The organism is Psychrobacter sp. FME5 (assembly GCF_014861375.1).
Classification (GTDB): Bacteria; Pseudomonadota; Gammaproteobacteria; order Pseudomonadales; family Moraxellaceae; genus Psychrobacter.
Map to the genome: position 1 here is coordinate 1 of NZ_RRYX01000016.1, position 43,599 is coordinate 43,599.

At 44.4% G+C, this 43,599-nt stretch carries 33 protein-coding genes, 3 tRNA genes and 1 pseudogene; 22 read left to right on the plus strand and 15 right to left on the minus strand.

Annotation, left to right across the window (positions count from 1 at the left end; genetic code table 11):
- The 3 genes from EI161_RS04000 to EI161_RS04010 form a co-directional block, all read left to right on the plus strand.
- A partial coding sequence (locus tag EI161_RS04000) for an IS1 family transposase (RefSeq protein ID WP_192524181.1) occupies positions 1-140 on the plus strand: 140 nt, incomplete at its 5' end.
- Positions 141-176: 36 nt separating this feature from the next.
- A complete protein-coding gene (locus EI161_RS04005) occupies positions 177-2,264 on the plus strand; it encodes a catalase (RefSeq protein ID WP_192529033.1) in 2,088 nt (695 codons plus the stop codon).
- Between the two features lie 321 nt (positions 2,265-2,585).
- Positions 2,586-3,371, plus strand: coding sequence for an MBL fold metallo-hydrolase (locus tag EI161_RS04010; protein ID WP_192529034.1), 786 nt, complete (start codon positions 2,586-2,588; stop codon positions 3,369-3,371).
- Positions 3,372-3,563: 192 nt separating this feature from the next.
- Here the strand turns inward: EI161_RS04010 and EI161_RS04015 are convergent.
- The 5 genes from EI161_RS04015 to EI161_RS04035 all read right to left on the minus strand — a co-directional run bounded on the left by EI161_RS04015 (position 3,564) and on the right by EI161_RS04035 (position 7,916).
- Positions 3,564-3,639, minus strand: a tRNA-Lys gene (locus EI161_RS04015).
- Positions 3,640-3,826: 187 nt separating this feature from the next.
- A tRNA-Lys gene (locus tag EI161_RS04020) sits at positions 3,827-3,902 on the minus strand.
- 187 nt (positions 3,903-4,089) lie between these two features.
- Positions 4,090-4,165 (minus strand) — tRNA-Lys (locus EI161_RS04025).
- Positions 4,166-4,449: 284 nt separating this feature from the next.
- A complete protein-coding gene (locus EI161_RS04030; RefSeq protein WP_192529035.1) occupies positions 4,450-6,444 on the minus strand; it encodes a MacB family efflux pump subunit in 1,995 nt (664 codons plus the stop codon).
- 104 nt (positions 6,445-6,548) lie between these two features.
- Positions 6,549-7,916 carry an efflux RND transporter periplasmic adaptor subunit gene (locus tag EI161_RS04035; protein WP_192529036.1) on the minus strand — a complete coding sequence of 456 codons (1,368 nt, stop codon included), beginning with the start codon at positions 7,914-7,916 and terminating at the stop codon, positions 6,549-6,551.
- A 283-nt stretch (positions 7,917-8,199) separates the two neighbouring features.
- Between EI161_RS04035 and EI161_RS04040 the strand changes: the two genes are divergently transcribed.
- Complete coding sequence (locus tag EI161_RS04040; RefSeq protein WP_192523254.1) at positions 8,200-8,937, plus strand: LemA family protein; 738 nt, start codon at positions 8,200-8,202, stop codon at positions 8,935-8,937.
- A gap of 349 nt (positions 8,938-9,286) precedes the next feature.
- Here EI161_RS04040 and EI161_RS04045 read toward each other — a convergent pair whose 3' ends face one another.
- From EI161_RS04045 to leuS, 3 genes are all read right to left on the minus strand, one after another.
- Positions 9,287-10,363, minus strand: a complete 1,077-nt coding sequence (locus tag EI161_RS04045) for a DNA polymerase III subunit delta (RefSeq protein WP_192523255.1) — start codon at positions 10,361-10,363, stop codon at positions 9,287-9,289.
- A 64-nt stretch (positions 10,364-10,427) separates the two neighbouring features.
- On the minus strand, positions 10,428-11,171 hold the full coding sequence (locus EI161_RS04050; RefSeq protein ID WP_225735215.1) for a hypothetical protein: 744 nt from the start codon (positions 11,169-11,171) through the stop codon (positions 10,428-10,430).
- A gap of 73 nt (positions 11,172-11,244) precedes the next feature.
- Positions 11,245-13,932: a leucine--tRNA ligase gene (gene leuS / locus EI161_RS04055; protein ID WP_192523256.1), complete on the minus strand. Its 2,688-nt coding sequence runs from the start codon at positions 13,930-13,932 to the stop codon at positions 11,245-11,247.
- Between the two features lie 143 nt (positions 13,933-14,075).
- Here leuS and EI161_RS04060 point away from each other — a divergent pair, with 143 nt between their 5' ends.
- Positions 14,076-14,693, plus strand: a complete 618-nt coding sequence (locus EI161_RS04060; protein ID WP_192529037.1) for a hypothetical protein — start codon at positions 14,076-14,078, stop codon at positions 14,691-14,693.
- 36 nt (positions 14,694-14,729) lie between these two features.
- Complete coding sequence (locus EI161_RS04065) at positions 14,730-15,095, plus strand: arsenate reductase (RefSeq protein ID WP_192529038.1); 366 nt, start codon at positions 14,730-14,732, stop codon at positions 15,093-15,095.
- A gap of 14 nt (positions 15,096-15,109) precedes the next feature.
- Here the strand turns inward: EI161_RS04065 and EI161_RS04070 are convergent, their stop codons facing one another.
- The 6 genes from EI161_RS04070 to EI161_RS04095 form a co-directional block, all read right to left on the minus strand.
- A complete protein-coding gene (locus EI161_RS04070; protein WP_192523259.1) occupies positions 15,110-15,346 on the minus strand; it encodes a hypothetical protein in 237 nt (78 codons plus the stop codon).
- 18 nt (positions 15,347-15,364) lie between these two features.
- Entirely contained in the window at positions 15,365-16,276 is a 912-nt protein-coding gene (gene argB, locus EI161_RS04075) for an acetylglutamate kinase (protein WP_192523260.1), read from the minus strand.
- A 90-nt stretch (positions 16,277-16,366) separates the two neighbouring features.
- Positions 16,367-18,166, minus strand: a complete 1,800-nt coding sequence (locus EI161_RS04080; protein WP_192529039.1) for a phosphomannomutase — start codon at positions 18,164-18,166, stop codon at positions 16,367-16,369.
- 260 nt (positions 18,167-18,426) lie between these two features.
- Positions 18,427-18,891, minus strand: a complete 465-nt coding sequence (dut, locus tag EI161_RS04085; protein ID WP_192523262.1) for a dUTP diphosphatase — start codon at positions 18,889-18,891, stop codon at positions 18,427-18,429.
- Positions 18,892-18,980: 89 nt separating this feature from the next.
- Positions 18,981-20,384, minus strand: a complete 1,404-nt coding sequence (gene mgtE, locus EI161_RS04090) for a magnesium transporter (RefSeq protein WP_192523263.1) — start codon at positions 20,382-20,384, stop codon at positions 18,981-18,983.
- Between the two features lie 164 nt (positions 20,385-20,548).
- Positions 20,549-22,582, minus strand: coding sequence for a UvrD-helicase domain-containing protein (locus EI161_RS04095; protein WP_192523264.1), 2,034 nt, complete (start codon positions 22,580-22,582; stop codon positions 20,549-20,551).
- Positions 22,583-23,377: 795 nt separating this feature from the next.
- On the opposite strand from EI161_RS04095, the gene ndhC reads away from it, so the two are divergent.
- The 14 genes from ndhC to EI161_RS04165 all read left to right on the plus strand — a co-directional run bounded on the left by ndhC (position 23,378) and on the right by EI161_RS04165 (position 40,973).
- Complete coding sequence (gene ndhC / locus EI161_RS04100; RefSeq protein WP_192523265.1) at positions 23,378-24,001, plus strand: NADH-quinone oxidoreductase subunit A; 624 nt, start codon at positions 23,378-23,380, stop codon at positions 23,999-24,001.
- A 121-nt stretch (positions 24,002-24,122) separates the two neighbouring features.
- Positions 24,123-24,791 carry a NuoB/complex I 20 kDa subunit family protein gene (locus tag EI161_RS04105; protein WP_021813431.1) on the plus strand — a complete coding sequence of 223 codons (669 nt, stop codon included), beginning with the start codon at positions 24,123-24,125 and terminating at the stop codon, positions 24,789-24,791.
- A gap of 164 nt (positions 24,792-24,955) precedes the next feature.
- The gene (gene nuoC / locus EI161_RS04110; RefSeq protein WP_192523266.1) at positions 24,956-26,731 is read left to right on the plus strand and encodes an NADH-quinone oxidoreductase subunit C/D; all 1,776 of its coding nucleotides are present in this window, start codon (positions 24,956-24,958) and stop codon (positions 26,729-26,731) included.
- Between the two features lie 202 nt (positions 26,732-26,933).
- On the plus strand, positions 26,934-27,443 hold the full coding sequence (gene nuoE, locus EI161_RS04115; RefSeq protein ID WP_192523267.1) for an NADH-quinone oxidoreductase subunit NuoE: 510 nt from the start codon (positions 26,934-26,936) through the stop codon (positions 27,441-27,443).
- A complete protein-coding gene (nuoF, locus tag EI161_RS04120; RefSeq protein ID WP_192523268.1) occupies positions 27,440-28,864 on the plus strand; it encodes an NADH-quinone oxidoreductase subunit NuoF in 1,425 nt (474 codons plus the stop codon). The genes nuoE and nuoF overlap by 4 nt, the downstream gene beginning before the upstream one ends.
- A gap of 10 nt (positions 28,865-28,874) precedes the next feature.
- Entirely contained in the window at positions 28,875-31,994 is a 3,120-nt protein-coding gene (gene nuoG, locus EI161_RS04125) for an NADH-quinone oxidoreductase subunit NuoG (RefSeq protein WP_192529040.1), read from the plus strand.
- 49 nt (positions 31,995-32,043) lie between these two features.
- On the plus strand, positions 32,044-33,045 hold the full coding sequence (gene nuoH / locus EI161_RS04130) for an NADH-quinone oxidoreductase subunit NuoH (RefSeq protein ID WP_192529045.1): 1,002 nt from the start codon (positions 32,044-32,046) through the stop codon (positions 33,043-33,045).
- A gap of 77 nt (positions 33,046-33,122) precedes the next feature.
- Positions 33,123-33,671, plus strand: a complete 549-nt coding sequence (gene nuoI, locus EI161_RS04135) for an NADH-quinone oxidoreductase subunit NuoI (protein WP_225735216.1) — start codon at positions 33,123-33,125, stop codon at positions 33,669-33,671.
- Positions 33,668-34,426 carry an NADH-quinone oxidoreductase subunit J gene (nuoJ, locus tag EI161_RS04140; RefSeq protein ID WP_192529041.1) on the plus strand — a complete coding sequence of 253 codons (759 nt, stop codon included), beginning with the start codon at positions 33,668-33,670 and terminating at the stop codon, positions 34,424-34,426. The genes nuoI and nuoJ overlap by 4 nt, the downstream gene beginning before the upstream one ends.
- 98 nt (positions 34,427-34,524) lie before the next feature.
- A complete protein-coding gene (nuoK, locus tag EI161_RS04145; RefSeq protein ID WP_192523278.1) occupies positions 34,525-34,833 on the plus strand; it encodes an NADH-quinone oxidoreductase subunit NuoK in 309 nt (102 codons plus the stop codon).
- A gap of 4 nt (positions 34,834-34,837) precedes the next feature.
- A complete protein-coding gene (gene nuoL, locus EI161_RS04150) occupies positions 34,838-36,712 on the plus strand; it encodes an NADH-quinone oxidoreductase subunit L (protein ID WP_192529042.1) in 1,875 nt (624 codons plus the stop codon).
- A gap of 1 nt (position 36,713) precedes the next feature.
- Entirely contained in the window at positions 36,714-38,339 is a 1,626-nt protein-coding gene (gene nuoM, locus EI161_RS04155; protein WP_192523272.1) for an NADH-quinone oxidoreductase subunit M, read from the plus strand.
- Between the two features lie 3 nt (positions 38,340-38,342).
- Positions 38,343-39,821: an NADH-quinone oxidoreductase subunit NuoN gene (nuoN, locus tag EI161_RS04160; protein ID WP_192529043.1), complete on the plus strand. Its 1,479-nt coding sequence runs from the start codon at positions 38,343-38,345 to the stop codon at positions 39,819-39,821.
- Between the two features lie 309 nt (positions 39,822-40,130).
- Positions 40,131-40,973, plus strand: a complete 843-nt coding sequence (locus EI161_RS04165) for a ferredoxin--NADP reductase (RefSeq protein ID WP_192529044.1) — start codon at positions 40,131-40,133, stop codon at positions 40,971-40,973.
- Positions 40,974-41,029: 56 nt separating this feature from the next.
- Here the strand turns inward: EI161_RS04165 and EI161_RS04170 are convergent, their stop codons facing one another.
- Positions 41,030-41,803: a hypothetical protein gene (locus EI161_RS04170; protein ID WP_192523279.1), complete on the minus strand. Its 774-nt coding sequence runs from the start codon at positions 41,801-41,803 to the stop codon at positions 41,030-41,032.
- Positions 41,804-42,086: 283 nt separating this feature from the next.
- Between EI161_RS04170 and EI161_RS04175 the strand changes: the two genes are divergently transcribed.
- Together EI161_RS04175 and EI161_RS04180 are read left to right on the plus strand one after the other, a co-directional pair.
- Positions 42,087-42,971, plus strand: coding sequence for an energy transducer TonB (locus EI161_RS04175; protein ID WP_192524945.1), 885 nt, complete (start codon positions 42,087-42,089; stop codon positions 42,969-42,971).
- Between the two features lie 162 nt (positions 42,972-43,133).
- Positions 43,134-43,599 (plus strand): annotated as a pseudogene (locus EI161_RS04180) (RNA-guided endonuclease TnpB family protein); the annotation flags it as partial.

Genomic DNA, 43,599 nt, shown 5'->3' on the forward strand with positions numbered 1-43,599 from the left:
GTATAGAGGGTAATAACTGTCGCCTTAGACACCGATTAAGACGAGCGGTTAGAAAAACCTGTTGTTTCTCTAAGAAGCTCGATAATCACTTCAAAGTGTTTGATATGGTGTTCTTTTACATCAATTATGGCTACGTCTGATGCCAGCATACTTTTTAGAACACCACCGGATATTTTATGAATAAGAATATTGATCATACTGACCCCGCTAAAGATATGAATACCGAACGTGGCAACGGTGGTGAAACCCATCAGCGTGCAGGTGATGACACCAAAGACATGACGACCCAGCAAGGGGTAGTTATTTCTGATAATCAAAACTCACTTAAGGTTGGTGCTCGTGGACCAACGCTGTTAGAAGACTTTGTATTACGTGAAAAGATAAATCATTTTGACCATGAGCGTATTCCTGAGCGTATTGTGCATGCGCGTGGTAGTGCAGCACATGGTTATTTTGAGCTGACTGAATCGCTCGAAGAGTATACCACTGCAAAGATTTTGACAGAAACCGGTAAGCAGACGCCATTATTCACGCGTTTTTCTACGGTTGCTGGTAATAAAGGCTCAAAAGATACGCCACGTGATGTTCGTGGTTTTGCGGTGAAAATTTATACCGAAGAGGGCAACTGGGATATCGTCGGTAACAATATGCCGATTTTCTTTATTCAAGATGCAATGAAGTTCCCTGATCTCGTGCATGCTGTGAAGCCAGAACCTGATCGCGGTTTTCCGCAAGCGGCATCGGCGCACGATACCTTTTGGGATTTTGTATCGCTGAGCCCTGAGACCATGCATAATGTTATTTGGCTGATGAGTGATCGCGCGCTGCCACGTAGCCTTGGGATGATGGAAGGCTTTGGTATCCATAGTTATCGCTTTATCAACAAAGATGGCAAAAGCACCTTTGTGCGTTTCCACTGGAAGCCAGTCCTTGGTGTGCAGTCACTCACTTGGGATGAAGCGGTTAAAATTTCTGGGGCAGATCCCGATTACAATCGCCGTGATTTATTCGAATCGATTAATAATGGCGATTATCCAGAGTGGGAATTTGGCGTACAGTTATTTACCGAAGAAGAAGCCAATAAGTTTCCGTTCGACCACCTAGATGCGACCAAACTGATTCCAGAAGAGTTAGTGCCAGTAAAAATAGTAGGTAAAATGGTGCTAAACCGTTATCCAGATAACTTCTTTGCTGAAACGGAACAAGTGGCGTTCTGTCCGTCGCATTTGCCACCAGGTATCGATTTTAGTAATGATCCACTATTACAAGGTCGCCTATTTAGCTATTTGGATACCCAGCTTACGCGCTTAGGCTCACCGAACTTTGCTCAAATTCCCATTAACGCGCCAAAATGTCCATTTGCTAATAATCAGCAAGATGGTCATATGCAGATGCAAGTGCCAAAAACTCGTGTCCTTTATGAGCCACAAAGCCTAGATACAACGAGACCGCGCGAGAGCGTCAAAAAAGGCTTTGAGTCGTTCCATGAGCAGCTAGACGATGGCGTTAAAGGTCGCGTGCGTGCCGAAAGCTTCGCCGATCATTATAGCCAGCCGCGTATGTTCTATCGCAGCCAAACACCCGCTGAACAAGCCCATATTGCCTCTGCCTACGCATTTGAGCTGGGTAAAGTAGATACCGCACATGTGCGTACGCGGATGCTTAGCCATCTACGTAATATCGATGAAGACTTGGCTAAGCGCGTGTCTAGCGCTCTGGGTATGGAATTACCAAAAGCGGCAGAACCAGCAGCGCCGGTACAAGATATGGCGACATCGGATGCGTTACAGACCATTGGTCGTACGCCAAAGAGTTTAAAAAGTCGCTTAATTGGTATCTTGGTGGCAGAAGGCTCGAAGCATAGCGAAATTAAGAAGTTTGAAGATGCAGCCAAAGAGCAGGGCGCTCGAGTAAAAATTGTCGCACCAAGTAAAGAAGTTGTCTTGGACGATGATACACGTATACAAGCTGATGAACGCGTTTCTGGTGGTCCGTCAGTGATGTTTGATGCGGTGGTTAGTATCATCATGCCTGAGCAAGCCAAGAAGCTGGCTAAAGACAGCGCAGCGTTAGATTGGTTTACAGATGCTTATGCACATTGTAAAGCTATTGCTTATTGCGGCGCGACCGATGAGTTTATTCTGAGTAAGTTACCCATTGAAAAAGATGCGTTTGTAACGCCATTGGCGGACTTAGATGCTTTCATTGAAAATGCCAAATCACGTCTGTGGGAGCGCGAGCCAAAAGTTCGAGATCTTGCTTAGTTTTTTAATCTAAATTTCTAAACAAAGAACTCAGCCTACGTGCTGGGTTTTTTATTGTTATAAAGATAAATTTTTATAGGATAGCTATGTATAGTCAGTGAGAAGTAATATCGCTACATCACGTACTGCAGGTAGCGTTTTTAAAGTATTTTAACTATAGAGTCATTATAGAAATAATAAAACACTTATGAAATATGGTCACAAGCGTTCACTCAAAATCATTTATTTTAAAATAACGGGCGTTATACTAAGGCGCGCTAGTTTAATCAACGAATAAAAAGAGTATCACAAGAATGACTGAGAAGAGGTCAAGGAAGATAAATGAGTTTATGTAATATCGTACGCTTAGATGGTTATATTCAAAGTACGTACCTTGCGGTGTATCCAAATAAAATTATGCTATTAGACGGTGCTTGCCGCCCTGACGTATCGATGGTATTGGACTATATTAGAACGACTTTGCAAAGACCAGTAACGGATTTAAAAGTCGTCATGGTCACCCATATGCATCCAGATCATGCAGGTGGTGCACATCAATTTAGAGAGAAAACAGGCTGCCAGATTATCTCTGCGGATAAAAAAAATCAATGGTATGGTGGAATCGGGGGACATGCCATGCATTTGGTTGATATCAATCTTGCCCATTATGTGGCTAAGCGCCAAGGTCGCTCTTTTAGAAAGCTGTGGTATCCAGCGCACTTGCAGCCTGATTTGACAGTCAATGATGGTGATACTATTCCGCAGTTTGATGACTGGCAGGTATTGGAAACACCAGGGCATACAGACCGTGATTTGTCGCTATTTCATGTACCTAGCCGGCAAGTATATACCGCTGATTTGATTATTAAACTGAGCCACAAATTTGTGGCGCCTTTTCCAATTTATGATCCTAAAGTGTATATTCAGTCACTTCAAAAAATAAAAGATTTACAACCGTCCAATGTGATGATGGCTCATGGTCGTGAGCTGGCAATAGATGAGACGACTTTTGATATGCTGATTGCTCAAGCGCCTAAGCATCCGCGTACGATTAAAGATACCATTAAGCATAAATTGCTGTGGCGAAAAGATGCTGATTTTAGTGTTTTTAAACGCAATCGTAAATAATTAGTTCAATATAAAAAACGATACAGTGAGACAGAAGTGAGTTTTTTGCAGTCTCAAATCACAATATAACGTATTTATTTTATCGACTCTAAGGCGTGTCCTCATTTTTATAACCATTTTTAAAATGAGGACACAGCCTAGAACAATAGACGAAAAAAAGCCCAATCAAATAAATGACTGGGCTTTTGAATATGGTGGACCGACCGCGACTCGAACGCGGGACCAATTGATTAAAAGTCAACTGCTCTACCAACTGAGCTATCGGTCCTGAGCGAGGATAGAACGAAGCATTGCTTCGTCCGAGCGCAAGAGAATTTACATTTTCGTAAATTCTAAAAAACTCGATATCAACACTAGGGTTGAACTAGAACCTTATTTAAATAAGATTCTTTAAAACTAAAATTATCAAGCCAATGCCGAGTAGGCAAAATACTTAATAAGTGTACTGCTAAATATGGTGGACCGACCGCGACTCGAACGCGGGACCAATTGATTAAAAGTCAACTGCTCTACCAACTGAGCTATCGGTCCTGAGCGAGGATAGAACGAAGCATTGCTTCGTCCGAGCGCAAGAGAATTTACATTTTCGTAAATTCTAAAAAACTCGATATCAACACTAGGGTTGAACTAGAACCTTATTTAAATAAGATTCTTTAAAACTAAAATTATCAAGCCAATGCCGAGTAGGCAAAATACTTAATAAGTGTACTGCTAAATATGGTGGACCGACCGCGACTCGAACGCGGGACCAATTGATTAAAAGTCAACTGCTCTACCAACTGAGCTATCGGTCCTAATGGTTTTCTTCAAGCCTGATTTCTTTATCTATGAAAGCTTCAATATCAAAAGAGGCAACAAACTTGTTTACCCGTTTAGATTGTTTGTATCTCTAAACGTGAGAGCACATTATATATATAATTAAGACAATTACAACCCCGAATTATAAAAAAAGTGCAAATCCTACGTAATTAATCATAATCTTTTTAAATAGCAGCTTTATCTGGGGGTTTAGCTACTTAGATTGCTAGTTATTTTAGCCTTTAGCAGTGAAGTTTTCAATATCGTCATTAATAATCATCTAATCTCTAGATAGCGCTTCTACTGGATCTAGCTTGGCAGCGTTACGTGCCGGTAAAAAGCCGAAAACAACACCAATGAGTGTTGAGCAAACAAAAGCGGCAATAATAGAAGTTGATGAATAGATGACTTGAAAGCTGTCACCGCCGACCCGGTTAATCAGCTCGCCGATGGCAAACGCCATGCCAATACCCAACAGTCCACCTAAGATACAGACCAAAACGGCTTCGATAAGGAACTGCTGCATGATATCGCTTTGACGCGCGCCGACTGCCATACGGACGCCAATCTCATTGGTGCGCTCAGTTACTGATACCAGCATGATGTTCATAACCCCAATACCGCCGACAATTAACGAGATAATGGCGATGGATGAAATCAGCAAGGTCATAGCCGCGGTGGTCGACTCAATGGTTTGACGAATAGAGTCGGAGTTACGTATACGGAAGTCATCGGTACCATGACGGCTTTGCATGAGCTCAGAGATGGCTGATTCGGCAGCAGAGGAGGAGATATTGTTATCAATCAGTGCCACAAAGCTTTCAATATAAGCGCTACCTATCAGGCGTGACATCATGGTGGTATAGGGCATATATAAGGTGGGCGAGTCTGCACCTCTACGAAAGCCACTATCGTTTGGCTCTAATACACCAATAACGCGCCCAGGAACGCTACCTATTAGTAATACCTCACCGATAGGATTGGTATTATCAGGGAAAAAAGTCTTATTGGCATTGGAATCAATAATGATGTCTTGGGTACGGCGTAAAATGCTTTGTTCCTCAAAGCCTTGACCCATTGCCAATGTTTCACCGCTGACATCAAGATAGTCTTTACCAACGCCGCTAATACTGGCCGCTTCTTGAACATTACGATAGCGGACGTTCATATTGCTATTAAGCTGCGGGCTGACACTGACAACATAAGGCTGATCGGCGACCGCTTGCGCGTCTTGTGGGGTTAAATTATCATCATTGTATTGTCGTCTAGGATCGCCGTATGGGTAGCCGTCGGTGACGGTGATGGTATTGGTGCCAAGTGAGCTGATGTTGGACAAAATCTGCGCTTGTGAGCCCTTACCAAGACCGACAACTGACACCACCGAGGCAATACCAATAATAATCCCTAACATCGTCAATAGTGTGCGCATTTTATGGGCGCGCATGGCGAGTAATGACATTTTAAAGGCTTCAAATAAGCGATCGATAAAGCTGCTAAAGGCACTTTTACGATGTTTGTCTATTATAGGTGCTGGTTGCGGTTCTACTTGCTGATAGTCTTCGTTTTTATAATCAGCAATGATATAACCATCTTTGATTTCAATCACACGCTCAGCTTGGGCGGCAAGGCTCGGGTCATGAGTAACCATGATAATGGTATGACCTTGCGCGTTTAAGTCTTTTAGGATTTGGACAACATCTTCGCCCGACTTACTATCCAGTGCCCCTGTTGGTTCGTCAGCTAAAATGATGTCACCACCATTCATCAGTGCCCTAGCAATAGAAACGCGCTGCTGTTGGCCGCCCGATAGCTGGCTTGGGCGATTATTTACTTTGTCCGCTAACCCTAAATCTGACAATAGCTTTTCGGCGCGGTCACTACGCGCTTGTCCATCCATCCCTGCATAAACGGCAGGTACAGAGACGTTATCACGAGCGCTAATATCACCGAGCAGATGATAACGCTGAAAAATGAAACCAAAGTGCTCACGGCGTAGTTTAGCCAGCTCGTCCGCATCTAGACGGCTGACCGATTGACCATAGATTTGATAGTCGCCTGCTGTTGCTTGATCTAAACAACCCAAGATATTCATCAAGGTTGATTTGCCTGAGCCTGATTGCCCAATAATAGCGACCATTTCACCTTGATTGATGGTCAAGTTGATATCGTGCAATACGCGAATGGTCTGCTCGCCAGCTTGAAACTCTCTAATCAGGCCTTTAACTTCCATCAAGGGCGTCACAGTGGCATTAGAAGTCGGGTCTTGGTTGCTCATTTGCTATCCTGCTTATCTCAAATCTCAAGTCATTATCAAAGCTAAAGCTGATGTTTTGCTCGCGTCGATTTTGTTTCAATTTATCTTCTATTAAATACTAAAAATTAAAACGGACGACCACCTCTACCGCCAGATTTATTAGGTCCTTCTTCACCTAATATGACCTCGTCGCCTTTTTTAAGACCACTTAAGATTTCAGCATTAACGCGGTTATTGATACCGACTTTGACTGTCTGCTCAACGACTTCGCCATCGGCTTTAAGGACGCGGACAGTGGCCATGGTGGCGTTAGAATCGCTATCAGGATTAGCGGCAGTATTATTATCAGCGTTAGACTCTTTTTTAGCACCTCGATTTCTATTGGATTTGGCAGGCTGTAGAGCAGCAGAGGGAATAAGCAGCGCGCCTTTTGCTTGATTGATAACGATATAAACTTGCGCGGTCATATCGATACGAAAGCGGCGCTCGGTATTGGGTACTTCGATATAACCGACATAATAGATGGCTGCATCGGTCGAGCTGGTGTCGCTAATCTTCTCAGGCGCAGGTTCAATGGCTTTAAGGGTTGCATCATATTTTTTATCAGGATTACCGATAATATTAAAATAAACCGGCAAGTCTGCTTTGACGTTAATGACATCGGCTTCTGAGATTTGCGCATTTATTCGCACAGTAGATAAATCTGCCAAGGTCACAATAGTTGGTGCGGTTTGATTGGCGTTAACCGTTGTACCTTGTTCAGTGGTAACCGATACCACTGTCCCTGACATCGGCGCGCGAATGGTGGTGTAGCTTAAATCTTCTTGCGCAGTACTGACGTTGGTTTGAGATTTACGTAATGCGGCCTGTTGGCTGTTGATGTTGGCTTCTGTCGTAGCAATGGCTGCCTTGGCGGTATCGATAGCCGCACGTGCGTTGGTGACCGCTGCTTTAGCGGTTTCTACCCGAGTCGCTTGCGTATCGTATTCCTGTTGCGAGATGGCGTCGATAGCGACCAGTGATTGCAGGCGAGTAAAGTCAGACTGCGCTTGTTTTAAATCCGACTGGCGGCTATTAAGGTCAGCATAGGCACTTTTTAAGCCTGCTTGCCGACTTAAGGATTCTGCTCGTGCGCTTTGTAGGGCAGCCTCACTTTGTTCAAGGCTGGCTTGCTCATTGCTTAGATTGTTCTTTTGGGTGACCTGATCAATCTGCGCAATCAAATCACCTTTTTGTACTTGATCACCGACGTCAACGAATAGCCGTGTCACTTCACCAGATACCTGTGCACCAACATCGACCGTATTCAGTGCTTTGACTTTACCAGAGGCCATGACGTTATTTTCTATATCGTCAATTTCAGCAGTTGCGGTTAGATAGTTAGGTGTGGTTTTTTTTGGTTTTAAAGTTTTGTAGGCTAGAGCCGCTAAAGCGACGACGACTAAGGCAATAATGCCCCATTTGATAGCAGACTTTTTGCTCATTTTGCGCATGACAACAATCCAATCACAATTAAATCAAGTATAGCTATAGTAGAGACTTCATGGGTAAAAGGGAATGGCAAATAGTTTAAGAAAGGTTAAGGGAATAGGCAAACCATTCTGTATTACTAATAGTTAATAAGAAATACTGTGGCAGTTTAGCTAGGCATATCATCAATTAGCGCCATTCAAAGATAGAACTTGGGTATAATATTACCCACGAAAAAGCTTCTATTTTTAGAATTTTGATTACTAAAAGTTTATATTATTATAAATCGGACAAGGTGTTTTTGATATGTGGTTAATTATTATCGTTGCAATTGTGGTTGCAATACTGATTTGGGTGGCAAAAACTTATAATAGATTGCAGACGGACATGCAATCCATTCGTGAACAACTTTCTAACTTACAAGCTGCCTTAAAAAAGCGTGTGGACTTGGCCAATCAAGTAATTGATATCGCTCAAGGTTATGGTGAGCATGAGAAGTTAGCACATTTAGCTGTGAGTAAAGGCAATCAAGCCATGGATTCTATGAAAGCCTTAAGCCAAGCGTTTCCAGACCTAAAAGCCAATCAAACCTATCAAACGCTGATGGGTCAACTTGAAAATTTGGAAGAAACGATTTTGCAGCGCCGTGAGCGTTATAATGCCAGCGTGCGTAATTACAATAGCTATCGAAATAGTGTACCCACCATCTTTATCGCGCAAAAGTTATCATTTTCTATCGCCCCTTATTATGAGTTAGAAGATCCAGATTTCATGGAAAAAATAAAACTTTTTGAGCGTGACGATTCAGAAGCTTTGCAACAGCTTATCGAAAATAGTGGCAAATCTGTCAGTAATACCATCCAAAGCTCTAAAACTAAGCTGCAAGAGCAATTGGTGGATATTCAAAATAGTAAACAAGACAATAAATCTGTGGCTGCTAATGCCGTAAATAATGAGGGTTTGCAAGGTCAGGATGATAATTCTCAGTCTTCTAAGACTGACGCTGCAACTATAGAAAAGCCAGATGAAGAAAGCATTAAATAAGCTGGTTTTAAGTAAGTTAGGGCGTGTCCTCAATCTGAGCATTAAACTTTAAATGGGCTAAAAATAGCTAAATCTTTGCCAAACTGCGTCAAATAGCTGGTTCATATCTCGATATTAACTGTACTATTTTCCTTGTTTAGCTACGATTTATTTCATTTTTATCACCATTTTCAAAATGAGGACACGCCCTAGTAGTGTTGCTGTTCAAAGGTGGTGCGGTGTTTTAATACCAGCACCACTTTTTTATGGTTATTATTTAAATGAAGGTGGTTTTTTATAAGCCAGTATTTTCAATGAAGATCGGCTTTAAATAGTATGGCTTTAAATGGCAAAAGTCGAAGCTTAGCTGTTAATTTGTAGCAAACAGTCTTTGCCCTGATAGTTCTAATGATGCCTGTAATAACAGCTCCCACGCTGGCTGGCGAATAAGCCCTTTGATGGCTTGGTCACAGCGATAAAGTAGGGCGGGCCATTCGGCAGTCTGGGCTGGTGACTGACGGCGGCACGCTTGTTGGTACAAGCCTTGTTTGCTGCGCCAAATACCGAGGGCTTGCGGGTCTTGTCCATCCATCAATTGCATAATTTGACGCATGTCTTTACTGATTGCCCACAGTACTAAGGTGGTTGGCTCGTCGGTGGCTTTGAGCTGAAACATGATTTTGGCAACTTGTGCACTATTACCAGCAAGCATCGCATCTGATAAATCAAATACGCTAAATTGGGCATCACTGACCAATGCTGCTTGTAAGTCTTTGATATCCAATGCGACGTTGGTAAAAGGCTTGTTAGGATGGCCGCCTTCTTGAGGGGTATTGTCACTATTTGCCATCAACTGCGGCGCAAATAAATACGACAGCCGCCATAAGGTTTGATAAGCACTTAATAAATGATGCTCAGTATGTGACATCAGTAGCTGCCAAGCGTCTTGAGACAGCTTTAGGCCAAATTGCTGGGCTTGTATCTGCAATAACTGCTGGCGCTGCTGTTCGTTATATAGATTGCAGTCAATGACGTGCCCATATTGAGTAAATGGCGCAAACCATTTACTGCTCTGAGCGCGTTTGTCTTGCTTTGGGGTGAGCCATAATAGACTGTGACTGTGCGCCCCTGTTTGTGCATCCTGAGCAAAGCGTTCTAGCTCGGTGATGACTGCCTTATCGGGTTTATGGTTGCCCGTGACGATGAGTGCGCTGGCATCATCAAATAAAGACTGGCTGCCCAGCTCTGATAGCACTTCTTGCCAGCTTTTAACTGATATGAGTTCGATGCGCTTGATCGCATAATTCTGTTCGCGCCAATGCGGGCGCATGGCATCGATAAGCCATTGGCTGAGTAATGGCTCGTCACCATGTGCCAGCCACAAGCCAGCTACTGCAACGGAGGGTTGCAGTAGCTTCGGATAGGCTTTTATAAAGGTATCTTGCATAGGTTATGAGTACACAGATGGATGGACGTAAATATATAATATGAAAGGGGTTGCGCCTTGTTACCTAAGGAGTTGGCACGACAACCGTGGTTGATGCTGAGCCATCACCGATTTGTACAGGTTTTTTGACCCCAGTCGAGCTGACTTTAGGTAGAGAAATGGCAACATATTGATCGGTGATACGGCGTGCCAAACTGTCATAGAGCCAGTCACGAATTTGATCGCCTTGCTGATCATCGGTGCTGACCGATGCTTCATTGTATTGATAGCTGCGCTCGACTCGGATAGGGTTGCTTAGCGTAACTGGTTTGCCATTATCGGTGGTTTGATAACTGACATCAGCTGATAGCACCAAGCGGATTTCTGTCAAAACACCGACCAGCTCATAACGCTTAAAACGCACGTTATTAATAGTGATGGCAGAAATTTTTGTCGCGTCCACTTGTTTATTATTACTAGCAACGTCAGCCGCGGTCATATTATCAATGGCATCGACGCCTAATATTTCTAGGCGTCTGGTTAATGGTAGCTTAAGCGGAAAGGAAGTGCGATTGTCCTCGATAATCACCGCTGTTTTGGCGACATCAAGCAGCATTGGCGCATCATAGCCACGTAGCTGAAAGCCGCAACCACTCAGACCAGCAGTTGCTCCTAGCACTGCAAACATTGGCAGTGCAGCAAATAATACCGCCGCTAGCTTTTTTCTACCAGCCAGTTTTTCCGCACCAGATTTAGAGTGTTTGGCAGAAGTGTTTTTATTGCTTAAGCGGGTTTGAGACGACGGTGCTGCTCGATGTTTATACGACATAATCGTTATCCTGATATTATAAGAAGGCTCAGAGTACTAACCAAAGTAATAAAAGTCACTGAGCCTAAAAAATCTAGCCTGCAACCACGATGTTAACCAGTTTATTAGGAACGACGATTTCTTTTTTGATGTCGCCAGTCAAGAATTTTGCCACACCATCAATCGCGCGCGCTTGCGCTTTTAGCTGTTCTGGATCGCTATTTGGTGCTACATCCATTTTGCCACGCATTTTACCGTTGACCTGTACCACCATGGTGATCGTATCCTGTACGAGTGCGCTCTCGTCGACGACAGGGTAGTCTAGGGTGACCGTATCAAGCCCTAACTGTTCAAGCAAATGCTCACCAACGTGCGGGGCATATACCGATAGCATAATAAGCAGGTCAATCAAAGCTTCATGTTGTACTTGTAGGTCTTGCTCATTGCTTGCTTTAAAATTACTCAGCTCGTTAGCCAGCTCCATTAGGCTAGAGACAGGCGTATTGAGTGCCAAACGGTCGCCTAAGTCTTTATCAATTTTAGCGATGGTTTCATGGGTCTTACGGCGTAGTGCTTTTGCTTCTTTGCTTAAGCCGTCCGTATTTAATGCTTCATTATTGAGTGTCTCAAGGCTCAAGTTCGCTGTGGTTAGTGCTTGCTTGTGCTCAGTTGCCACACGCCAGACTTTTTTCACGAAGTTATATGGGCCTTTTAGCGCATCATCCGACCATTCTAGGGTTTGATCAGCAGGTGCGGTAAAGAGCGTATAAAGGCGAACGGTATCAGCGCCATACTTATCAATGGTTATCTGTGGATCAACGCCGTTGTTTTTTGACTTGGACATTTTTTCAATTTTGCCAATGGTCACGGGCTGACCGTCTGATTTTAAGAGGGCCTTAATCGGCTGACCGCGCTCGTTGTAATCAATATCGATATCTTCGGTAAAGTAGTAAGTCGTACTGCCGTCGGCATTGACGCGGTAGAAAGTGCCAGCAAGCACCATGCCTTGGGTCATCAAGTTGGCAAATGGCTCATCACCTGATACCAAGTTTTCATCACGCATGAGTTTGTGAAAGAAGCGTGCATACAGTAGATGCATGACCGCGTGCTCGACACCGCCTACGTATTGATCGACAGGCAGCCATTTATTGGCAGCAGATTTGTTGACCATGTTTTGTGCATCGTTTGGACTGGCAAAACGGGCGTAGTACCAGCTTGACTCGACAAAGGTATCAAACGTATCGGTTTCGCGCTCAGCTGGGTTACCACATTTTGGACAAGTCGTATTGACAAACTCTGGGATGTTTTTTAGAGGATTGCCGCGACCATCAGGGACAACGTCAGTTGGTAGAACGACTGGTAGATTTTGCTCTTCGACAGGTACGGTGCCGCAATGCTCACAGTTGACCATCGGAATAGGGCAGCCCCAATAGCGCTGGCGAGAGACGCCCCAATCACGGAGACGGTATTGGATTTTTTTCTTCGCCAATTTTTGTGGTTCAAGTTTGGCCAGCATCGCTGTAAACGCTTGCTCAAAATCTAACCCGTCAAATTCGCCTGAATTGACCAAGGTATTGCGCTCGGTATAAGCATGGTTGCTTTCAATGTTATTGGCTTTGGCGTTCGCGTCTACCTCATCAAAATAACCAGTAGGAATATCAATGACTTGCTTAATCGGTAAATTGTACTTGGTCGCAAACTCATAATCACGCTCATCGTGTGCAGGTACGGCCATCACCGCGCCTGAACCATAACTCATCAGCACATAGTTGGCGACCCAAACTGGCACTTCTTCGCCAGTCAACGGATGGGTGACGGTAAGACCAGTATCCATACCGATTTTTTCAGCTTTGGCGAGATCTGCTTCGGCGACTGAGCCTTTTTTACACAGCGCACAAAATTGAGCAATCACGTCGTCTTGTTCAGAAGCATATTGTGCTAGCGGATGCTCTGCGGCAACGGCGACATAAGTAACGCCCATCAAGGTATCAGGGCGCGTCGTAAACACATCCAAGGTATTGCTTTCGCCAGCAATCTCATAAGGAAAATGCACTTCCATACCGGCACTACGACCAATCCAGTTACGCTGCATGGTGATGACTTCAGCCGGCCAATGGCCTTCTAGTTGATCCAAGTCGTCCAATAGCTCGTCGGCGTAATCGGTGATGTTAAAGTAATACATCGGGATGTCGCGTTTTTCAACCGCCGCGCCACTACGCCAGCCCTTACCATCGATGACTTGCTCGTTTGCTAAAACAGTATTATCGACGGGATCCCAGTTGACGGTTGCCAGCTTTTTATAGACCAAGCCTTTTTTGTATAACTGTAAAAATAACCACTGCTCCCACTGATAATACTCAGGGCTACAAGTGGCAAATTCACGCGACCAATCTATTGACAAACCCAGCAGTTTTAGCTGTGCTCGCATGTTATCAATATTTTCAAATGTCCATTTAGCAGGCGGCGTTTGATTGGCAATGGCCGCGTTTTCTGCGGGCAGGCCAAAACCATCCCAGCCCATTGGTTGCATGACCTCATAGCCTTTTAAACGGTAATAACGGCTCAGGACATCAGAGATGGTATAGTTACGCACGTGACCCATGTGCAACTTGCCGCTAGGATACGGGAACATAGACAGCATATAGCGGCTCGGTTTATCGCTTGGCTCATTATCAACTTCGAAACGCTTGTCAGTCGCCCATTTGGCTTGCTGCGTCGCTTCTATCGCTTGTGGGTTATAATGGTTGTTTTCTGCTTGGTCAGATGTCACAGTATTGCTCATAGTTGGCTCGAGATTGAATATTTTAATAAGAAATTAGATACGCTAGAATAGCGCAAATTGGCAAAAAATGCGATGGGGCAAGGTAATAATAGAGCAGTATTGAATAGTATATAAACACTTATAGACTTACAGTAAGGCTAGGTATGCAAAAACTAAAAAAAGGGCAAGTGTTAAAATACCCCATTGATTTATATTTATCGAACAAACACATGCTGTCGATTTTGGCTTTAGGTTTGTTGATTTTTCCGCTGTATTATTATGGGTTACCTATCGCAAAAGATGAAGGTTGGTTTTTCATTATAGTGATGTGGTTATCAATAATTTTGATAGCTGTTGCAGTATTTACGGTATTATTTGCCTTTATTACTGGTAAGCCCATTTTTCAAATTACGGATAAAGGGGTAACGATTTTACAAGTCTTGCGCCGACCACAACAGAGATATTTGTTATGGCAGGATATTGAGTGTATAGGCATCGATTGTCGAGTCATCAAGCGCCACGAAATTTGGCTGTTAGTGATTCAACCTAAACAAGGCAAAACCATACAATATCCCATAAGGTCTATGAGGTATAAAGATGCCATCTTGAATGAATTGGAAATTTTCTATCTAGTGCAACTTGCCTCTGAAGGCCGTTCCGCTATACATTATGAGCCCATAGAAATGGAAAGAATCAAACTAATTAGCCCAAAAGGGAAGTGGCTATTATTAGCCTTGGTTGTTCTTTGTATAGCTTTCTATCTATTTTTTATTATTAAGTAAAAGTACGCTATAAATATAACTTCTTAAGGATTAGCTATGACCATCACTATTTACGGTATTAAATCATGCAGCACGATGAAAAAGGCATTTACGAAATTAGAGGAGCTAAACGTCGAATATGTTTTTCATGACTATAAAAAGCAAGGCATTGATAAAGAAGCGCTGCAGCGTTGGGTAGATAAGCTGGGTATTGATAAAGTGCTGAACAAGCGCGGCACTACATGGCGCAAGCTCACTGATGAGCAGAAGCAAGCGGCTGATGCCAGTGTAGATAAAGCGATTGACTTACTTGTCGAAAATACTAGTATGATTAAGCGCCCTATTATTGAAGGTAGGTATCATGATAAGTCCGTCTTACTGTGCGGTTATGATGAAGCGCAGCTAGAGACCGTTTTTGGTTAAAAAATACGCCTGAGCTAATAATAAAATCTAAGCTCAGGCTTTATCGCACCAACGATAAACCAAATCACGCTAAAGCACCAAATAATGAGTACATAAAGACGAATTTGCTCCGCTGTCCAATCGAGCGCAAACCATTCAATCATAAAGAACGACTTCCAGCCCTCTATCCAGCGCGCGCCGCCATAGCCAATAATCCACCAGCAATATAAGCTCTCTAAAATAAACAGCAGGCACCACAGCCATAGTGGCATGATTGACTCCTCAGAAACCTAAGGCATGGCCGCATCAATATCGCGACTGATCAAAGTACCAACCCCTTCGTTGGTAAAAATTTCTAACAGCGTGGCATGAGGCACACGACCGTCAACAATAACCGCACTTTTAACCCCACTACGAACCGCATTTAGAGCGCACTGAATCTTAGGAATCATACCGCCCGAGATGGTACCATCTTCAATCAAGCTGTCGACTTTCTTTGGCGTCAGACCAGTCACCACTTCGCCATCACGGCCCAATACGCCTTTGATATTGGTCAGTAGCATGAGCTTTTCCGCTTGTAAAAACTCAGCCACTTTACCCGCGACCAAGTCGGCATTGATGTTATAGCTGTTGCCTTCGCTATCAACCCCAAGTGGGGCGATAACAGGGATAAAGTCGGAGGCAATAAGCATGTTAATCACGTCTTTATTGACACTAACCACATCACCAACAAAGCCTAAATCGACTGGTACCGCGATACCATCTGCGCCAATTTTTTCCATCATTAGTTTTTTGGCTAAGATTAAATTGGCATCTTTACCAGTCAAGCCGATGGCACGGCCGCCATGCTTATTGATTAAGCTAACGATCGATTTGTTGACGCTACCGCCCAAGACCATCTCGACGATATCCATGGTGCTTTTGTCGGTGACGCGCATCCCGTCGATACGGTCAGATTGACGACCCAGCTCTTTTAGTAGGTTATCCACTTGTGGACCACCACCGTGGACGACAACAGGGTGCATGCCAACGGTTTTTAATAACACAATGTCGCGGGCAAACGAGCTTTCGAGCTCAGGATCGGTCATGGCGTTACCGCCGTATTTAACCACGATGAGTTTATCGACAAAGCGTTGAATATAAGGTAGCGCTGTGGTTAATACTTCAGCGGTAATTTTGGCGTCGTCCAAATTAAGCGTCATTACAAGCTCCTAAAACAAGGTTTTTAATGGTTGGTTATCTACTAAATGATTGATTAATTAATAGCTTCTTTTATTCTTTGTTAGCAACAGCTACTCAGGAACAATGGTCATAATCTGCGCTGCTAATGTCGCATCAAATGGGCGACATAGAGTGGCGAATCTTGTTTGAATATCTCTCAAGTCCTCTAGACTATCGCCAGCAAAGCGGGCCGTTAGGTTGTGACTGGTATTTGACTGCCGCAATACCCCAAAGCCGTGGGAAAAATCCAAACGCACACCATCGATACAGCTAAGTTTGGTACCGATAGGCAATAAATCTTGCGCTTGTTCTAAGGTTATAGAATGTTTTTTTGTAGAACAATTACACAGCGACGACGCACAGGCAGTGCTGGTTTGTGAATCGGATTGAGTAGGGGATACGGACGCCGCATTTATTAAGTGCTGTAAATACTGACAGAATCTCGCCAGCTTCTCGATGATTGAACAGTCATTTACAAGTGTCTCTGGAAGCGGTAAATAATGATCAGCTGTACTAACGATGACTGGTAAGCTACGAATAATCTTGGCTAGGTTTGTCTTAATGTTAAGACTACTCATAGGGTGTGCTAACCAGTGTAGCAGTCTTAGTGCCGCATACATGGCGTCATCATAAAGAATAAAGCGATTATCATTAAAGATAAAATGACCAGATAACTCACCAGCAAATATGATTTGATTATTTGATTGTTGTAAACGTCGACGTATTAGACTGCTACCCGTTTGACTCATCACCGCTGTCGCGCCAAGCTCGGCGATTAATTTTGGTAAATGGTGACAGCATTTAATATCAAACAATACCTGAGTATCTGATAATGAGGTGGTTAAAGACTGAGGGCGATCCTTTACGGCGACGCTTGCCAACAGATAAAGCAGGTGATCGGGCGTAACCACTTTGCCATTATTATCGACAACCATCAGCCTGTCGCCATCACCATCGAAGGCGATGCCTATGTCTGCTTGATGATCAAGTACACTCTGCTGTAATTGTTTAAGACGAAGCGGTTCAGTAGGGTCGGGATTACCAGAGGGGAAATGTCCATCAGGGGTATCGTGGAGCATGATAACTTGTTGGCAAAAATGTGCAAATAAAGGCTGGGCGATATGACTGGTCGCCCCGTGCATACAGTCGATAACAACTGTTAAATCAAGTTTGGATAATAGTTGTTGGCTGTCTTTTGAGTTCTGATAGGGATGTTGGTGTGGGTTATCGTGCTGATAGAGCTGCCCAAATACTTGCACAATGGCATCCGTATAAGCACTGCTTACTTGCTCGGTAGGTAAGTTAATCGGCTTATTATTAATGGGTGCGTCAAAGGTTTTTGACGGATTTTTTTGCACATTACGGATAGCCAGTTTTTGATACAACGTTTGAATGTCTTCGCTACTAGGAGAGGCGTGATTGACCAACCATTTAACCCCTAAAATATCTTTAGCGGAATGGCTGGCGGTTACGATAATGCCATGGCCTTGATAGTGCTCGGCCCAAAAAACCATCATGGGAGTAGTAATTAGCCCCAATTGGATAATTTGTAAGCCCTGCCGAGTCAAGATATTAGCAAGAGTGTGGGCAATATTATCACTACCGCAGCGCACATCATAACCAATCACAACGGTGTTCTGTTTGATATGGCTATTTTGCTTAATGCTTTTATTTGGCTGGTTAATTATTGCAAGGTTATCTGCTGACTCGTCGTTTTTATTATAATAGCCGTGAGAAAGATAGTCTTGCACATCATAAAGGTGAGCAAACGCCTGCCCCAATGCTTGAGTAAAGTCAGCGGTGAAATGCTGGCGCGAACCACGAATATCATAAGCACGAAATAAGGATTGCTGCGCAGCAAAAGACGGCATCGCTTACTCTCCTTATTGTTGTAATTGATATGGTTGTCGTTAATAAAAGCCAATGGCTGATGATAGTCAGTTCAAAATAAAAGCGATACGATTATAGTAGAGTAACTAGTAACGTGCTATTGCTATAATTTTTTCTTGCTTGCTGTTCGCAGGCGTGACAGAGGCGGCAAAAAAATTTATAGCCAATAGCACTGTATCGCTTTTAAAATGAATCTACTATATGATTATTTATACAGTTTATAGCGACTGAAAATCAGTGGCTATTGACGACCCGAATGTCCAAAACCACCGGCGCCGCGCGCGCTGGTATCACTAAATTCTGTTACCACTTCAAACTCAGGGCGAGCAACGGGTACGACCACATATTGTGCCATGCGCTCTGCTGGATTCAATACAAAATCTTCATTGCTACGGTTCCAAATACTGACCATCAGCTCGCCTTGATAGTCGGCGTCAATCAGCCCAACTAAGTTGCCCAAAACGATACCGTGCTTATGACCAAGACCTGAGCGCGGTAAAATCATCCCCGCATAATTGGGATCTTGAATATAAACGGCAAGACCAGTGCCAATTAAATGCGTTGCACCTGCTTTAATAGTCAAAGGCTCATCAATACAAGCACGCAAATCAATACCAGCGCTGCCATCGGTGGCACGCGTGGGTAGAGAAAACGCTTTATCTTCAGTAATTTTAGGGTTTAACACTTTAACTTGTACAGCTTGCATAACGCACTCACTTAACGATTGGAAGGTTTTATAAATCGAATTTCTAATAGGTAATTTATTGCTAGTTTTATGGCTAAAATTAGTACGCTCTAGAGTATCAGCACACTGGCGAGGCCCAAGAATGACATAAAGCCGACAATATCCGTTACCGTCGTTAGGATAACGGAGGCGGATAGGGCAGGGTCGATGTTCATGCGTTTTAGCATCAGCGGTATACTAATTCCCGAGACGTTGGCGGCAGTCATATTAATGGCAATCGCCAAACCAATAACTGTACTAATTTTAATATCATGAAACCACAATTGGGCAATAAACGCCATGATTATCGCCCATATGATACCGTTTATCGCCCCGACCCACAGCTCTTTATTTAATAACCATAAGCGGTTAGAGCCACCAATTTGACCCATCGCCATACCGCGGATGACGACGGTCAGTGTCTGCGAGCCGGCGATACCGCCCATACTGGCAACCACTGGCATGAGTATCGCTAAGGCCACTACTTTTGCTAACACTGCCTCAAACTGTCCAATCACAGCCGCCGCTAACAGAGCTGTACATAAATTAATACCGAGCCAAATACTACGACTTTTGGCACTGGTCAAGATGGGTGCAAAAAGCTCTTCATCTTGGCTGACACCAGCGAGGTTTTTCATGGTGCTATCGACATCGTCTTGGATAATTTCCATGATGTCCTCACCATTTAATTGACCGACCAACTCTCCATGGCTATTAATCACTGGTGCAAAACGGATGTCTTCTGAGCGGAAAATCGCCGCGGCATCTTGAATATCTAAGCGGTCATTAATAGTGATGGCGGTATGAATCAATTCTGAGACTAAGGTGTTTTGGTCGTGTTTAATCAAATCAACCAAACTCAACAGGCCAAGTAGCTGCTGGCTTTGATCGACGACCAACAGCTCTTGGCTCTCATTATCGAGTAACTCATCATTCTCTCGTAGCCAATGCTGTACTTCTGTAAGCGTGATGTTGTCTCTGATTTGAATAAGATCAGGATCCATATAGCGACCAACTTCCAAGTCGGCATAGGTATCAAGCTTATTGACCTGAATCCGAATATCTTCGTCCAAGGTTGCCATTACCGAGGTACGCACGCTGTCAGTAACGGTATCTAAAATCTCAGAGATGTCTTGCGCATCAAGGTCTTGGGTAAAAAGCGATATCTCTTTAGATGAGATATTTTCCATCAGTGGCTGGCGGGTATCAAACTCTAGCTCAGCAAGCACTTCACCTTTAATTTTTTCTGGTACTTGTGCCCAAATTAATAAACGATTTTGGGTGGGGAATGACTCTAATAAGTTGGCAATCTCATATTCTGACTGTTTTTCTAAAAACTCAGTAATGGCTTTATAGGCTTTATCAGCGACCAATTGTTGCAAGTAAAGCAGCTTATACTCAGCACTAAATTCAGCTGGATTATAGTCTCCTTGCCGTGTCAACGAGCGTTCTGGGTTTGGCGTAGGAGTGGACATCAGTGTTCCAAGTTTTTTTAACAGTTAAATAGCAGTAATGACTAGAGACTGCAAAACTTATGTTTTAAACCAAAGTATTCCAGTCCCGCTGTATCGCTTTTATACTAAACTCACTATATATGCTGTAACTTCATATGCTGTAACTTCAAGCATGGATGCTAAAATTAGCGGTTGCCCAATAACGCTCGGATATTGGCCAAATACTCATCAGCGACTTTTTCAGGGTCTTTAGTGGCTTTTTTCTTCTTCGCCTTGGCTGGCCAGTCGATATGATCTTCTGGCAGCTCATCCAAAAATCTTGACTCAGAAGTGACGCGCATTTGACCACCAGCGCGGCGCTGGGTTGCTAGGGTCAATGTCAGTTCACGACGGGCGCGGGTAATACCCACGTACATCAAGCGCCGCTCTTCTTCGATTGTCTCGCTCAGGATAGAGTTGCGATGCGGTAGCATTTCTTCCTCAAGCCCCATGATATAAACGAAATCAAACTCTAGGCCTTTTGCGGCGTGTAAGGTCATCAAGTTGACTTTATTGGTATTCTCTTCTTCTTGTTGCTGCTCGAGCATATCCAGCAACACCAGCTTGCGAATAATGGTGTCGATGGTTCGATCTTCGTCATTTTCCGCACGATTAATCAAAGACTGAATGCTGGTATAAAGCATATCGATATTATCGATACGGTTTTTTTCTTGTTGCGGTGTTTTAGAGTCGCTGCGCACAAAGTCGATATAACCGGTCTCGTCGATCATCTGGCGCACGATAGGTACTGGGTCAGGATGCTGGTCAAGCTCACGAGTATAATGCTCGATAAACTCACCAAACTCTTTTATCGTGCCATAAGCTTTGGATGGCAACACATGGGTCAGACCAGCGTGGGTACAGGAGGCCAATAACGATATACTGTGCTCTTGGGCAAATAACCCCAGCTTTTCTAGTGTTGCTGGTCCCATACCGCGTTTGGGTGTGTTGATAATACGCAAAAAAGCACTGTCGTCTTCTGGGTTTAAAATCAAACGTAAATAACCCATGATGTCTTTAATTTCACTACGAGCAAAGAATGACTGACCGCCAGATAACTTATAAGGCACTTGCAGTTGACGCAGTTGCGCCTCTAGCATCCTTGCTTGAAAGTTACTGCGGTAAAGAACAGCATATTGCTCCCATTCATTACCAAAGCGCAATTTATGAGTGACAATCTCCTTGGCGACACGCTCGGACTCATCGTCGTCATTACGGCAATTAATAATGCGGATTTTTTCGCCTTGACCTTTATCTGACCACAGTTTCTTTTCAAATAAATGTTCGTTGTTAGTAATAACCGCGTTGGCAGAAGTCAAAATACGCGTGGTCGAGCGGTAATTTTGCTCTAACATAACGATTTTTAACTTGGGGAAGTCTTCTTTAAGTAGCCCCATGTTTTCAGGCTTTGCCCCGCGCCAGGCATAGATAGATTGGTCATCATCACCAACGACGGTAAAGCGCCCTTGTGGTCCGACCAAGTGCTTAATCATTTCATACTGGGCGGTGTTGGTGTCTTGATACTCATCAACGAGTAAGTAGCGAATACGGTTTTGCCATTTATCGCGTAGCTCTCTGTTTTCGCGCAATATCTTCGTCGGCAGTACAATCAAATCATCAAAATCGACCGCATTATAAGCACGCAAATTGCGCTCATATAAAGCATATAATGTGGCAAAAATCATGTCTTCTGGATCATCTAAGGTTTCCATCGCCTGATCGGGCTCAATCAAATCGTTTTTCCAATCAGAAATCATCTTGATGGCCTTACCAACCAGCTCACGACTTTCGGCGCCGCTTAGGTTGTCGCGCATCATTAACTCCATTAATAGACGTTTGCTATCGTCACTGTCCATGATGGAGAAGTTGCCTTTAAGCGGGGTATGAATCAGCTCATAACGTAAAAACTGTAACCCAAATTGGTGAAAGGTCGACACGGTCAGACCGCGCATTTTTTCACTCGGTAGCAACTTACTGACACGGGCTTTCATCTCACGCGCGGCTTTATTGGTAAAAGTCACAGCGGTGATGCGTTCCGCTGGCATGTTGCATTCTTCAATTAGGTAAGCAATTTTGCGCGTAATAACCGATGTCTTACCGGAACCTGCGCCTGCTAACACCAGCAGTGGGCCTGATACGTAGAGCATCGCTTCTTGTTGTTTAGGATTAAGTTGACTCATAACGTGACCTGTAAGACAAAAGCAAAAAAGAGGATAGAGCGGATAGCCGTAACGCTAAATGAATGTTGCGCGAATGATGACACTGAACAACGCATCGATATTTTTAATAAAGGCAATCAAATATTAAAGGTAACAAGATGTGTGATTTATTGGCCATAAATCATCGAAATTAGGTAGGCTATTATAAAGCAAAAACCGGTACTTTGGGTGAGGAGTTGGCAAATGAAAAAGAGTCAAAGGGCGTTCAACTCACGGCGGGCGCTGCCTTTATATGTGCTGACGATTAAAAGGATGGATTTAGAGTTAATATAAGGTAACGTCTATACCACAGTTTACGAGGTAAGCAATATAGTTTTTTCACATAGAAAGTGACCGTCCGATGCAGTTAAAAACTAGCTTTTAGGCACTGATATGCGTATAGTACGTAAATAATTTATGCCAGTTGTTACGTCATTATTGACCTCGTGTAATGAGCTATTAAATCAATTAAGTAAGCAATCGAATATGATATTGATTTAATACGTTGATCTTACGTTGTTAAAAGATACGTTAGGCAACCAGCCTGCACCCGTTATCTATCGGAAATGTTATCGTTGGTCGCGTCTGACATCGTCGTCAATAAGCTTGATAATTGGTTGTTACCAGCACAGACCCTAAAATAGTTACTTAAATACAGTGACTCAATGACAGTTACTTTGTGTTTTCGTCTGCGTTAAACTAGTCGCTAGAGCACCTTTAATAGGTGAGTACTCGCACTACGTTTAACACTCGATTGGGTGAGGAGCACGTATTATCATGTCTGCTTTTAATTGGTCAGCAATCGCTTTCATCTTAGCCGCCATTGGGCTAGTCATTTTTATGCTGGTCGTTCCACGCTTGCTTGGCGGTCGCTCTCAAGGCTTACAAAAAGAAGAGATATTTGAAGCGGGTGTTGTCGGATCTGGCAACGCCCGTATTCGTTTGTCTGCCAAATTCTATTTGGTGGCGATTTTCTTTGTTATCTTTGATTTAGAAGCACTCTACTTATATGCCTACGCCGTTTCGGTACGTGAAACGGGCTGGCTCGGCTTTGCGACAGCAGCGACTTTTATTATCGACTTATTGATTGGTTTGGTCTATGCCTTGAGCTTGGGTGCCCTGAACTGGTCACCTGCAGATAAACTTCGCAAAAAAGCCCGTTTATATGCGGCGCCGGCAGGTTTCAATTTGGCAGACATTACCCAGTTTGATGGTGTTGATGAGCTGATGGTTGACCCGACGGGCAAAATACCTGCGCAGTCTTCAGGACAGATTAACGTTTCAAACAATATTGAAACCAATCGTCGTCATCTACAAAATATTGATCATATTAATATTACCGGTAATGTAACGACTGTAGATTTTGCGGCGTCTGCACAGCCCGATAACGCTGCACGTTGATTGTCTTTAGTAGATATATCAATAGTTAATCGTAAAAATTATTTAATAATAGCAGTTAAGGCCATAGCGAGGGCAAGATGATTGCCGCGCCGTGCCTATATAAATATAAAGGTTGTATGTTATGAAATACACACTAACAAAAGCCAACCCTGATGCAGATACCTATCCTGCACAGACCAGTCAAACGGTCAATGATCCTATCGAAGACGAAGTCAATAAAAACGTCTTTATGGGTCGCCTCGAAGACCTCGTTCATTCAACAGCAAACTGGGGGCGCAAGCACTCACTATGGCCATTTAACTTTGGTACTTCTTGTTGTTATGTCGAATATGCTACCACGCTAACGGCAGTTCACGATTTATCGCGCTTTGGTGCTGAGGTCATTCGAGCCTCACCGCGTCAGGCCGATGTGATGATTGTTGCTGGTACGTGTTTTGTCAAAATGGCCCCCGTTATTCAGCGTCTTTATGAGCAAATGCTTGAGCCAAAATGGGTCATTTCGATGGGTGCTTGCGCCAACTCGGGCGGCATGTATGATATCTATTCAGTGGTGCAAGGCGTGGATAAGATTATCCCAGTAGATGTTTATGTACCGGGCTGTCCGCCGCGTCCAGAAGCGTTGATTCAGGGTTTGATGTTATTACAAGAGTCCATTACTAAAGAGCGTCGTCCGCTGGGTATTCATGTCAATGAGCAGGGTATCTACCAGCCACAAATGACGCCTGAGCGTGACCGTAAGCAAGCGGATCGTATCGCGGTGAAAAACTTGCGTAGCCCAGACAGCATTTAAGCTTATAGGTTTAGATTGGTCGTTGCGTTTAGACTAGTAGTAGCCAGTTTAGTTAGTAGCCAGCTTAATGTTTTATGCGCGCATCACAGTGTAGCTATAATTAATCAATTATGATGAATTAGCTATGATGAATCAGTTATGATTAATGAAGGAATACATCATTCATGGTCACGGTAGTCGAAAATATAGATCCTAAGAGTAAACCTGTCCCAGCAGTTATCAAAGAGCTGGAGCATAAGTATGCCGGTAAGTTTGTCGTGCAGCATACGGTTGATGAGATTCCAACGGTTTGGGTGGCGCGTGCTGACTTATTAGACGTTCTCTTATACCTGCGTAAATTGCCAAAACCTTATGTCATGCTATTTGACTTGTCAGCGATAGATGAGCGTTTGCGTCAGCATCGCCAAGGTCTACCTGACAGTGATTTTACGGTGTTTTATCATTTGATGTCGCTTGAGCGTAATAGTGATGTACGTATTAAAGTCGCGCTGAGTGAAGATGATTTAAACGTTCCGAGTGCGACCAAGATTTGGCCAAATGCCAACTGGTACGAGCGTGAAGTGTGGGATATGTTCGGGATTGTTTTTACTGGCCATCCACATTTAACCCGTATCTTATTGCCTAAATATTGGGAAGGTCATCCTCTGCGTAAAGAATATCATGCGCGTGCGACTGAGTTTACCCCGTACTTCCTAAATACTGCCAAACAACAATACGAGCAAGAAAACTTGCGCTTTGTCCCAGAAGAGTGGGGCATGAAGCGTTCAGGCCGTGATGAGGACTTTATGTTCTTGAACATTGGTCCTAACCATCCATCGGCTCATGGTGCGTTCCGTTTGGTGCTACAGCTGGATGGCGAAGAAATCGTCGACTGTATCCCCGATATCGGCTATCACCATCGCGGCGCAGAAAAGATGGCTGAGCGCCAAACATGGCATTCATTTATTCCTTATACCGACCGTATTGACTATCTTGGCGGTGTGATGAATGAGCTACCGTACATCATGTCGGTCGAAAAGCTGGCCGGTATTACCATTCCACCGCGCGCTGAAACCATCCGCGTAATGATGAGCGAGTTTTTTCGCATTACCAATAATTTGCTATTTGTCGGTACCTTCATTCAGGATGCGGGCGGTATGACGCCAGTATTCTATGCGTTTACCGATCGTCAAAAAGCCTATGACGTCATCGAAGCGGTGACTGGCTACCGGATGCATCCAGCTTGGTTCCGTATCGGCGGTACAGCGCACGATTTACCACGCGGCTGGCAACGTTTGGTCCGTGAGTTTTTAGAGTGGCTACCAAAACGCTTGGATGAGTATGTCAAAGCGGCGCTACAGAACAGTGTGCTTAAAGGCCGTACCCAAGGTGTTGCCCAGTATAATACCAAGCAAGCATTGGCATGGGGTGTCACTGGTACAGGCTTACGGGCGACGGGTTTGGATTTTGATCTGCGTAAAGCACGTCCGTATATGGGCTATGAGAATTACGACTTTGAAGTGCCTATCGGCTATAACGGTGATGCTTATGATCGCTGTATGGTGAAAATCGAAGAGATGCGCCAGTCGTTACGTATCATCCGTCAATGTATGGATAATATGCCGCAAGGTCCTTATAAGGCTGATCATCCACTGGCAGTACCACCGCCAAAAGACCGTACTTTAAATGATATTGAGACCTTGATTAATCACTTTATCTCCGTATCTTGGGGTCCTGTGATGCCAGCGGGTGAGTGTACTACTATCGTCGAAGCGACCAAAGGTCTAAACAGTTATTACATCACTTCAGACAAAGCGACGATGAGCTATCGTACCCGTATTCGCACCCCGACATTTGCACATTTACAGCAGATGCCATCGGTCATTAATGGCTCGCTGGTCTCTGATGCCATTATGTATTTGGCGTCGATTGATATTGTGATGGCGGATTGTGACCGTTAGAGCATTTGTGATTATGAGTTTAATGGTTAGTTTAATAAGATTAGAAGTTTTTAGGGTGATAAGCGAATAGCTATAAACCTATAAAAGTTAAAAAGTAAGACAAGTTCATTAACATGTTATCGCCAAACTGGCACACCAAAACGCTGTTGGCGCGCGACGAGCGCAACCTAAACAGTGGGCTGAGTGAGGAAAGAAAAAGATTATGAGAATTGTTTCCGATAAAATGCCAAAAGTAGATGTGGCAAGTATCTTAACCGCTGAAGAAATTGCGGCCATTCGTGAATATATGCATCATTATCCCCATCCGCGGGCAGCGTCTTTAGATGCACTAAAGATTGTGCAAAAGCGTAACGGCTGGGTTGATGATGCACAAGTCAATGCTATTGCTAATATTTTAAATGTGCCTATGACCGATATGGATGGGGTAGCAACCTTCTTTAACCGTATCTATCGTCAGCCAGTCGGGCGTCATGTCATTTTAATTTGTGATTCTGTGGCTTGTTATCTGACAGGCTATGAAGCGCTGGCGGCTGAATTAAAATCGCAGCTAGGCATCGACTACGGTCAAACGACGTCTGACGGTCGCTTTACGCTATTGCCGATTTGCTGTTTGGGTAATTGTGACAAAGGTCCTGCGGTGTTGATTAATGAAGACACTTATGGTCCTGTCCAACCCACCGAGGTCGCCCAATTGTTGGAGCTATACGCATGAGTTTAACGATTACAGAGCAGATCGCTCGTCGCGGTCAAGGCAAAGCGCCAAGCCAATTAAATGAGCAGCGCATCCCAGTATATGGTGATAAAGAAACGGCGACCAGCGAAACCAAGCCACTGACATGGCGTTTAGCGCATCATGACACAGTATTGGATTTAGCAACTTATGAATCACTGCGCGGTTTTGAAGCATTAAAAATAGCCTTAAACCAATCGCCAGATGATACGTTAAATACCATTAAAGAAGCCGTGGTAAAAGGTCGTGGCGGTGCAGGTTTCCCAGCAGGTATTAAGTGGTCGCTGATGGCACCACCTGATGGCGGTCCACGCTATTTGGTTTGTAATGCCGATGAGATGGAGCCGGGTACCTTTAAAGACCGTTTGCTGATGGAACGTCTGCCCCTACAACTTATCGAAGGTATGTTGATTTCTGCTTATGCGATTGGTGCAACCGCTGGTTATATCTTTATTCGCGGTGAGTACATCTTAGCAGCGGAGCGTCTAACTGCGGCTCTTGAAGAATTGCGTGCCAATAACTTGGTCGGCGATAATATCTTAGGCTCAGACTTTAGCTTTGATTTACACGTCCATACCGGTGCCGGTCGCTATATTTGCGGTGAAGAAACGGCGCTATTGAATGCTTTAGAGGGTCGCCGCGCTAATCCACGCACTAAGCCACCATTCCCGCAAGTTGCTGGAGCATGGGGTCGTCCAACGATCGTGAATAATGTAGAAACTTTGCATAACGTCTCAGCCATTATTTTACACGGTAGCAAATGGTATCAAGACCTGCCAAAAGCCAAAGGCGTGGTCGAAACCCCAGGCACTAAGCTATTTGGTTGCTCGGGTTTGGTCAATGATCCCGGTCTATGGGAGCTACCATTCGGTTATACGGCGCGTGAAATTATCGAAGACTTTGCGGGTGGTATGATCGAGGGCAAAAAGCTTAAAGCATGGCTTCCTGGTGGCGCATCAACCGACTTTTTGACCGCTGATCATTTAGATACGGTCGTTGACTTTGACACCATTCAAAAAGCCGGTAGCCGTATGGGGACTGGGCTGATTATGGTCGTCGATGAAGAGCAAGATATGGTGCCATTATTGCGCAATCTTGAGATTTTCTTCCAACGTGAATCGTGCGGTTGGTGTACGCCATGCCGTGATGGTCTACCGTGGGGCGTCAAACTGCTCACCGCTATCAATGATGGTGAAGGTCAAGTGGGCGATGTCGAAAAACTAGAAGGTCTAACGCGTGACTTATGGATTGGTAAAACCTTCTGTGCCCATGCTCCAGGTGCGATGGAACCACTGATGAGTGCGATTAAATATTTCCGTCCAGAATTTGATCAAAAAATCACGCAGGCGGTTGGTGTAGATGTCATTGATGCTGCAGCCAATCAACAGCCAGTAGTGAAATAAGGAGAGCGGCATGGCAGTCATACATATTGATGGAACCACTGTCGAAGTAGATAGCGCAGATAACTTGCTTCAAGCTTGTTTATCACTTGGCATTGATGTGCCGTATTTTTGTTATCACCCAGCCTTAGGTTCAGTAGGCTCTTGCCGTCTGTGTGCGGTTAAGCAATATCAAAACAAAGAAGATATGGAAGCAGGTCGTGGTCGCTTAGTGATGTCATGCATGGTCGCACCAGGCGATGACATGTACATCTCAGTGACTGACGATGAGGCCAAAGCGTTCCGTAAGTCGATGGTTGAGCTATTGATGGTGAACCATCCGCATGATTGTCCAACCTGTGAAGAGGGTGGGCATTGTCATTTACAAGACATGACCTATATGTCGGGTCATCATCGTCGTCGCTATCGTTTCACCAAGCGCACCCACCATAACCAAGAGCTTGGTCCCTTTATTGCCCATGAAATGAACCGTTGTATCGCTTGCTACCGCTGTGTACGTTTTTATAAAGACTACGCGGGTGGTGAAGATTTAGGCGTTTATGGTACAAACGAGCGGGTTTATTTTGGTCGCGATAAAGACGGTCAGTTCGAAAGTGAATTCTCAGGTAACTTAACCGAAGTGTGCCCAACCGGTGTATTTACCGATAAAACGCACTCTGAGCGTTATAACCGTAAATGGGATATGCAGTACGCGCCAAGTATCTGTCATGGTTGCTCAGCAGGTTGTAACATTTCGCCAGGTGAGCGTTATGGTGAATTGCGCCGTATCGAAAACCGCTACAATGGTGAAGTAAACCGTTATTTCTTATGTGATCGCGGTCGTTTTGGTTATGGTTATGTCAATCGTGAAGACCGTCCAACCCAAGCGCTTGAGCGTATCAATGACAAGCATGTCAAAATCAACATCGATTATGCCCTTGATGAAACCATTAAGCGTATTAAAGATAAAAAAGTCATCGGTATTGGCTCTCCACGCGCCAGTTTAGAGACCAACTTTGCGCTAAAAAATCTGGTTGGCTTTGATAACTTCTCAACGGGTCTTAATCATCAGCAGCAAGCATTGGTCAATAAATGTATTGAAGTATTGAGTACTGAGGGTATTTATAACCCCGGTATGGCTGATATTGAAAGCCACGATGCAGTATTGGTGTTGGGTGAAGATATTACTCAGACCTCATCACGTGTGGCGTTATCGATTCGTCAAGCAGCAAAAAATGAAGCCATTAAAATGGCCGCTGCTGCGAAAACGCAACCATGGTTGGCTGAGCCAGTCAAACGCATCGGTCAAGGCGCACAAAGTCCGGTATACGTCATCGATGTCACCCAAACCAAACTCGAAGACATTAGCAAAGTCAGCGTGGTTGCAACACCTGAAGATATTACTAAACTCGGTTTTAAAGTGGCTGATGAAATTGCCAGTTTTGCCGATGATTTATTGGAAATAGCAGATCCAAAGACAGCAGAACAAGATGCTGAAATGGATGGTATGCAAGCATTGGCGCAGCAAATCGCTTATGATTTGATACAAGCCGATAAGCCTTTAGTGGTATCGGGCAGCAGTTTGTCGTCTACTGCCTTGATAGAAGCGGCGGCGCAAATTACCCAAGTATTAAGCCAAAAGCGCAGCGCCATTAAAGCCACTGAGCAGCAGCAAGTTGATACACATAATGAACAGGTACGTGCTGCCGAAGCACAAGCAGCAACCGCTCAGCAAAAAGAAGATAAAGATTTGTCTGCTAAGCCAGAAAAACCTGAAACTGGCGTTGATACAGAAGCGCAAGACGACGTTGAGCGTGAGCCTGCTGACAGTAGTGAGTTAAAAGAAAACAGTCTTGAGCTCAAAGAAGTGAATAAGAAATATCATGCGCAAGCAGGGATTTACTTAGCAGTTCCCGATGCCAATAGTATTGGGGTATGTCTGCTTGGCGGTCAATCCGTAGAAGAGCTGTTGGCGACTGATTTTGATGTGGTCATAGTCGCTGAAAACCAGCTGACTGATGCTATCGATGCCAATAAGTTGACCCAGCTATTGACTGATAAAACCGTCATTGCCTTGGATCATCAGCTACTTGATTGGCACAAAGATGTCGATATCGTACTACCAGCGGCAAGCTTTGCCGAAGCAGACGGCACATTGGTATCTGCCGAAGGCCGTGCGCAGCGTTTCTTCCAAGTTTATGACAATGAATACTACCATCCGATGAGCAGTATTAAAGAAGGCTGGCGCTGGCTACACGCCGTGCATAGCAGCATTGAAGGCCGTGATGTCGACTGGACGCAGCTTGATGATGTAATCAATGCGCTAATAGCGACGCATCCTAAGCTTGCTGGTATCAAAGGTGCAGCACCTGATGCGGACTACCGCATGAACGGGCTGAAAATTGCCCGTCAGCCGCGTCGCTATTCAGGTCGTACCGCCATGCGTGCGCAGATATCTGTCCATGAGCCGATGCAGCCAAAAGATTTAGATACGGGTTTAACTTTTTCAATGGAAGGCTATAGCGGTAAACAAACGCCAAGCTCGATGATTCCTTTTGCCAGTGCGGCAGGTTGGAACTCACCGCAAGCGTGGAATAAATACCAAGACAAAGTCGGTGGTCATCTCAAAAATGGAGATCCGGGTGTGCGTCTGTTCGATCAATTCGAGCGCCTAGCCACTCGTCAATATGTTGCGCCAGAAGCAATGACTACGACCACCACTGATATACAGCAAGGGCAAGCAAAACTGGTGCCTATTTATAACCTTTATGCCAGCTCAATGATGGCATCACGTAGCCCAGTGGTTGCTGAGCAACTTCCTGTTGCAGCATGGCGTATCGGTATCGACGATGCCAAAGACTGGAGTATCGATGCAGGTGATTACTTAGCGATTGAGATTGATAACCAACAAATCACACTGCCAGTTCAACTCGTTGGTTACTTAGCAGAAGGCTGTATCGGTTATCCCGTTGGGCAGGTGGATATTATCCATCCCATGATGCCCGCGTCGGTACGCAAAGTTGATGCGCCAGTGACCATGATGGGTAGTATGGCCGATGACGGTTCTTTGATAGCTAATAATGCTGGTAACAGCATGGACGATAACCGCGCAACACCAGTAAGTGTAGCGCCGACCACCACACAGGAGGTGTAATATGCAAGTTACCCGTATTATCCCTGATGTGCCAAGCTTTTTGGCGAGTATGATGACCTATGATACGTGGTCAATAATATTTTTGGTCGTGCAATCGCTGGTTATTTTTTTAGTCGTTGTGATAGTCGCCGCTTTAATGATTGTCTATGAGCGCCGTATGCTAGCGCTTTGGCAAGACCGTTATGGTCCAAACCGTGTCGGACCTTTTGGTTCTTTGCAGCTGGTCGCGGATATGCTAAAAATCTTCTTTAAAGAAGATTGGACACCAAAGTTCACCGATAAATTTATGTTTACCTTGGCGCCGGCAGTTGCGATGTTTACTGCGCTGGCCTCATTTGCCATTATTCCTATCTCACCAACGCTTGGCGTGGCTGACTGGGATATCGGTATTTTGTTCTTCTTTGCCATGGCCGGTATTGCAGTCTACGCAGTGATGTTCGGTGGCTGGGCATCAGCGAATAAATTCTCGTTACTGGGTGGCCTACGTTCTGCCGCCCAAACGATCAGCTATGAAGTGTTCTTGGGTCTATCATTGATGGGCGTTGTGGCCTTGACGGGCTCGTTTAACTTGCGCGCGATTGTCGAAGCGCAGGCTGATGGCTGGTATATTATTCCACAGTTTTTTGGATTCTTAACCTTTGTAATAGCAGGGGTAGCGGTAACGCACAGACATCCTTTTGACCAACCTGAAGCAGAGCAAGAGCTGGCCGAAGGTTACCATGTCGAATATTCTGGCATGAAGTTTGGTATGTTCTTTATTGGCGAATACGTCAACGTCGTCTTGATTTCAGCATTGATGACTTGCCTGTTTTTTGGTGGTTGGCTCGCGCCTTTTAATTTAAATATCCCATTTATTCCACCTGCTTTTTGGTTCATGATTAAAACATTATTCTTTATGACCATGTTTATTTTGGCACGCGGTTCGCTCATCCGTCCGCGCTACGATCAGGTGATGAATTTTGGCTGGAAAGTCTGCCTGCCGATAACCTTGATTAATTTATTGGTTACTGCCGCAGTAATTTTGATCTTTTCCCCGACCCCAATAACATAGTTTTGAACAGTTATTGGTAGTCATCAGTAATGATATTAATGATGGATTAGGGTAAAGATGATAAGGATAATAACCCCATGTTTCATAGCATAAAAAAGATTATCGTTGGTTTTTATACTATTATCCGCAGTATGTGGATGGTTAATAGCCATGCGATCAGGCCACGTGACACCATTCTTTATCCTGAAGTGCCGGTGCCAGTACCACCACGTTTTCGCGGACGTATTATATTGTCTCGTGACCCTGATGGTGATGAGCGCTGTGTTGCTTGTAACTTATGTGCGGTGGCCTGTCCGGTTGGCTGTATCTCGCTACAAAAAGCTGAGCGCGAAGATGGTCGCTGGTATCCAGAGTTTTTCCGGATTAACTTTTCACGCTGTATCTTTTGCGGATTGTGTGAAGAGGCGTGTCCAACGACAGCCATTCAAATGACCCCTGACTTTGAGTTGGGTGAATATAAACGCCAAGATTTGGTTTATGAAAAAGAGCATTTGCTGATTTCAGGACCAGGTAAATATCCCGATTATAACTATTATCGTGTGACGGGTATGGCGGTAGCGGACAAACCAAAAGGCGCAGCGCAAAACGAATCTGCACCGATTGATCTAAGGAGCTTGCTGCCATGATGAATATTTTAAACAACCCTGAATTGGCAGGGTTTTATTCACTTGCAGCTGTGGCAATATTTGCCAGTTTGCGCGTGATAATCCATGCCAATCCAGTCCATGCTATCTTATCAATGATTGTGTCGTTATTGGCCCTGTCAGGCATATTTTTTGTATTGGGCGCGCCATTCGCTGGTGCACTTGAGATTGTTGTCTATGCTGGTGCCATTATGGTGCTGTTCGTCTTTGTGATTATGATGCTCAATCTGGGCATGAGTAACGAGGAGCGCGAAGAGCGTTGGCTTGATGCTGGCACTTGGGCGATACCGACAGGGTTGACGCTTATTATCGCGGTTGTGCTGTATGCGATGATTGGGCTTAATCCTGACGAGACAGCCATGATTGGCGGGTCGACTATTTCAGCCAAAGCGGTCGGCACCGTGTTATTTACCAAATACGTTATGCTGGTAGAAGTGGCGGCTTTGCTATTATTAGGCGCTTTGGTTGCCGCGTATCATCTAGGTAAAACCTCTGTAGATGATGAGATAGTTGGCAATGACAGTCAAGATTTTCAGCCAAGTGTAGGAAGTATCAAGCAATATGACACTGTCAGCAAATATGATGACAGCACATATACAGATAGTGATGCGGTAAAAATGGCGGAACCTTACGAATATAAAGATGTTGACCCGCACGACTACGTTGGTAAGAAGGTAGGTATGCAGGTCGGTACTAAGAAAGTCACGCGGAAAGTCACGCGCAAGGAGTCAGACTGATGGTACTAGCAGCGAGCGTGGCACAAGACGTGTCAAACGTGCCGTTTGCCCACGAGGTGGCAGGCTTAGTACAGCCTGTTGCTGAGGCGCAGAATGTACTGGGTATGATACCCATGAGCCATGGTTTAATTTTGGCAGGTATCTTATTTACGATTGGTCTGTGCGGTGTCATGGTACGGCGTAACTTCTTATTTATGCTGATGAGTCTTGAGATCATGATGAATGCGGCGGCACTAGCATTTGTGGTAGCAGGTAGTCGCTGGGTCGATCCAGATGGACAGATTATGTTTATCTTTATTTTGACCCTAGCAGCAGCAGAGGCCGCCATTGGTTTGGCAATATTATTGCGGTTTTATCATCAGCGTGGGCATCTCGATGTCGATAGCGCCAATGAGATGAAAGGATGATGTCATGAGTTTATTACCATTAACCTTTATATTCCCGCTCGTTGGCTTTTTGATTTTAGCCTTTATGCGCGACAAGTTAAGCGAGCAGGTGGCAGCGATTGTCGGTGTCGGTAGTATGCTGCTATCGGCATTATGTACGCTGGTGGTTAGTTATACTTTTTTGACCAGCAACCCCGCTGGTACGGTCGTAGAAATTCCGCTGTGGACATGGTTCCAAGTTGGGGATTTTGCGCCAAATTTTGGCTTAAGCTTTGATGGCTTAGCATTAACCATGACTGGTGTTATTACTGGTATTGGCTTTTTAATCCATCTGTTTGCCGCTTGGTATATGAAGGGCGACACAGGCTTTGCTCGTTTCTTTAGCTATATGAACTTGTTCGTCGCCAGTATGTTATTGCTGGTGTTGGCGGATAATTTATTCTTGCTATATCTCGGTTGGGAAGGTGTGGGTATCTGTTCCTACTTACTGATTGGTTTTTATTACCATGACCGCGCTAATGGTCGGGCAGCGATGAAAGCCTTTACCGTGACCCGTGTCGGCGATGTGTTCTTAGCCTTTGGTTTGTTCTTATTATTCCGTGAATTCGGTACGCTTAATATTCAAGAGATTATTACCCGTGCCCCAGAAATTTTTGATATCAATAACCCGACCATGATGCTGATCACCATGATGCTCGTTGGTGGTGCGATGGGTAAATCAGCGCAGCTACCATTACATACATGGCTTGCTGATGCGATGGCAGGTCCGACGCCAGTATCGGCGCTCATTCACGCAGCAACGATGGTCACGGCAGGGGTTTATTTAATTGCCCGTCTGCATCCATTGTTTGAGCTGACCCCAGGTATCCTACTATATTGGGTAGGCGGTGTAGGGGCGTTGACGCTGGTCGTTGCTGGTTTTTGTGCGCTGGCACAGACCGATATTAAACGTATCCTCGCTTATTCAACCATGAGTCAAATTGGCTACATGTTCTTAGCACTCGGCGTTGGTGCGTGGCAAGGCGCAATCTTCCACTTGATGACCCATGCTTTCTTTAAAGCCTTATTATTCTTATCATCAGGTGCGGTGATTCTTGCGGTTCACCATGAGCAAAACATCTTTAAGATGGGCGGTTTACGCAAAAAGATACCGTTGGTATTTTGGTGTTATATCGTCGGTGGCGGTGCACTTGCGGCGATACCTTGGGTCACTGTTGGTTTCTATTCTAAAGAAGCGATTCTTTGGGAAAGCTATGCAACTGGTCATCTAGTGTTGTTCTATATGGGTGTATTCGGTGCTTTCTTAACCGCACTTTATACCTTCCGTATGATTTGGATTGTCTTTTTTGGTGAAGAAAAAACCCCTGCACATAAATTATCAGGTGTGTCATATTGGTTGCCGCTTACCGTGCTACTGGTGTTATCGACCGCAGTTGGCGCATGGATTACCCCGCCATTACAAGGCGTATTGCCAGAGAGTGTTGGGCATTTATTAGAAGTGGCCAATCAAGCGGATGGTAAGCACACGGCAGAGTATATCGCCATGGGTGCGATGCTGGCTGGTTTGATAATTGCGGCATTATTATATGTTGTGGATAAAGGTCGTCTGCTCACGAGCTTTAAGCGTTCGCGTATTGGTGGGGCGCTATATCACTGGTGCTACCATGGTATGGGCTTCGATGCGCTGTACGATATAATTTTTGTAAAACCCTTTTTGTTCATCGGCCGCTTATTTAAAGCCGACCCTATCGATAAAACGTGGCTCACCTTACCTAAGCTGGCTTCGGCGGGTAATAAGGTATTGTCTGCGACGCAAACAGGGTCACTTCGAGGTTATGCTGCAAGCTTTGGTTTGGGTATGGCTGTATTGCTAGTGCTGGTAATGATGACGGTGGTATAAGATGATAGAGTTACAACAAACGTGGATGCTACCAGCATTAATCGCAATTCCTTTTATTGCAGGGTTGCTATGTTGGCTGGTTGAGCGGTTTAATAAACGTTTACCGCGCTGGATTGCCTTGATTGGTATGATCTTGACCTTTGTATTGTCATTAGTATTATGGCAATACGGTGATTTTTCTGGCATGAGTAAGCAGGTGATTGCGCCAGATTCAAATGTGCCTTGGGTTGCTGAATTTATGGTGCCGTGGATACCAAGCTTTGGTATCAGCTTTCACTTAGCGATGGATGGTTTATCGCTGATGATGGTTGCGCTAACAGGGCTGCTTGGTATTGCCGCAGTGGCTTGTTCGTGGAATGAGATTCAACGCCGTGTTGGTTTCTTCCATTTGAACTTGCTATGGAGCTTAGGCGGGGTCATCGGTGTTTTCTTAGCTATTGATTTGTTCTTATTCTTCTTCTTTTGGGAGATGATGCTGGTTCCTATCTACTTCTTGATCGCGATTTGGGGTCATGATGTCGTTGGTAAAACCAAGGAATATGCAGCAACTAAGTTCTTTATTTATACCCAAGCGTCTGGGCTTATCATGCTCGTCGGTATCTTGGTATTGGTCATTATTAGCTACGCCCAAAAAGGGGTAGTGAGCTTTAACTATAATGACTTACTGGGTACGTCGCTCGGCGGTTGGGAGTATCCCATCATGCTGTGCTTCTTTATTGGCTTTGCGGTTAAGTTGCCGATTATTCCGTTTCATGGTTGGTTACCCGATGCGCATGCGCAGGCCCCAACCGCAGGTTCGGTGGATTTAGCGGGTGTTTTGATTAAGACCGCAGCTTATGGTTTGATTCGTTTTGTCTTACCACTGTTCCCAGCCGCATCACAAGATTTTGCGCCGATAGCCATGACTTTAGGTACGATTGGTATCTTTTACGGTGCATGGTTGGCCTTTATGCAGACCGATATGAAGCGCTTGCTCGCTTATACCAGTATCTCGCACATGGGCTTTGTGGTCTTAGCCATTTACGCTGGAACCTTACTCAGCTTGCAAGGCCTGATGATTCAAATGCTGGCGCATGGTCTAAGTTCAGCGGCACTGTTTATCATGGCAGGTCAGTTATATGAGCGTCTACATACGCGGGATCTAACCTTGATGGGCGGTATGTGGGGTCAGTTCCGTTATTATGCGCCGATACTGATGTTCTTCTGTGCCGCATTGCTGGGTATTCCAGGTACAGGTAACTTCATTGGCGAGTTTATGATTTTACTGGGTGCGTTTGCTCAATATCCAGTATTTGTGGTATTTGCAACGTTCAGTTTAGTACTAGCAGGGTTATACTCGCTTATTTTGATTCATCGCGCGTTGTTTGGTAAAAACAATATCGAAGCGGTCGCTATGCAAGAAACCAAATTACACGGTTTGCCTGAGCGTCCATTAAAGGACTTGGGTAAGCGCGAGCTGTCGTTGTTATTGATGTTGGCAGCAGGCTTAGTCTGGCTTGGTCTATATCCACAGCCATTCCTTGATACGTCAAGTCATGCGATGCAGTGGATTAATAATGCTTATATATACAGTCAAGTAACACAAGTAGATGCATCGCAACTGCTTGATGCAATGGAGGCACGTTAAGTCATGAATGATATTACGATGAATGATTTGATGGGATTGCTGCCTTATGCACCACTCCTTGCCGTCGTCATAACGGTCTTGGTGGTTATGATTGCCATCGCCGTTAAACGCTCACATATTGTCACAGGAACGGTCACGGTCGTCGGCCTCAATATTGCGCTGTTTACTTTAATTGGGCAAATGACTGGTATTATAAATAGCGGCACTGTCCTGCCAAACGCTGAGCAGTTATTTGTCATTGACAACTTTGCTCAGTTTAATATGGTGGTTATCTTTATCTGTGCTTTGGCTTGTTGTACGCTGTCTTATGCGTATCTGGCCGATCTAAAAGACAATAAAGATGAGCTATATTTGCTGATGTTGCTATCGACGATCGGTGCGCTACTGATGGTCAGTGCTCAGCATTTAGCGTCATTCTTTATGAGCTTAGAGATGCTGTCTATACCGCTGTATGGCATGCTGTCGTATACCTATATGCGCAACCGTTCGCTTGAGTCGGGGCTAAAGTACTTGGTACTATCAGCGACGGCATCGGCGACGTTACTGATGGGTATGGCGTTTATCTATGCAGAAGTAGGATCGTTGGCCTTTAAGCCGATTAGTATGGTATTGGGCGATGTTTTTGAGTCGCCACTACTGATACTTGGTGCGGCAATGATGATGTTCGGTATTGCCTTTAAACTGTCAGCTGCACCTTTTCATATGTGGACACCCGATGTTTACGAAGGGGCACCAGCACCGATTGCTACTTTCCTAGCATCGGTCACAAAAGTAGCGATGATGGCGCTGGCAGTTCGTTTCTTAATCGATACGTCTTTATTGGCATTGCCATCTATACAGATGTTATTGATGGTCATGGCCACCTTATCGATTTTGGTCGGTAACTTATTAGCCGTACGCCAAACCAGTCTTAAACGTCTATTGGGCTATTCTTCAATATCCCATATGGGTTATGTGTTGATCGTTATCGTCAGTATCGGTACGGCTGCTGATAGTATCTCTAGTATGTATATGGCGGTTTATGCCTTTACGTCTATCGGTGCCTTTGGCGTAGTGACGTTGATGTCGAGCCCTTACCGTTTGTCTGGTGAGGCAGATGAGTTGACGCATTATCAAGGACTGTTCTGGCGTCGCCCAGTATTGACTGCTGTCATGACTATTATGATGTTGTCATTGGCAGGTATTCCACTGACGGCAGGCTTTATTACCAAACTATTTGCGATTTTGGCTGCGGTACAAGGAACCAATTGGTTCTTGGCGACAATGATTATCTTGGGTAGTGCTATTGGTTTATTCTATTACTTGCGCGTTATGCTCACGCTATTTAAACGTCCGAAACAGTTCATCGAGTTTGATGTTTCTGGTCAATGGGCTATCCGTACCGGCGGTATTATGGTAATTGCAGTGACAGCGATGATTATCTTCTTTGGTATCTTACCAAATAGTATGATTGAGTGGGCAAGCTTGGCTCGTATTTGGTAAATATAAAAAAGATAAGTAGTGGTATAGCCAGTCCTAAATAAAAGCAATACAAGTATTATAACGCGCTACTGGGATGAATTTTTCTTGCTTGTTGTGCCTACGCCGACAAAGGCTGCGAATAATTAATCCCAGTAGCGCTGTACTCTTTTAAAATTGGATCGACTATACGCTGATACGGCTACTCATCGGATGTTACGGTTAGAAAACCAAGATGCGCCCGCTTTATGATAAGCTTGGCGCATCTTTTTTGTTGGTACGTTCTAACTTTCTATAACAATAAATAGCAGTAAAATAGGGTGGTTAATTATTATGAGTGACAATATTCAAACGGTAACCGTGCTTAGCAAAACCACTTGGACACCAAACTTATTTAGCTTTACCGTCAGTCGTCCTGATAGTTTTAAGTTTACGGCGGGTCAATTTGTGCGTTTGGGCGTTAATCCCAGTCAGCTACAGTATTATAAGCAGCAAGCAGAAGTATCGGGTGCAGCCATGGAGGAGGTGGCTGATGAGGCATTGAACGAGGACATCTTTCGCGCTTATTCGATTGTCTCTTCGCCCTTTGATGAGGTGTTAGAATTCTTCTCTATCGTGATTCCGGATGGTGCATTTACCTCGCAGCTGCAACACCTGCAAGTAGGTGATGAGCTGCTACTTAATACCATGCCATTTGGGTTTTTAACCTTAGCCCGATATCAAAAACCTCTGCCAAAAGATTTATGGCTACTGGCGACTGGTACTGGACTAGCGCCATTTTTGTCCATGTTACAGGATTTGAAGACATGGGAAGATTATGAGCATATCGTATTGGCCTATAGCGCACGCTCGCTAGAAGAGCTGGCCTATATCGAAAAGATTCAAAGCTTGCAAGAAGACTTTGGTTCGTTGGTTGAGAGTCCAGCGAAGTTAACATTCATCCCAATCGTCACCCGTGAGCCTGTCGAAGGCGCACTGACAGAACGTCTGCCCAAGTTACTATTGGATGGTACGCTGCAAGAGCGAGCAGGGGTGGCACTGGATATCGATAGCACGCATGCCATGCTGTGCGGCAACCCCGACATGGTAGAAGACACCAAAGAGGCGTTAAAAACACTGGGTTTGGTAATGAATCGTCGAGGGGAAGGTAATATTGCAGTAGAGAATTACTGGTAGATGCATGGTTGGTTATAGCTATTACGTTTCATAAAAAATGTAATAGCTATAGTGTTTTAAACCTGACTCGGTTCGGTCGCGTCATCTATTGGATGGATAGGGCCTTGCATCAGCTCAGGCTCATCATCATCGCCGATGATGTCTTCATTGCTACTGCCCGCTAGTAAATCACGATAATTAATTTGTGTTTTCAAAATCATTTGCTCTTCTTCAAGCTCGCCATAATTGACTTGGACTTTATGCAGAGTACTGATGATTTTTTTATTTTTCTTAAGCCAGCGATGGATATCCAGATAGATGACTTCATCTTTTGCGCGCGCGATATTGATATAAGACAGAATAAAGCCTAATGGGTCTTTTTTAAGGACGCTGTGATAGAACCAGATAAAAAGCTTGATACCTTGACGTTTGATAATGGACTCACAGCGTAGGTTTAACACATCGGTATACGTCTGCTGACCGAAGACAAAACGCTGTACATTGCGATCAAGCTGTACATGAATTAAGCTAAAGTTACTGGCCACTTCAATATAAATACCTGCCACATCAATCGTACAATATAAGCGAAACCAGTCATCGTGCATTTCAACGCGCAGCTCTAAGATGGCTTTGACATTGTCGGTGACGAATTTTTGCAGCGCATCGTTGACGTATTTTTGTGCAACAGGCAGCGCAAGCTCATCCTCAAACTTATCCGTTGTTTTATCATATATATTTTTGATAGATTGGGTGAGACGATCCCAACCACCACTAAATGATTCGTCGAAACGATAGCCGATATTCTCAAAAAACTCATCAAAATTATCTGAATTATTCACGTTATCACTCATGTTATCAAAGCTACTCAAACTTATTATCCTTATAGTTATAGGGTCGTTATCTAGCAGCAGATGTAAACTTGCTGATACTATCGTTATAAAACAGTATATATCAAAAACGAGGCGGGCAAAATCATCCTCTATAACTAGGGCGTGTTGAATCTTACCGTATACAGTTATGCTAGCGACATAAATATATGTCATGCTATGATAGCGCCATCATGCATATTATCATAACGCTTATTAGCTGCAGCCTTTTTACTTATAAGCTCATATCTATTAGCTGAGACCCACTGTGGCCTATATTAAAGACTCGCAAAGTTATCATTTTTCGGCGCAAGCACCTAAGCGTAATTTTAGCTTGCCTGTGGCTGTCGTCATCGCTGTAGCAGTACACGTGCTGATAATTTTCGGTATCAGCTTTTCGATAGGAAAAGATCCTGCCTCGATGGTACAAGACGTAGCGAAGGCACTAACCGACAATATGCAGCCGAATGAAGATGCACAGTTTATTGCTAATGCCTCACAACAGGGCGGCGGTACGATAGAAGAGCAGCTAAGGCAAGAGAATGATCAGATTAGCTCATTGCCAGCTGAACAAATAAGTGAAACGCAAGATGTGATTAATCTACAGCGTCAAGTGCGTCAGCAGCGCTACCAAGAAAGCTATCTGCGTACTACGTTAAGCTGGCGCCAAGCGAGCGTCGAGTCGGATAACGATAGCAAACAAGCACAAGATGATACGATGTCGCAAGAAGAGCGACTGCGCAAACAAATCGCCACGCTTGAAGCGCAATTGTCTCAGCGTCAGCAAGTCTATGCCACCAAATCAAAAGTCGTGACCGTCGATAGTAATTCGACCACGCGCGGTGCTGCGGACTATATCAATACCTTTCGCGAGCATATCGAGCGTGTGGGCAACCTGCATTTCCCCGCGCAAGCGCGGGCGCAAAAAATCAATGGTGAAGTACGTCTGATGGTTATTATCAGTAGTGATGGTAGTATAAAAGCGATTCGTCTGCTTGAAAGCTCAAACTCAACCATCCTAGATGAAGCCGCCAAACAATCGGTCAGACAAGCGGCGCCGTTTGGTAAATTTACCAAAGACATGGGTGATATCGTTGAGTTGCGTTTGATACGCACTTTTCTTTATAGTGATAAAGTCACTGTCACTTATTAAGCGCATTCAATATATAGCTCATGAGCGCTAGCGATACCGTAAACAGATACCCAGATTTATCAAAAAGTGCCGTAAAACCACGTCTTTCTAGGGCGTGGATGTAAGGCATAAATAATACTAAATTCTGCTTGACTACTAAAGTGACTGAGCCACAATAAAACCATGAAATCACTCAAGTTACGCATCAAAGATAAACACGCTAACCAATTAAACAAATTGGCTGGTGCGGTTAATTTTGTGTGGAACTATGTGAATGATTTGAGTTTTAAGCACTTGCAGCGTACTGGTCATTTCTTTTCAGCCTATGACATGGCGGCCTATGTAAAAGGTAGTGGTGAGCTGCTAAATCTGCATAGCCAAACCTTACAAGCCATCACTGAAACCCATGCCAAGAGCCGCAAACAATTTAAAAAGGCCAAACTACACTGGCGCACAAATAACCCTAAAGCCAAGCGTAAAAGTTTAGGTTGGATTCCGTTTAAAAAGACTGCCATAAAATATCTAGGGGTCAAAAAAGCAGGAAAGAAAAGCCTAAAATCCACCATTCAATTTAGCCTAGCCAAAGGCAAGAAGCTGACCATTGACGTGTGGGACAGCTATAACCTAGCTCTCTACACCATCAATACTT

Coding starts and splice junctions, on each gene's coding strand:
- EI161_RS04005 (WP_192529033.1), top strand. CDS start 177: ATGAATAAGAATATTGATCATACTGACCCCGCTAAAGATATGAATACC.
- EI161_RS04010 (WP_192529034.1), top strand. CDS start 2,586: ATGAGTTTATGTAATATCGTACGCTTAGATGGTTATATTCAAAGTACG.
- EI161_RS04030 (WP_192529035.1), bottom strand. CDS start 6,444: ATGAGCAACCAAGACCCGACTTCTAATGCCACTGTGACGCCCTTGATG.
- EI161_RS04035 (WP_192529036.1), bottom strand. CDS start 7,916: ATGCGCAAAATGAGCAAAAAGTCTGCTATCAAATGGGGCATTATTGCC.
- EI161_RS04040 (WP_192523254.1), top strand. CDS start 8,200: ATGTGGTTAATTATTATCGTTGCAATTGTGGTTGCAATACTGATTTGG.
- EI161_RS04045 (WP_192523255.1), bottom strand. CDS start 10,363: ATGCAAGATACCTTTATAAAAGCCTATCCGAAGCTACTGCAACCCTCC.
- EI161_RS04050 (WP_225735215.1), bottom strand. CDS start 11,171: ATGTCGTATAAACATCGAGCAGCACCGTCGTCTCAAACCCGCTTAAGC.
- leuS (WP_192523256.1), bottom strand. CDS start 13,932: ATGAGCAATACTGTGACATCTGACCAAGCAGAAAACAACCATTATAAC.
- EI161_RS04060 (WP_192529037.1), top strand. CDS start 14,076: ATGCAAAAACTAAAAAAAGGGCAAGTGTTAAAATACCCCATTGATTTA.
- EI161_RS04065 (WP_192529038.1), top strand. CDS start 14,730: ATGACCATCACTATTTACGGTATTAAATCATGCAGCACGATGAAAAAG.
- EI161_RS04070 (WP_192523259.1), bottom strand. CDS start 15,346: ATGCCACTATGGCTGTGGTGCCTGCTGTTTATTTTAGAGAGCTTATAT.
- argB (WP_192523260.1), bottom strand. CDS start 16,276: ATGACGCTTAATTTGGACGACGCCAAAATTACCGCTGAAGTATTAACC.
- EI161_RS04080 (WP_192529039.1), bottom strand. CDS start 18,166: ATGCCGTCTTTTGCTGCGCAGCAATCCTTATTTCGTGCTTATGATATT.
- dut (WP_192523262.1), bottom strand. CDS start 18,891: ATGCAAGCTGTACAAGTTAAAGTGTTAAACCCTAAAATTACTGAAGAT.
- mgtE (WP_192523263.1), bottom strand. CDS start 20,384: ATGTCCACTCCTACGCCAAACCCAGAACGCTCGTTGACACGGCAAGGA.
- EI161_RS04095 (WP_192523264.1), bottom strand. CDS start 22,582: ATGAGTCAACTTAATCCTAAACAACAAGAAGCGATGCTCTACGTATCA.
- ndhC (WP_192523265.1), top strand. CDS start 23,378: ATGTCTGCTTTTAATTGGTCAGCAATCGCTTTCATCTTAGCCGCCATT.
- EI161_RS04105 (WP_021813431.1), top strand. CDS start 24,123: ATGAAATACACACTAACAAAAGCCAACCCTGATGCAGATACCTATCCT.
- nuoC (WP_192523266.1), top strand. CDS start 24,956: ATGGTCACGGTAGTCGAAAATATAGATCCTAAGAGTAAACCTGTCCCA.
- nuoE (WP_192523267.1), top strand. CDS start 26,934: ATGAGAATTGTTTCCGATAAAATGCCAAAAGTAGATGTGGCAAGTATC.
- nuoF (WP_192523268.1), top strand. CDS start 27,440: ATGAGTTTAACGATTACAGAGCAGATCGCTCGTCGCGGTCAAGGCAAA.
- nuoG (WP_192529040.1), top strand. CDS start 28,875: ATGGCAGTCATACATATTGATGGAACCACTGTCGAAGTAGATAGCGCA.
- nuoH (WP_192529045.1), top strand. CDS start 32,044: ATGATGACCTATGATACGTGGTCAATAATATTTTTGGTCGTGCAATCG.
- nuoI (WP_225735216.1), top strand. CDS start 33,123: ATGTTTCATAGCATAAAAAAGATTATCGTTGGTTTTTATACTATTATC.
- nuoJ (WP_192529041.1), top strand. CDS start 33,668: ATGATGAATATTTTAAACAACCCTGAATTGGCAGGGTTTTATTCACTT.
- nuoL (WP_192529042.1), top strand. CDS start 34,838: ATGAGTTTATTACCATTAACCTTTATATTCCCGCTCGTTGGCTTTTTG.
- nuoM (WP_192523272.1), top strand. CDS start 36,714: ATGATAGAGTTACAACAAACGTGGATGCTACCAGCATTAATCGCAATT.
- nuoN (WP_192529043.1), top strand. CDS start 38,343: ATGAATGATATTACGATGAATGATTTGATGGGATTGCTGCCTTATGCA.
- EI161_RS04165 (WP_192529044.1), top strand. CDS start 40,131: ATGAGTGACAATATTCAAACGGTAACCGTGCTTAGCAAAACCACTTGG.
- EI161_RS04170 (WP_192523279.1), bottom strand. CDS start 41,803: ATGAGTGATAACGTGAATAATTCAGATAATTTTGATGAGTTTTTTGAG.